The sequence below is a fragment of the Enterobacter asburiae genome, assembly GCF_008080435.1.
Taxonomy (GTDB): Bacteria; Pseudomonadota; Gammaproteobacteria; order Enterobacterales; family Enterobacteriaceae; genus Enterobacter; species Enterobacter asburiae_C.
In genome coordinates, this window is the sequence record NZ_VRKN01000001.1 from 172533 (window position 1) to 229366 (window position 56834).

55 protein-coding genes and 1 pseudogene are annotated in these 56834 nt (G+C 52.5%); 23 read left to right on the forward strand and 33 right to left on the reverse strand.

Annotated features, from left to right (window positions below; genetic code table 11):
- Nucleotides 1–263 precede the first annotated feature (263 nt).
- From nifJ to FU672_RS25040, 3 genes are all read left to right on the forward strand, one after another.
- Nucleotides 264–3788, forward strand: coding sequence for a pyruvate:ferredoxin (flavodoxin) oxidoreductase (gene nifJ, locus FU672_RS00810; RefSeq protein ID WP_148241789.1), 3525 nt, complete (start codon nucleotides 264–266; stop codon nucleotides 3786–3788).
- 389 nt (nucleotides 3789–4177) lie between these two features.
- A complete protein-coding gene (gene ompC, locus FU672_RS00815; RefSeq protein ID WP_148241790.1) occupies nucleotides 4178–5287 on the forward strand; it encodes a porin OmpC in 1110 nt (369 codons plus the stop codon).
- Between the two features lie 148 nt (nucleotides 5288–5435).
- Nucleotides 5436–5561: a hypothetical protein gene (locus tag FU672_RS25040; RefSeq protein WP_262348988.1), complete on the forward strand. Its 126-nt coding sequence runs from the start codon at nucleotides 5436–5438 to the stop codon at nucleotides 5559–5561.
- 155 nt (nucleotides 5562–5716) lie between these two features.
- On the opposite strand, the gene FU672_RS00820 is transcribed toward FU672_RS25040, so the two are convergent.
- From FU672_RS00820 to cspF, 5 genes are all read right to left on the reverse strand, one after another.
- Nucleotides 5717–5914, reverse strand: a complete 198-nt coding sequence (locus FU672_RS00820; protein ID WP_023616678.1) for a hypothetical protein — start codon at nucleotides 5912–5914, stop codon at nucleotides 5717–5719.
- A gap of 40 nt (nucleotides 5915–5954) precedes the next feature.
- Nucleotides 5955–6404 carry a hypothetical protein gene (locus FU672_RS00825; protein ID WP_148241791.1) on the reverse strand — a complete coding sequence of 150 codons (450 nt, stop codon included), beginning with the start codon at nucleotides 6402–6404 and terminating at the stop codon, nucleotides 5955–5957.
- A 100-nt stretch (nucleotides 6405–6504) separates the two neighbouring features.
- A complete protein-coding gene (locus FU672_RS00830; protein ID WP_148242118.1) occupies nucleotides 6505–6852 on the reverse strand; it encodes a DUF1294 domain-containing protein in 348 nt (115 codons plus the stop codon).
- Between the two features lie 95 nt (nucleotides 6853–6947).
- The gene (gene pdeG, locus FU672_RS00835) at nucleotides 6948–8471 is read right to left on the reverse strand and encodes a cyclic di-3',5'-guanosine monophosphate phosphodiesterase PdeG (RefSeq protein WP_148241792.1); all 1524 of its coding nucleotides are present in this window, start codon (nucleotides 8469–8471) and stop codon (nucleotides 6948–6950) included.
- A gap of 829 nt (nucleotides 8472–9300) precedes the next feature.
- Nucleotides 9301–9513, reverse strand: a complete 213-nt coding sequence (gene cspF / locus FU672_RS00840; RefSeq protein ID WP_148241793.1) for a cold shock-like protein CspF — start codon at nucleotides 9511–9513, stop codon at nucleotides 9301–9303.
- Between the two features lie 269 nt (nucleotides 9514–9782).
- On the opposite strand from cspF, the gene FU672_RS00845 reads away from it, so the two are divergent.
- Nucleotides 9783–10001, forward strand: a complete 219-nt coding sequence (locus FU672_RS00845) for a cold shock domain-containing protein (protein WP_148241794.1) — start codon at nucleotides 9783–9785, stop codon at nucleotides 9999–10001.
- A 186-nt stretch (nucleotides 10002–10187) separates the two neighbouring features.
- Here FU672_RS00845 and FU672_RS24965 read toward each other — a convergent pair whose 3' ends face one another.
- On the reverse strand, nucleotides 10188–10358 hold the full coding sequence (locus tag FU672_RS24965; protein WP_316043716.1) for a YnfU family zinc-binding protein: 171 nt from the start codon (nucleotides 10356–10358) through the stop codon (nucleotides 10188–10190).
- Between the two features lie 142 nt (nucleotides 10359–10500).
- Here FU672_RS24965 and FU672_RS25045 point away from each other — a divergent pair, with 142 nt between their 5' ends.
- Both FU672_RS25045 and FU672_RS25420 read left to right on the forward strand, forming a co-directional pair.
- Nucleotides 10501–10728 carry a hypothetical protein gene (locus FU672_RS25045; protein WP_148241795.1) on the forward strand — a complete coding sequence of 76 codons (228 nt, stop codon included), beginning with the start codon at nucleotides 10501–10503 and terminating at the stop codon, nucleotides 10726–10728.
- A 360-nt stretch (nucleotides 10729–11088) separates the two neighbouring features.
- Nucleotides 11089–11196 (forward strand): YnaM/YnfT family protein, encoded by a 108-nt coding sequence (locus FU672_RS25420; protein WP_410053318.1) that lies wholly within the window; start codon nucleotides 11089–11091, stop codon nucleotides 11194–11196.
- Between the two features lie 45 nt (nucleotides 11197–11241).
- Here the strand turns inward: FU672_RS25420 and FU672_RS00855 are convergent, their stop codons facing one another.
- Nucleotides 11242–11562: a cupin domain-containing protein gene (locus FU672_RS00855; RefSeq protein WP_148241796.1), complete on the reverse strand. Its 321-nt coding sequence runs from the start codon at nucleotides 11560–11562 to the stop codon at nucleotides 11242–11244.
- A gap of 140 nt (nucleotides 11563–11702) precedes the next feature.
- Between FU672_RS00855 and FU672_RS25050 the strand changes: the two are divergent.
- Nucleotides 11703–11771, forward strand: a pseudogene (locus tag FU672_RS25050) (hypothetical protein); the annotation flags it as partial.
- 35 nt (nucleotides 11772–11806) lie between these two features.
- The gene (gene ttcA, locus FU672_RS00860; RefSeq protein WP_148241797.1) at nucleotides 11807–12742 is read left to right on the forward strand and encodes a tRNA 2-thiocytidine(32) synthetase TtcA; all 936 of its coding nucleotides are present in this window, start codon (nucleotides 11807–11809) and stop codon (nucleotides 12740–12742) included.
- A gap of 42 nt (nucleotides 12743–12784) precedes the next feature.
- Here the strand turns inward: ttcA and dbpA are convergent, their stop codons facing one another.
- From dbpA to FU672_RS00880, 4 genes are all read right to left on the reverse strand, one after another.
- Entirely contained in the window at nucleotides 12785–14158 is a 1374-nt protein-coding gene (gene dbpA / locus FU672_RS00865; RefSeq protein WP_148241798.1) for an ATP-dependent RNA helicase DbpA, read from the reverse strand.
- A 27-nt stretch (nucleotides 14159–14185) separates the two neighbouring features.
- The gene (ynaL, locus tag FU672_RS25385; RefSeq protein WP_148242119.1) at nucleotides 14186–14368 is read right to left on the reverse strand and encodes a proline-rich small protein YnaL; all 183 of its coding nucleotides are present in this window, start codon (nucleotides 14366–14368) and stop codon (nucleotides 14186–14188) included.
- A 273-nt stretch (nucleotides 14369–14641) separates the two neighbouring features.
- The gene (zntB, locus tag FU672_RS00875; RefSeq protein WP_148241799.1) at nucleotides 14642–15625 is read right to left on the reverse strand and encodes a zinc transporter ZntB; all 984 of its coding nucleotides are present in this window, start codon (nucleotides 15623–15625) and stop codon (nucleotides 14642–14644) included.
- A gap of 244 nt (nucleotides 15626–15869) precedes the next feature.
- Nucleotides 15870–17012 (reverse strand): methyl-accepting chemotaxis protein, encoded by a 1143-nt coding sequence (locus FU672_RS00880; protein ID WP_148241800.1) that lies wholly within the window; start codon nucleotides 17010–17012, stop codon nucleotides 15870–15872.
- Nucleotides 17013–17467: 455 nt separating this feature from the next.
- Between FU672_RS00880 and FU672_RS00885 the strand changes: the two genes are divergently transcribed.
- The 4 genes from FU672_RS00885 (at nucleotide 17468) to FU672_RS00900 (ending at nucleotide 21922) form a co-directional block, all read left to right on the forward strand.
- Nucleotides 17468–19597 (forward strand): putative bifunctional diguanylate cyclase/phosphodiesterase, encoded by a 2130-nt coding sequence (locus FU672_RS00885; protein ID WP_148241801.1) that lies wholly within the window; start codon nucleotides 17468–17470, stop codon nucleotides 19595–19597.
- Nucleotides 19598–19689: 92 nt separating this feature from the next.
- A complete protein-coding gene (locus FU672_RS00890) occupies nucleotides 19690–20922 on the forward strand; it encodes a sensor domain-containing diguanylate cyclase (RefSeq protein ID WP_148241802.1) in 1233 nt (410 codons plus the stop codon).
- Nucleotides 20923–20996: 74 nt separating this feature from the next.
- Complete coding sequence (locus FU672_RS00895) at nucleotides 20997–21137, forward strand: Ecr family regulatory small membrane protein (RefSeq protein ID WP_148241803.1); 141 nt, start codon at nucleotides 20997–20999, stop codon at nucleotides 21135–21137.
- Between the two features lie 221 nt (nucleotides 21138–21358).
- A complete protein-coding gene (locus tag FU672_RS00900; RefSeq protein WP_074147325.1) occupies nucleotides 21359–21922 on the forward strand; it encodes a DJ-1/PfpI family protein in 564 nt (187 codons plus the stop codon).
- A gap of 94 nt (nucleotides 21923–22016) precedes the next feature.
- On the opposite strand, the gene FU672_RS00905 is transcribed toward FU672_RS00900, so the two are convergent.
- On the reverse strand, nucleotides 22017–23633 hold the full coding sequence (locus tag FU672_RS00905) for a peptide ABC transporter substrate-binding protein (RefSeq protein ID WP_148241804.1): 1617 nt from the start codon (nucleotides 23631–23633) through the stop codon (nucleotides 22017–22019).
- A 185-nt stretch (nucleotides 23634–23818) separates the two neighbouring features.
- Between FU672_RS00905 and mpaA the strand changes: the two genes are divergently transcribed.
- The gene (mpaA, locus tag FU672_RS00910) at nucleotides 23819–24532 is read left to right on the forward strand and encodes a murein tripeptide amidase MpaA (protein ID WP_148241805.1); all 714 of its coding nucleotides are present in this window, start codon (nucleotides 23819–23821) and stop codon (nucleotides 24530–24532) included.
- Here mpaA and ycjG read toward each other — a convergent pair.
- On the reverse strand, nucleotides 24523–25488 hold the full coding sequence (gene ycjG, locus FU672_RS00915; protein WP_148241806.1) for an L-Ala-D/L-Glu epimerase: 966 nt from the start codon (nucleotides 25486–25488) through the stop codon (nucleotides 24523–24525). The genes mpaA and ycjG overlap by 10 nt on opposite strands.
- 107 nt (nucleotides 25489–25595) lie before the next feature.
- Here ycjG and tpx point away from each other — a divergent pair, with 107 nt between their 5' ends.
- Both tpx and FU672_RS00925 read left to right on the forward strand, forming a co-directional pair.
- Complete coding sequence (gene tpx / locus FU672_RS00920; RefSeq protein ID WP_023335907.1) at nucleotides 25596–26102, forward strand: thiol peroxidase; 507 nt, start codon at nucleotides 25596–25598, stop codon at nucleotides 26100–26102.
- Nucleotides 26103–26377: 275 nt separating this feature from the next.
- Nucleotides 26378–27586 (forward strand): aldose 1-epimerase family protein, encoded by a 1209-nt coding sequence (locus FU672_RS00925; protein WP_148241807.1) that lies wholly within the window; start codon nucleotides 26378–26380, stop codon nucleotides 27584–27586.
- 36 nt (nucleotides 27587–27622) lie between these two features.
- Here FU672_RS00925 and tyrR read toward each other — a convergent pair whose 3' ends face one another.
- The 3 genes from tyrR to FU672_RS00940 form a co-directional block, all read right to left on the reverse strand.
- On the reverse strand, nucleotides 27623–29164 hold the full coding sequence (gene tyrR / locus FU672_RS00930) for a transcriptional regulator TyrR (protein ID WP_148241808.1): 1542 nt from the start codon (nucleotides 29162–29164) through the stop codon (nucleotides 27623–27625).
- 112 nt (nucleotides 29165–29276) lie between these two features.
- Nucleotides 29277–30329 carry a YcjF family protein gene (locus FU672_RS00935; RefSeq protein ID WP_148241809.1) on the reverse strand — a complete coding sequence of 351 codons (1053 nt, stop codon included), beginning with the start codon at nucleotides 30327–30329 and terminating at the stop codon, nucleotides 29277–29279.
- Nucleotides 30326–31723: a YcjX family GTP-binding protein gene (locus tag FU672_RS00940; RefSeq protein WP_148241810.1), complete on the reverse strand. Its 1398-nt coding sequence runs from the start codon at nucleotides 31721–31723 to the stop codon at nucleotides 30326–30328. Before FU672_RS00940 ends, FU672_RS00935 begins: the two co-directional genes overlap by 4 nt.
- A 155-nt stretch (nucleotides 31724–31878) precedes the next feature.
- On the opposite strand from FU672_RS00940, the gene FU672_RS00945 reads away from it, so the two are divergent.
- Nucleotides 31879–32889 carry a LacI family DNA-binding transcriptional regulator gene (locus tag FU672_RS00945; RefSeq protein WP_148241811.1) on the forward strand — a complete coding sequence of 337 codons (1011 nt, stop codon included), beginning with the start codon at nucleotides 31879–31881 and terminating at the stop codon, nucleotides 32887–32889.
- 33 nt (nucleotides 32890–32922) lie between these two features.
- On the opposite strand, the gene FU672_RS00950 is transcribed toward FU672_RS00945, so the two are convergent.
- The 15 genes from FU672_RS00950 to pspA form a co-directional block, all read right to left on the reverse strand.
- On the reverse strand, nucleotides 32923–33837 hold the full coding sequence (locus tag FU672_RS00950; protein ID WP_148241812.1) for an OmpG family monomeric porin: 915 nt from the start codon (nucleotides 33835–33837) through the stop codon (nucleotides 32923–32925).
- Between the two features lie 63 nt (nucleotides 33838–33900).
- Complete coding sequence (locus FU672_RS00955; protein ID WP_148241813.1) at nucleotides 33901–34983, reverse strand: ABC transporter ATP-binding protein; 1083 nt, start codon at nucleotides 34981–34983, stop codon at nucleotides 33901–33903.
- A 13-nt stretch (nucleotides 34984–34996) separates the two neighbouring features.
- The gene (gene pgmB, locus FU672_RS00960) at nucleotides 34997–35662 is read right to left on the reverse strand and encodes a beta-phosphoglucomutase (protein ID WP_148241814.1); all 666 of its coding nucleotides are present in this window, start codon (nucleotides 35660–35662) and stop codon (nucleotides 34997–34999) included.
- A complete protein-coding gene (locus FU672_RS00965; RefSeq protein ID WP_148241815.1) occupies nucleotides 35652–37931 on the reverse strand; it encodes a glycoside hydrolase family 65 protein in 2280 nt (759 codons plus the stop codon). The genes pgmB and FU672_RS00965 overlap by 11 nt, the downstream gene beginning before the upstream one ends.
- A complete protein-coding gene (ycjS, locus tag FU672_RS00970) occupies nucleotides 37925–38983 on the reverse strand; it encodes a D-glucoside 3-dehydrogenase (protein WP_148241816.1) in 1059 nt (352 codons plus the stop codon). The genes FU672_RS00965 and ycjS overlap by 7 nt, the downstream gene beginning before the upstream one ends.
- A gap of 11 nt (nucleotides 38984–38994) precedes the next feature.
- Complete coding sequence (gene ycjR / locus FU672_RS00975) at nucleotides 38995–39783, reverse strand: 3-dehydro-D-guloside 4-epimerase (RefSeq protein WP_148241817.1); 789 nt, start codon at nucleotides 39781–39783, stop codon at nucleotides 38995–38997.
- Between the two features lie 17 nt (nucleotides 39784–39800).
- Nucleotides 39801–40853 carry a D-guloside 3-dehydrogenase gene (gene ycjQ, locus FU672_RS00980; protein ID WP_148241818.1) on the reverse strand — a complete coding sequence of 351 codons (1053 nt, stop codon included), beginning with the start codon at nucleotides 40851–40853 and terminating at the stop codon, nucleotides 39801–39803.
- 28 nt (nucleotides 40854–40881) lie between these two features.
- Nucleotides 40882–41724, reverse strand: a complete 843-nt coding sequence (locus FU672_RS00985) for a carbohydrate ABC transporter permease (protein ID WP_148241819.1) — start codon at nucleotides 41722–41724, stop codon at nucleotides 40882–40884.
- The gene (locus FU672_RS00990; RefSeq protein WP_148241820.1) at nucleotides 41711–42592 is read right to left on the reverse strand and encodes a carbohydrate ABC transporter permease; all 882 of its coding nucleotides are present in this window, start codon (nucleotides 42590–42592) and stop codon (nucleotides 41711–41713) included. The genes FU672_RS00985 and FU672_RS00990 overlap by 14 nt, the downstream gene beginning before the upstream one ends.
- A gap of 22 nt (nucleotides 42593–42614) precedes the next feature.
- On the reverse strand, nucleotides 42615–43907 hold the full coding sequence (locus FU672_RS00995; RefSeq protein WP_148241821.1) for an ABC transporter substrate-binding protein: 1293 nt from the start codon (nucleotides 43905–43907) through the stop codon (nucleotides 42615–42617).
- Nucleotides 43908–43921: 14 nt separating this feature from the next.
- The gene (locus tag FU672_RS01000) at nucleotides 43922–45619 is read right to left on the reverse strand and encodes a sugar phosphorylase (protein WP_148241822.1); all 1698 of its coding nucleotides are present in this window, start codon (nucleotides 45617–45619) and stop codon (nucleotides 43922–43924) included.
- A gap of 197 nt (nucleotides 45620–45816) precedes the next feature.
- A complete protein-coding gene (pspD, locus tag FU672_RS01005; protein WP_023312043.1) occupies nucleotides 45817–46041 on the reverse strand; it encodes a phage shock protein PspD in 225 nt (74 codons plus the stop codon).
- Between the two features lie 12 nt (nucleotides 46042–46053).
- Complete coding sequence (gene pspC, locus FU672_RS01010; RefSeq protein ID WP_023312044.1) at nucleotides 46054–46413, reverse strand: envelope stress response membrane protein PspC; 360 nt, start codon at nucleotides 46411–46413, stop codon at nucleotides 46054–46056.
- Nucleotides 46413–46637 carry an envelope stress response membrane protein PspB gene (pspB, locus tag FU672_RS01015; protein ID WP_023312045.1) on the reverse strand — a complete coding sequence of 75 codons (225 nt, stop codon included), beginning with the start codon at nucleotides 46635–46637 and terminating at the stop codon, nucleotides 46413–46415. The genes pspC and pspB overlap by 1 nt, the downstream gene beginning before the upstream one ends.
- 49 nt (nucleotides 46638–46686) lie before the next feature.
- Nucleotides 46687–47355 carry a phage shock protein PspA gene (gene pspA, locus FU672_RS01020; RefSeq protein ID WP_023617933.1) on the reverse strand — a complete coding sequence of 223 codons (669 nt, stop codon included), beginning with the start codon at nucleotides 47353–47355 and terminating at the stop codon, nucleotides 46687–46689.
- Between the two features lie 166 nt (nucleotides 47356–47521).
- Here pspA and pspF point away from each other — a divergent pair, with 166 nt between their 5' ends.
- The 7 genes from pspF (at nucleotide 47522) to FU672_RS01055 (ending at nucleotide 54958) form a co-directional block, all read left to right on the forward strand.
- Nucleotides 47522–48499, forward strand: a complete 978-nt coding sequence (gene pspF, locus FU672_RS01025; RefSeq protein WP_148241823.1) for a phage shock protein operon transcriptional activator — start codon at nucleotides 47522–47524, stop codon at nucleotides 48497–48499.
- 88 nt (nucleotides 48500–48587) lie between these two features.
- Nucleotides 48588–50228 carry an ABC transporter substrate-binding protein SapA gene (gene sapA / locus FU672_RS01030; RefSeq protein ID WP_148241824.1) on the forward strand — a complete coding sequence of 547 codons (1641 nt, stop codon included), beginning with the start codon at nucleotides 48588–48590 and terminating at the stop codon, nucleotides 50226–50228.
- The gene (sapB, locus tag FU672_RS01035; protein ID WP_024907137.1) at nucleotides 50225–51190 is read left to right on the forward strand and encodes a putrescine export ABC transporter permease SapB; all 966 of its coding nucleotides are present in this window, start codon (nucleotides 50225–50227) and stop codon (nucleotides 51188–51190) included. The genes sapA and sapB overlap by 4 nt, the downstream gene beginning before the upstream one ends.
- Nucleotides 51177–52067 (forward strand): putrescine export ABC transporter permease SapC, encoded by an 891-nt coding sequence (gene sapC, locus FU672_RS01040; RefSeq protein WP_148241825.1) that lies wholly within the window; start codon nucleotides 51177–51179, stop codon nucleotides 52065–52067. The genes sapB and sapC overlap by 14 nt, the downstream gene beginning before the upstream one ends.
- Entirely contained in the window at nucleotides 52067–53059 is a 993-nt protein-coding gene (sapD, locus tag FU672_RS01045; protein ID WP_023335931.1) for a putrescine export ABC transporter ATP-binding protein SapD, read from the forward strand. The genes sapC and sapD overlap by 1 nt, the downstream gene beginning before the upstream one ends.
- A gap of 1 nt (nucleotide 53060) precedes the next feature.
- Nucleotides 53061–53867, forward strand: a complete 807-nt coding sequence (gene sapF, locus FU672_RS01050; RefSeq protein WP_023312051.1) for a putrescine export ABC transporter ATP-binding protein SapF — start codon at nucleotides 53061–53063, stop codon at nucleotides 53865–53867.
- A gap of 149 nt (nucleotides 53868–54016) precedes the next feature.
- Nucleotides 54017–54958, forward strand: a complete 942-nt coding sequence (locus FU672_RS01055; RefSeq protein WP_148241826.1) for an ATP-grasp fold amidoligase family protein — start codon at nucleotides 54017–54019, stop codon at nucleotides 54956–54958.
- On the opposite strand, the gene FU672_RS01060 is transcribed toward FU672_RS01055, so the two are convergent.
- Nucleotides 54939–56003, reverse strand: coding sequence for an ATP-binding protein (locus FU672_RS01060; protein ID WP_148241827.1), 1065 nt, complete (start codon nucleotides 56001–56003; stop codon nucleotides 54939–54941). The two genes, FU672_RS01055 and FU672_RS01060, sit on opposite strands and share 20 nt — an antisense overlap.
- Nucleotides 56000–56704: a response regulator gene (locus FU672_RS01065; protein WP_148241828.1), complete on the reverse strand. Its 705-nt coding sequence runs from the start codon at nucleotides 56702–56704 to the stop codon at nucleotides 56000–56002. Before FU672_RS01065 ends, FU672_RS01060 begins: the two co-directional genes overlap by 4 nt.
- Nucleotides 56705–56834 lie beyond the last annotated feature (130 nt).

Sequence of the window (56834 nt, forward strand, 5' to 3'; positions counted from 1 at the left end):
CCCCATGAATAATGCGAAACCTATGCATAATAGGCATCACATCCCGTGTCGTCGAGAGCGGAAGTGCGTATTTATGCGCTCCAGAAACAATTTCTCGCAATTTTTTCGCCAAAAGTTTGATCTACTCATTGATGGCGAGAATACCGAGGACACAAAAGCGAAAATCGTAAAATCCCCCATTTGCTAGAATACACAGATAATATTCAGGGTTTGTCGCCGTAATACAGACCCCTATTTTTTGCGCAATGTAAGGGTGTTGTCCTATGCAAACTATTGACGGTAATGGTGCAGTTGCCTCAGTCGCGTTTCGCACCAGCGAAGTTATCGCCATCTACCCGATTACGCCAAGTTCTACCATGGCTGAGCAGGCGGATGCCTGGGCTGGTAACGGCTTAAAAAACGTCTGGGGCGATGTCCCGAGAGTGGTTGAAATGCAGTCCGAGGCCGGTGCGATTGCCACGGTACACGGTGCGCTTCAGACCGGCGCGCTTTCCACGTCGTTTACCTCCTCTCAGGGATTGTTGTTAATGATCCCAACGCTGTACAAACTCGCCGGTCAACTGACGCCCTTCGTTCTGCACGTTGCTGCGCGTACCGTTGCCACCCACGCGCTCTCTATCTTCGGCGATCACTCTGACGTGATGGCCGTGCGCCAGACCGGTTGTGCGATGCTATGTGCCAGCAGCGTGCAGGAAGCACAGGACTTTGCCTTAATTTCGCATATCGCCACGCTCAAAAGCCGCGTGCCATTTATTCACTTTTTTGATGGTTTCCGCACCTCTCACGAAATCAACAAAATCGTCCCGCTGGCTGACGATACTATCCTGAAACTTCTGCCGCAGGCGGAAATCGACGCGCATCGCGCCCGGGCCCTTAACCCGGAACATCCGGTTATTCGTGGAACATCGGCGAACCCGGATACTTATTTCCAGTCCCGCGAAGCCACAAACCCCTGGTACAACGCGGTTTACGACCACGTTGAAAAAGCGATGAGTGACTTTGCCGCCGCGACTGGCCGGGAGTACAAACCGTTTGAGTACTACGGCCATCCGCAGGCGGAACGGGTAATTGTGCTGATGGGGTCAGCCATTGGGACCTGTGAAGAGGTGGTTGACGAGCTGCTGACGCGCGGTGAAAAAGTTGGCGTGCTTAAAGTGCGTCTCTATCGCCCGTTCTCGGCTAAACATCTGCTCTCGGCACTACCTGAAAGCGCGCGCGCTGTGGCGGTGCTCGATCGCACTAAAGAGCCGGGCGCACAGGCGGAACCCCTCTATCTGGATGTGATGACTGCCCTGGCAGAAGCCTTTAATCAGGGCGAACGAGAAACGCTACCGCGCGTGATCGGCGGACGTTATGGTTTGTCCTCCAAGGAGTTTGGGCCGGACTGCGTGCTGGCGGTATTCAACGAGTTAAGCGAAGCGAAACCCAAGCCGCGCTTTACCGTCGGCATTTATGATGATGTGACTAACCTGTCCCTGTCGTTGCCAGAAAATACCCTGCCCTCGACCGCCAAACTTGAGGCGCTGTTCTATGGTCTGGGCAGCGACGGCAGCGTCTCCGCGACCAAAAACAACATCAAAATCATCGGCAACTCAACGCCGTGGTACGCCCAGGGGTACTTCGTTTACGACTCCAAAAAAGCAGGCGGTCTGACCGTTTCCCACCTGCGCGTGAGCGAACAGCCCATCCGCTCAGCGTATCTTATTTCTCAGGCTGATTTTGTTGGCTGCCACCAGCTGCAGTTTATCGATAAATACCAGATGGCTGAGCGCCTGAAACCCGGCGGTATTTTCCTCCTCAATACGCCCTACAGCGCAGACGAAGTCTGGGGGCGCTTGCCGCAAGAAGTTCAGGCGGTGCTGAACCAGAAAAAAGCCCGTTTCTATGTGGTCAACGCCGCAAAAATTGCCCGCGAATGTGGCCTGGCTGCGCGTATTAATACCGTTATGCAAATGGCCTTCTTCCATCTGACCAATATCCTGCCGGGCGACAGCGCGCTGGTGGAACTGCAGGGCGCGATTGCCAAAAGCTACAGCAGCAAGGGCCAGGAACTGGTCGAGCGAAACTGGCAGGCCCTGGCGCTGGCTCGCGAATCGCTGTTTGAGGTACCGCTGCAGCCGGTGAATGCCGCAAGTCCGAATCGTCCTCCGGTGGTGTCCGATGCGGCGCCTGATTTCGTTAAGACCGTGACGGCGGCGATGCTGGCCGGTCTGGGTGATGCTCTGCCCGTCTCTGCGCTACCGCCGGATGGCACCTGGCCGATGGGCACCACGCGCTGGGAAAAACGTAACATTGCCGAAGCGATCCCCATCTGGAAAGAAGAGCTGTGTACCCAGTGCAACCACTGCGTTGCGGCCTGCCCGCACTCTGCCATTCGAGCCAAAGTGGTGTCACCGGAAGAGATGGCAGACGCGCCGGCCAGCCTGCATTCCCTGGATGTGAAATCTCGTGATATGCGCGGACAGAAATACGTTTTGCAGGTCGCGCCGGAAGATTGCACCGGCTGTAACCTGTGCGTCGAGGTCTGTCCGGCGAAAGACAGGCAGGATCCGGAGATCAAAGCCATCAATATGATGTCGCGTCTGGAGCACGTTGAAGAGGAGAAGGTCAATTATGACTTCTTCCTGAATCTGCCGGAAATCGATCGCAGCAAACTGGAACGTATTGATATTCGTACGTCACAGCTGATCACGCCGCTGTTTGAATACTCTGGTGCCTGCTCAGGATGTGGTGAAACACCGTATATTAAGCTGCTTACCCAGCTGTACGGCGACCGGATGTTGATTGCCAACGCAACCGGCTGTTCCTCAATTTATGGCGGTAATCTGCCTTCCACCCCCTACACCACCGATGCGCATGGTCGCGGTCCGGCGTGGGCAAACTCGTTATTCGAGGATAACGCCGAATTCGGCCTGGGCTTCCGCCTGACCGTCGACCAGCACCGCGCACGCGTGATGCGCCTGCTGGAACAGTTTGCCGGGCAGATACCGGCTGAGCTCAATGACGCGCTTCATGCGGACGCGACGCCAGAAGAACGTCGTGAGCAGGTTGCTGAGCTGCGTCGCGCGCTTCAGGGTGTGGCGGGGGCTGAACAGCTGCTGACCGACGCTGACGCCCTGGTCGAAAAATCAATTTGGCTGATTGGCGGTGACGGCTGGGCTTACGACATCGGCTTTGGCGGACTGGATCACGTGTTGAGCCTGACCGAAAACGTCAACATCCTGGTTCTGGACACACAGTGCTATTCCAATACCGGCGGCCAGGCGTCGAAAGCTACGCCGTTAGGCGCTGTGACGAAATTCGGCGAACACGGTAAACGCAAGGCGCGCAAAGATCTCGGTGTGAGCATGATGATGTACGGTCACGTTTACGTCGCGCAAATCTCGCTGGGTGCACAGCTTAACCAGACGGTGAAAGCGATTCAGGAAGCGGAAGCGTATCCTGGCCCGTCGCTGATCATTGCCTACAGCCCTTGCGAAGAACATGGCTACGATCTGGCACTCAGCCACGATCAAATGCGACAGCTGACCGCGACCGGCTTCTGGCCACTGTACCGGTTCGACCCGCGTCGTACTGACGAGGGTAAATTACCGCTGGCGCTGGATTCGCGTCCGCCGTCAGATGCCCTGGCCGAGACGCTAATGCAGGAACAACGCTTCCGTCGCCTTAACGCGCAGCAGCCGGAAGTGGCCGAACAGCTCTGGAAAGATGCCGCTGCTGACCTGCAAAAACGTTATGACTTCCTGGCGCAAATGGCGGGTAAAGCCGAAAAACCGACCAGCGACTAGCTCCTCTGCCCGGCCTGGCCGGGCATTTTTTTGCCATAAAAAAAGCCCGGCGCATTCACACCGGGCGAATCCAGATAATCAATGAATATCTATTTCGTTTCCTTAATAGCATTCACGTTAATTATGGATGAAACATCTTAAAGGCATATAACGCCAGCAATATTACCTTAATTAACGCCTGATTAATAATTTCAATTTAATATACTTACCTTTAAATCATTCATCAAACCAATGATCATTTCCGCTGATTTATTCGGTTTAGATTTTACTTAGTTCGTAACAATTATATTTTATTACTCTTACACAGGAGTGATTTAGCATGAGACAACTTTCTCATTCTGAAAGTTCAACAGGTAATTAAATAAAAACAACCGCAAAGGAATATTACAATGCAAAGAAAAGTACTGGCCCTAGTGATTCCGGCTCTGTTAATGGCTGGCGCTGCGCATGCAGCAGAAATTTATAACAAAGACGGCAACAAATTAGATCTGTACGGAAAAGTAGATGGTCTGCACTACTTCTCCGATGATAAAGGCGCTGACGGGGATCAAACCTACATGCGTCTGGGTTTCAAAGGCGAAACGCAGATCAACAACATGATGACCGGCTATGCGCAGTGGGAATACAATATTCAGGCCAATAACACCGAAGGCTCTGATAACCAGTCCTGGACGCGTCTGGCCTTCGCCGGTGTGAAGGTGGGTGATTACGGTTCCTTCGATTACGGTCGTAACTATGGTGTCTTGTACGACGTAGAAGGCTGGACTGATATGCTGCCTGAGTTCGGTGGCGACTCCTACACCAAAGCCGATAACTTCATGACCGGGCGCGCCAACGGCGTGGCAACCTACCGTAACACCGACTTCTATGGTCTGGTGCAGGGTCTGAACTTTGCGCTGCAGTATCAGGGCAAGAATGAAGACGCCAGCAACAACCAGGAAGGCACCAACAACGGCCGCGACACGCGTCACGAGAACGGTGACGGCTTCGGTATCTCTACCACCTATGACTTCGGCATGGGTATTACTGCGGGTGCAGCCTACACCTCTTCTGACCGTACTAACGAGCAGGTGATGAATACCACCGCAGGTGGTGACAAAGCGGATGCATGGACAGCAGGCCTGAAATACGATGCCAATAATATCTATCTGGCGGCAATGTATTCTGAAACCCGCAATATGACACCGTATGGCGATAACACCGACGCCGTAGCGAATAAAACCCAGAACTTCGAAGTAACCGCGCAGTACCAGTTCGATTTTGGCCTGCGTCCGTCCCTTTCCTACCTGCAGTCTAAAGGTAAGGACCTGGGCAACGGTCAGGGCGATCAGGATCTGGTTAAATACGCTGACGTTGGCGCGACCTACTACTTCAATAAAAACATGTCCACCTACGTTGATTACAAAATCAACCTGCTGGATGAAGATGACAGCTTCTACAAAAACAACGGCATTGGCACGGATGATGTCGTCGCGTTAGGTCTGGTTTACCAGTTCTGATTGTCAGAGCCCGCATCATGATGCGGGCTCGATTTTTTTTTGAAGTCCGTCACAAAAGACAGTTTCAGAAAGGGGTTGGTTGAGGGTAAGTTGAAAGAAAGCCGGTTAAACTCAGGTGATAGCCCTTTCGTCACTAAGGATAACAGCATTGTTTGGTCGTGTATCCCTTGCCGTACTTGCCCTTTTAGGATTGCTGTGGATGGCGTTAATTTTTGATTTTGGTGATATTGTCGGGCATCTCGGCACTGTGTTAAACCACCTGGATGGCGGTTAATCGTGTTCCCTGGAAACAAAAAGCCACCAGCAGTGCCGGTGGCGAGAATACGCATATGTGGCGTTATTTTTTCACGGGTTTAAGCCATCAGTGAACTCAACGGTGAACACCACCGCCCCGCAATGGCACTTCGCATTACGTCTTTCAGCCATTGGCTATACCCCTTTTCTTACCAGCTCGGCGGCTTTCACGAAAACCTCGTCTTCTACACCATCGCCTTTTTGCCTGCCGAGCCTGACAAGTTCATCGACAATACTGTTGCGATGGATCGGTTTCTGCGCTGAAACCAGCCCAATAACGGCGGCCCCAATCGCCAGCCCCACTAATCCGGTTTGTTCATCTTTGTTCATCATGCTCATGCTCCTGGTACAACCAACAAGCGTAGCAGGATTTTTAAAAACGCGGCGTCAAACCATATTTGGGCGTTTTGATATTTGCAGCCCAAATCTTGATATCGTTTTGCAGGAGAATAGTGAAATCGGATTTCAAATGCGTCACCATGCCATTGACGCTGTCCGCATCAACTACTGAAAAATGTTCAATTCTGTTCTGTCCTACCTGAACACAATAATATTTGGCGGGCAGCACTTTACCATTCACATTAAGCGGCGGATTGTTCTCACCACAGCGGCCTTCGGTAATATATGACACCAGCAAATTAGCGGATTTTCTCCCTGGCTGGGAGACACTCACCATGACCGGGAAACCTTCGGAAGTCTGAGTCATATCATAAAGGACCGCATTTTTTATATACCAGGTGTTATATTCCCGCTCCTGAAAAGCAGACCAGGAAGGCGCAGAAAAGACCACCAGCACTGCCAGTATAATAGATTCTATTTTCATGGGATGTTGTCGTCCGTGTTGTTGCACGTATTATTCAGATTGTGCAAAAAACAGCAACCCCTTAAGAATAGTCCTACTACTATTGGCAGTGACGGAGGAATTAATATAAAGGCAAATAAGAAGAAAAATGGTAAACCGCCGTCATCATAGCGATACTGACCACGATGCTGATGAAAAAGTAGGTTTTAAAGGGCTGCTTTTGGGTTTTATGCCGAAAGAGTTGCTGGCCCGCAATGGCGCCAGGCCAGCCTCCTGTCACGCCAAAGACCAGCAACGTCGCTTCCGGAACTCTTCGCATCCCCTTACGCGCCGCCATTTTATCGGCGCCATATATGACCATCGTCAGCACATTGATCACCAGAAACCACATGACCACAGGATTCGAGGTCAGAAGGCTGCCGATCGCAGCGAACATCAGGAGTAAGTAGCAAAAGCGATTGAGGGTCATTGCATGAGTCACTGGGTTGTTGAGCGGTTTTGGAAGACGCATTATACGCTATCTTAGGCATGTTTCAGGCAGAAACGCTGATAGCCGTTTAAACCTCATTCCACCCTCACTTTAACTTTAGGCTTCGACAAGAGCACTTTGATCAGCTCCTTAAAAGGAACGGGTTTGTAGAAGAAGAACCCCTGTAAAAACCGGATGTCATTGCGGATGAGGTAATCAAGTTGCTCTTGTGTTTCAACACCTTCCGCCACAATACTAATTGAAAGTTTTTTTGCCAACTCCAGTACCGAATCAAGGATCAGGGTTGAGTCCTCATTGGCGTTAACCCTGGCAACAAAGCTTTGGTCGATTTTGATGTAATCAATATGCAGATCTTGCAGGTAGGAAAGACCGGAATATCCCGTGCCAAAATCATCCAGCGCAATGGCAAATCCGTTGTTATGCAGTTCATTCAGCGTCCTGACGAGATGTTCATCGATGTGGAGCGGTTCGCGCTCGGTTACCTCAATAACAAGATTAAGATCCTGTTGAATAAAACTGTGTTTGTAGTGGAGACACTCTTCAACAAAGGTGGACGCAACGATATGAGAAGCGCTGAAGTTAATCCCTACATGAAACCCTTCTGGCAGCAATGTAGAAATAGAATTCATTTGTTTTGCAACCTGTTTCATTAAGCTCTGAGTCAGAGGAATAATTAAACCCGATTTTTCAGCGAGAGGAATGAAGGATGCGGGAGAAATAAACCCTGACTGTGGATGTTTCCATCTGGCCAGCACTTCCACACCTCGCAAGGTTCCCTCCTTGCCGCTAACAACCGGTTGGTAATACGGAGTAATTTCATTTCTGTAAATGGCGTTGCGCAGTGACTCTTCTGGTGAAACATCCTTTGACAAATATCGCTGAAGTATATAAGCAGAAAGAGACGATATTATCAGCAGGAATAACACCACACCTCCGGCTCGATTGAACAATCTCTTAAGGCTGAAAAGGACTGGAGAGTTAAACTGTATCTCGAAAGGATAATTAGAGGCTTTTACAGTCAATATCCCTTTCTGCGAAAGGTCTACCGTCGCCACATCGCCTGACAGGCCCAAAACGGTATTGCCTACTCTGAGTGAATATTCAACACCATTTAATGGCATATCCAGTGCATCCCGGATATGACTGTCGCTGATGCTAACGATGATTCGGCTTCCGGCGTGATTTGTCTGGTATAAGAGAATGGGTAGGCCGTTGACGGTACTTCCCGCAGGGACGAGTAGCAATGGTGATGCTGGTAGCACTGAACTGTTGACCAGCAACACGCGGTTTCCCGGTAAAGAAGAGCACCAGACTGCATCCTTTTTCAGAATAACGATCGTTCTCAGGTGAGGCTGTAATGCAGCCTCAGTGCCTAGCCGATATTGTCCTTCCGCATCACACTCATTCTCAGCAAGTTGCATCGCCATCTGAGTCGCATGACGGGCTTCTGTAAGAATGACATTCATGTTCCGCACGACATAGTGCGCCCCTGCAAGGCTGTCAGCGCGTGCAGAATACCAAACCTGTAAATTGATGATAAAAACGCCCAGCAAAAATATTGCCGTGGCTGCAGCTACAGGGATAGATGCATGGCGCATTTAGGGTTCTCGATTAGAGTGAACTTACCGCTTCAATGATGCTGAAGTGATTGAATTGTCATCGTCTTAATCATGGTAGATAACGTAATAATTACCATGTCGGGTGTGGTAAATTTTCGTTCAAACCAGAATCGTTGGTCTGCTCCCATGGCGCAATAAACGATATAATCGAGGGGAAACATGAAAGGCCACCGAATGGCAGCCCTGCTGATACGTTTTTATTAATAGCGCTTTGGGGTGTTGACTGGCGTTCTTTCTGACCAGTCAGGCCTCTCGCCAGCCATGATTGCACGCTGTTGTGATGGCGTCACAGACTGGGTTATTTCTGGCATAGACTTGTACTCGGGTTGTTTAGGTGGACTGAGAACCAGATCAGAACTACAACCTGTAAGCAGGAAAATGGCCAGTAAAGATGAATTAAGCTTGAACACGTTAAACCCTTCCAATGGGATAAAATTTTAAGAAAAAGCGTAGTGCTGGTTGCATCCCGGTGACACATCGCTGATGTATACGCCGCGCATATCTGCAGATAGCCGTTAACCAGACCTCCACCGATCGGGTGGGATTCACCACACACATAGCCTAATCAAAATATATTCACACGATCAGTGTGCGCAACCCTTTTTCATGCTTTCGCCCCTAAATTTGCGCCTGTCTTTCCGATATTGATGACAGCCGGACACGGGTTTTATCACCGAAACGCGCATGGAAATGGACGCACAGGGGGTGTTAAAAATCAAGGGGGGGAATGAATAGAACCAATAGATATCAAATCCCAAACCGTTTAGGACTTGTGCTTTTTCCAGATGAGTTTCATATCAACCATATTTCAAGAAAGAAATATGTTAGCCGCCATCGGGCCACTGAGCCCATTTATGCGATAAAATTCAACGCGAACGCCTGGTTTTAACGATTGATTTTCACTATTATTTAATGCAGAGATATGTAGAACAACATCTTTTCGGCCATCAGAGGGACTGATAAAACCTTTTCCGCTTTTGAAGTCAAAACTTTTGACAATTCCTGTCATTTTACGAGACAAATAATTTCCTTGTAGTAATCGAACGTCAACTATACAGGAAATATTTATTTTAGCTAACCCTCTTTAAGTAGCCACCCAGATGGCTAAAATAACATTTGCTTATCAACTCAGTCCGTGCCTTAATGATTTAGTTGGTTCGATGCAATACCGAATACAATATTTTACCAGGCAGTCCTCATAACCAGGCGCTATCGCTGATATCCCCTCCTTTTGAGTCCATACGTTTCAGTCATTTCTTATCATTCAAAGAGTATTTAAAAGGAGCATTTATGTCTTCAAGAATTCAAGGTTTGGTTAAGTGGTTTAATGAAGATAAAGGTTTTGGTTTTATCTCCCCACTGGATGGCAGTAAAGATGTTTTTGTTCATTTCTCTGCCCTCCAGGGAGATAGTTTTAAGACACTATTTGAAGGTCAGAAAGTCGAATTTGCCATTTTAAGCGGCGATAAAGGCCCTGCAGCTGCAAATGTCATGCTTTTAGATAGATAATATTATCAATGGCCCGTGATTACCAGAAAGGTTTCCTGAGTAGACGGGCCCTGGATAATATGGCTGTTATTCTAATCAATAGCCAGCATATTTTTTAACGAGTGTGCTAACCGATGTGATGAAGTGCAGAACTGCTGCATGAATGGTCTAAAAGTAAAAGCGAACTCTTTTGGCAGCTACTTTGATTTAGAATCGTTGAGTAGATTTAAACAAAGCATTGCAGTAAGGGCAGACAAGTTGAGCGCCCTTTTGCACGCGATTAAAACTATGCTCTGAATCTTTAGAACAATTTGGACATGGACATTTGACTAAATGATTTCGACGGAATTGTGCATTTTTACGTCCAGACATAGGCATCTCCTGATTTTAAGGACTGCCACAATACACGTTAAAGCTTAAAAATGCTTGCTTTAGTTTTCGAAAGGTCCCAAAAACACAAAGCAATGCAACTCTATTGCAAGTATTGTTTTGGAAATTCGCAAAAAAACACGGGTGGTTTATGAAGAATGTAATCGTTTTTTTCAATGGGAAACCGAGTAAAGTTGTCACAGTACAACAAAGAACTACGTCCGTAAGGCAGGAGTATCCGGACGGTGAAGAAATACACCTTCAGATTATGTCTGCTGGTTTCCCGTCTTTAACCGGAGATCACAGCTTTGTCTATGTTGCCTCTGATAGAGAACTCACCTCTAAGAAGATACTTGATGCCGCAAAACTCCACTTGTGATATGCTTCCCTGGCTAAACCAGCAGGTTTCGGTTTTCATGTCATTAATTCTGGGTTGATCTAATAACTGTCATCCCTGCCACTTAACAAAAGGAAAAGTAAAACCTCAGTACAAATCGCAATATTTTTAGCGAGTGTCTTTAGGCTTTATCTTTTGAATTAAAATAATAAAAATGTCTTACTTTTAAAGCCTGCTAAATGCAGGCATTTTTTTTAAAATCCAGCAATTACACATCCCCAACTTTAATTCGCACACCACAAACTAAAACACGAAACTTCTTTTCAATAAAATTTTCCTCTTTTCAGGAACTAGTGCAGATAAAATGAGTCAAATGAAGACTCTTAACAGGAAAAATTATTCATGACATCTTATATTATAGTAACTACTGTTGCCGTCGTTATGGGGTTGATAACGTTGAGTCTAATCAAAGTTTGGATCAGCACGTCGAACAACCCTGACAATCTTTGACCTCATCGCAATCCATTATTTTTAATAATTTTTATCACAAACCGCTTAAAGTGAGGCCACTTCCGTTTCTGGTAAATCTATGATGACCAGTGTGCCAAAACTGCCTGTCTCTACAGTGTGGGGAGTGCCAGCCTTGGCTACATAAAGCTGTCCAGACGTTACAGAGATTTTTTTACCTTTCACGCTCAGCTCCAGACGTCCATCAATGACCAGTAACCCCTCGTCGTACTCATGTACCTCTTCAATTACTGAGCGTTCATCCATTCGTAAAACTTTGAGATTCGCAGTTCCAACGCGGCCTAATACATGAGAGTGCCAGGTCTTCGGTAATGCATGTGCTTCGGTTTTGAGGTCATAAAGCGACATAACGTCATTCCTTTTGATGTTCGTTTAACGCTCTTATGCCATATAAGTTCCCAGCCGTCATATAACAAATATGGAAAACCAGGACGAGTAAGATGCTAATGAGGTCTTGAAATCACAGCGCACGCTGACAGCGCTGCAACGCCAGATACAACCCCGCAGTAAAACGTGCTGGTATTCGCCGCCGGAATCCGTACCATACGCGGCATACAATTTTTGCCCCTGCTGGCTCCGAAGGTAGTACTAAATGCAAGAGAATCAAGAGATTAACAAAAAAGAGCAATACAACCTGAATAAACTGCAAAAGCGACTGCGCCGTAACGTGGGCGAAGCCATTGCAGACTTCAACATGATTGAAGAAGGCGATCGCATCATGGTTTGCCTGTCAGGGGGTAAAGACAGCTACACCATGCTGGAGATCCTGCGTAATCTTCAGCAAAGTGCACCGGTGAATTTTTCCCTGGTGGCGGTCAACCTTGACCAGAAACAGCCGGGTTTCCCGGAGCACATTCTGCCGGAATACCTCGAGAAGCTGGGCGTTGAGTACAAAATCGTCGAAGAAAATACCTACGGCATTGTGAAAGAAAAAATTCCGGAAGGGAAAACCACCTGCTCACTTTGCTCTCGTCTGCGCCGTGGCATTCTGTATCGTACCGCAACGGAGCTGGGCGCGACCAAAATTGCACTGGGACATCACCGCGACGATATCCTGCAAACGCTGTTCCTCAACATGTTCTACGGCGGCAAGATGAAAGGCATGCCGCCTAAACTGATGAGCGATGACGGCAAACACATTGTGATCCGCCCGCTGGCCTACTGCCGTGAAAAAGACATTGAGCGTTTTTCTCAGGCTAAAGGATTCCCGATCATTCCATGTAACCTTTGCGGCTCTCAGCCGAACCTGCAGCGTCAGGTGATTGGCGACATGCTGCGCGACTGGGATAAGCGTTATCCGGGTCGTATCGAAACCATGTTTAGCGCGATGCAGAACGTCGTTCCTTCCCATCTCGCGGATGTAAATCTCTTCGACTTTAAAGGCATCAACCATGAATCAGACGTGGTGAATGGCGGTGACCTGGCGTTTGACCGGGAAGATATTCCCATGCAGCCAGCTGGCTGGCAGCCGGAAGAAGATGATAATCAGTTTGAAGAGTTGCGTCTGAACGTGCTTGAAGTGAAGTAAGAGATGAGCGTCTCAGAAACACCTTCTGAGACGCTTCATTCTTTATTTTAGCAGGCGTACGCGACAGGTTTTACCCTTAATTTTCCCGTTTTGCAGCTGCTTCCATGCCTTATGGGCAACTGCCTGGCGAACCGCTACGTAGACATGCGCCGGATGGACCGCAATCTTACCGATATCCGCGCCGTCCAGACCTATATCCCCGGTCAGCGCACCTAATACGTCACCTGGACGCATCTTGGCTTTTTTACCGCCATCAATGCACAGCGTCGCCATTTCGGCCTCCAGTGGCACGAGGCTGACGCTGGCCGGTGCATTCATCCAGTTCAGCTTAATCTGCAGTATCTCAGAGAGAATATTGGCGCGCTGCGCCTCTTCCGGTGCACAGAGGCTGATAGCCAGACCGCTGTTCCCGGCACGTGCGGTACGGCCAATACGGTGCACATGCACTTCAGGATCCCACGCCAGCTCATAGTTCACCACCAGCTCAAGGGATTTAATATCCAGACCGCGCGCAGCGACGTCGGTTGCGACAAGAACACGGGCGCTGCCGTTAGCGAAACGGACCAGCGTCTGATCGCGATCGCGCTGTTCCAGATCGCCATGCAGCGACAATGCGCTCTGCCCGGCGGCATTGAGGGCATCACAGACCGACTGACAGTCTTTTTTGGTATTACAAAACACCACGCAGGATGCAGGCTGATGCTGGCTCAGCAATTTCTGCAGGAGCGGGATTTTCCCCTGCTGCGAGGTTTCAAAGAACTGCTGCTCGATGGCGGGCAGCGCATCTACGCTGTCGATTTCAATGGTGAGTGGATTTTTTTGCACTCGCCCGCTGATGGCGGCGATAGCTTCCGGCCAGGTCGCAGAGAACAGCAGCGTCTGACGATCGGCCGGTGCGAAACGGATCACATCGTCAATCGCATCGCTGAAGCCCATATCCAGCATCCGATCAGCCTCATCCATCACCAGCGTTTGTAATGCATCCAGCGAGACGGTGCCTTTTTGCAGGTGATCCAGCAGGCGGCCGGGTGTGGCGACAATAATGTGCGGCGCATGCTGGAGTGAATCACGCTGCGCACCGAACGGTTGTCCGCCACAGAGGGTTAAAATCTTGGTGTTGGGCAGGAAACGCGCCAGGCGACGCAGTTCACCCGCAACCTGGTCTGCCAGCTCGCGGGTCGGGCACAGCACCAGAGACTGGGTCTGAAAAAGCGCCGCATCGATATGCTGCAACAGGCCAAGGCCAAATGCCGCTGTTTTCCCGCTGCCCGTTTTCGCCTGTACGCGCACGTCACGGCCCTCAAGGATGGCGGGCAAGGCGGCCGCCTGAACAGGCGTCATCGTGAGGTATCCCAACTCGTTGAGGTTATCGAGTTGGGCGGCGGGCAGAACATTCAGGGTAGAAAAAGCGGTCACAGTAGTCTCTCGTGGTCATCTTTGCGGTCAGATGGCGCGTATCCTCGCAGATCTCGCGGTCCGATGCGACAATTTAATCGGTTCTTCATCTGGCGGCGGGTCGGGCATCGGCTGCGGACGCGGGATGGGATCGGGCATTGGCACCGGATCGGTAAGGATGGGATCGGATTGACGCGATTGTTGCAGTAGCAGAGCGTTCAGGATGCTCATCATTCCCTCCAGAATTTGCTGTCGTCCCTTTTAGGGTAGACGCTGCGAATCAGGATGCAAAAAAAAGCCGACTATAAAGTCGGCGTCGTACGAATCAATTGTGCTATGCAGTAATTCAAAAAAGGAAGTAAGACAATATGGAGCGCAACGCCCATCGCTTGACGTTGCATTCACCTGCGGGAGTAATATTGCACCTTACGGGGTCGATGTTTATTGACTTCGCTCAATTAAAAGAGCGTTTTGATCTCGGTAAAAGTTGAAAAAAGCGTAAATTTACAGCCATTTACTACGATGCAACCACCATGCAACACCACCAATCAAAACAACTAACATGACGCAAAACGCGGTAAAGCCGTAGCGATAAGCGCCACCCGGAATTCCACCCAGGTTCACGCCAAACAATCCGGTAAGAAACGTGCTGGGTAAAAATACCATCGCCATCAGGGACATCGTATAGGTTCTTCTGGCCAGCGACTCCTGCATCACCTGCGCGATTTCGTCCGCCATCACTGCCGTCCTGGCAATACAGGAATCAATTTCATCCAGACCGCGCCCCAGCCTGTCGGCAATATCCTGCATTCTGCGTCGCTGATCGTCATTCATCCAGGTGAGCCTTTCGCTGGCAAGACGCGCATACACGTCGCGCTGCGGCGTCATATAGCGGCGCATCACAATCAACTGCTTACGCAACAAGGCCAGAAAACCGCGCGGTGGGATCTGCTGATCGAGCAGGTTATCTTCCAGGTCGATGATTTTGTCGTGCAGTTCTTCAATAAATTCACTCGCATGATCGGTAAGGGCGTCACAGACATCCACCAGCCAGCTGCCGCAGTCGACCGGTCCGGTGCCCTCTTTCAGATCGTTGACGATGTCATCCAGCGCGAGGACTTTACGCTGTCGGGTGGAGACAATCAGCCCATCGTCCATGTAGACACGCATCGCAACCAGCTGATCCGGGCGTTCATCCGTGCTGCCGTTAATGCAGCGCAGGGTGATCAACGTGCCGTCACCCATTCGGCTCACGCGGGGCCGCAGGCTTTCACCCGCCAGCGCATCGCGCACATTGTTAGGCAAGAGTGGAGTCGAGGCCAGCCAGTCAGCGCTGTCCGTATGGGTGTAGTTCAGATGTAGCCAGCAGGGATGCGCACTATCGATCACATCATTGTCTTCCAGCGGTCGCGCACCGCCGCGACCATCCAGCACCCACGCAAAAACTGCGTCTGGAACGTTAAGTTCAGATCCTTTAATGCTTTCCACCGCGCCTCCACCTTTTTAGCTCTTTCGGTGTCAGTCTAGCTTTCATCAGGGGTTAAGCAACAACTATGTATCCCATCGCGCTGATATCGTTCAGGAAATGTACATACCGTGCGTTTCGCCCGGCGGCGCTACGCTTGCACGGGCCTACAATGAAGGGTGTAATGTATTGATATTGTGGCAAAGTGTAGGCCGGGAAAGCGCAGTGCCACCCGGCAAGAAATGCAGCGACATGATTGCGGTTTTGTCAGAGCGAGTGCTCTGGCCGCTGAAGGAAAGATGGCGAGCCGCCAGGTGATGAGGAAGAGGTACCCGGGGCGAGTCTGAAATTACGCGTTCGGGCCTGCAGCTCAATCACCTGATTGCGCAGTACATCAGAGGAACCGTTGAGTTCTTCTGCCATTGCCACGTTGCTTTGCGTGACCCGCTCCAGCTCTGATAGCGCCAGGGTGATCTGAGAAATCCCTTTCTCCTGCTCTGACGTCGATGCGGAAATGTCGTCCATCAACCGGCTGACATTCCCCGAGCCGGTTACGATTTCATGCATATTTGTCTCTGCCTGTGACACAACGCTGGCCCCCTGCGTGACGTTACTGCTGGTGACGTCAATCAGCGTTTTGATATTCTTCGCGGCCTCTGCGCTGCGGTGCGCAAGGTGTCTTACTTCTTCCGCGACGACAGAAAAACCCTTTCCATGATCGCCCGCCCTTGCCGCCTCAACGGCTGCGTTGAGCGCCAGGATATTCGTCTGGAACGCAATGCCGTCAATCAACGAAATAATCTCCGTCATCTGCTGCGTACATTCGGTAATGGACTGCATATTGCTGGCGACCTGCCCCATCAGCTCGCCCCCTTTGCGCGCCTGTAACGTCGCCACATTTGCCTGCTCGCTCGCCAGGCGGGTGTTATCGGCATTGTTTTTGGTACTCGCGGCCATTTGCTCCATGCTCGCTGCGGTTTGCACTAAAGACGCAGACTGCTGCTCGGTTTTCACCGAAAGCTGAGCACTACGTGCCGAGAGTTGATCCGATAAGGTCATGGCGGTTTGCGATGACGCCCTGATCTCGCGTACCAGCGTCGCAATGTTGCCGGAAAGGCTATTGATCCCTGGGATGAGTCGGCCCGCACAGTTATTGCCAAATTCAGGGATAGAAACGCCAAGGTTGCCTGCTGTCACCTCTTCGATACTTTTCTTCACAGTATTGATCGGCGTCACAAGATACTTTGTCATATAGACCCAGAGCAAAAATAGTGCAACGAAGTTGATGACATTAAGCGAAATAAAGAGAGAGGTTTTGCTGGAAAATAGAACAACGACACCTGCGCTTATCAAAAATAGAGATAACAGGAACCCAATAATAAAGGTCCTGACACTAATATTTTTTAGCATGATAATATCCACGTTTTATATTTTGGTCGGCATTAAGACTTATAGCATCGGCTCAGAAGTTTTTCATCGCAAACGACGCTTGTTTTTGGTTTCGCCGTTAGCATCCTGAGATTTGTCTTAAGTCAGATAAAAAGAACGTATTAGTGAAAATGTTCTGCGCAGCATGCTGTGATACTGGTCTCCAGCCACGTTAAGCGATAGTATCGCCCGCGGTGAGACGATACGATCGCCCTCATATTTAAGGAGCTTTGCTACTGTTATTCGTTCTTGTTTAGCAATGCTTAATACATTAACAGAGAATATATTTTATATTCTTAATAAGTTTTAGAGTATTAATATGACTGGTCATTTTTCACGATAAATAACTAATATGGTTTGAATGCGCATGTTCGTTGCCCGATACAGATGTACCCGGCAGGCGAAATCGGTAACCCTCTCAGGCGTGGGATTGCATAATGCTCAATATATCGTGGGACCCTGTGTTAATCGCTATCTCTTATCTGGTGGCGTTTATCGCCTCCTTTGTGGCGCTGGACAGCGCCGGAAAGATCCCCCTTTCCAGCCGAAAGGCTGCCCTGTTCTGGCGCATTGCCGGTGGGGTTACGCTGGGCATTGGCATTTGGTCGATGCACTTTATCGGCATGCTGTCGATGCAAATGCCCATGATGATGAGCTACGACCTCTGGTTAACCCTTGCCTCGCTGGGCGTCGCGGTGGTTGCATCGACCACGGCCCTTAATATTGCTGTCACGGGCAAAAAACGCTCTCCCTTGCGACTGATCCTTGCCACGGTGATCCTGAGCGCTGGCGTGGTGTCTATGCACTACATTGGTATGGCTGCCCTGATGCTGGATGGCAGCATCATCTGGGATCGCCGCATTGTGGCGTTGTCCATGGTTATTGCCGTTGTTGCCTCCGGCACGGCGCTGTGGCTGGCGTTCCGTCTGCGGGATAAACACAAAGGTGTCTTTATCGATCGCATTCTCGCAGCCTTCGTCATGGGCGCCGCGATTTGTGCGATGCACTATACCGGCATGAGTGCCGCGCAGTTTCAGGAAATGGCGCATACCCTCCCCGGAGGGATTGGCGAGCTGGGGTTATCCATCTGGGTTTCAGTTACCACGCTCTGCCTGCTCGGCGTGATGTTAATCATCTCACTTATCGATTCTCACCGGCGCACCAACCGGCTGACGGATAATCTGCAGCAGCTCAACCGCCAGCTCGAGCTACAGGCGCGCTTTGACGCGCTCACCGGGCTCGCAAACCGCCACCAGATGGATCTCCGCATGCAGGATTGTCTGCGCAGCGCGCTGCTGAGCAAGAAGCCATTTGCGGTTATTTTCCTGAACGTCGATCACTTCAAACGTGTTAACGATACGTGGGGTCACAGCGTCGGCGATGAGTTGTTGATCACGGTCGCGCAGCGCATCACGGCCCGACTCACGCGTGAGATGACCCTGGCAAGGCTGGGAGGGGACGCCTTTATCCTGCTGGTGCCTGAATGTGATGACGACAAACTCAACGCCCTGCTCACCTCGTTGCTCGGGGATGTACGGCGCCCTCTGTCTCTCTGCGGACATACGTTGAGCACGACGATCAGCGCGGGCGTCAGTCTCTATCCTCAGGATGGCGAAACGCTGCACGAGCTGAAACTCAAGGCGGATGCAGCCTTACATCATGTCAAAGAAGATGGCCGCAACGACTGGGCGATTTACCGGGCCGAGATGTCAACAGCGATCCCGGCGAAACCCGGTTTCCTGCAGCAGCTCTCTCAGGCGCTTGAACGCGATCAGTTTGAACTGTGGTATCAGCCAACCTGGCATGCGGAAGGGAAAACCATTCATGGTTTTGAAGCCCTATTGCGCTGGCGTCATCCTGAGCAAGGCGTTGTACTGCCTAATCTGTTTATCCCCTCGCTGGAACAAACAGGCCTAATTATTCCGGTAGGTAACTGGGCCATTGAAGCGGCATGCCGACAGCTTCATTTCTGGACTGAACAAGGGTTCAGCCAGTGGACGTTGTCGCTCAACCTATCCCCCGTCCAGTTCGAACAGCCGGACATCTTCCATATCGTATCGTCGATGCTGGAAAAATATAACTTGTCTCCGTCCAGGCTGATCCTTGAGGTGACGGAGAGCACCGCGCTTAAAAATCTTGACCGCAGCATTGAGCTGCTCAATGCGTTTAATCACGCGGGGATCACCGTCTCGATTGATGATTTTGGAACGGGCTATTCCAACCTTCTGATGCTGAGCGTTCTTCCGGCAAAAGAACTCAAGATCGACAGAAGCTTCGTGACGTCGATGCTGGAAAATGAAAAAAGCTACAAGCTGGTTGAAACCATTATCAGTATTGCCCGGACCATGGAGATGAATGTGGTAGCAGAAGGGATCGAAACGGAAGAACAACAGGCGGTCCTCACCCGTCTCGGCTGCGATTATCTGCAGGGTTACCTTTTTTCCCGCCCCTTACCTGCCGAACAGGTGCCGTGGCTGCTTCTGCAAATAAACTCCGACAAGCAAATTATACCCATTAATAAAATTCAAACGGACCCTGCATTTATTTCACAAAAAAATCATGCCTGACGGGATTTTGTAGAGTATGTTTCAAAGGAGTACACGCGAGTCAATTCTGTCATGATTGTCAGCCACTGTGTGCCTATGAACAGGAAATGCCTATGTCGCAACCTTGTTTTGATGCGTTGAATGTAATTAAAACACCCGTGTGGCTCATTTCACCCGTGTCGGAACAGATCATTTTTGCGAATGTGGCCGCAACGCTGGTCATGGGGGATAAAACGCTCGATGACCTGCGCAAAGGGATTTATTCAGCCAGTGCGCAAACCCTCCTGTCGATGTATGTACCTGAACTGAAAACGGAGCAGGAGATCGTCGAAATCTGGACAATGAGACGGGATGGACAGGATACGCCGTTAAGCTGTCGTCTCTCGCTTGCCCACTACGCCCCTTGGGGAGATGTGATTGTTTTCGAGGGGATCGCCCCACAAATACTCTCAGGATTGAAGGCCAGCCGTTCCGCCACCTACCGGCGAAAAAAGCAGGGTTTTTACGCGCGTTTTTTTCTGACCAACAGCGCCCCGATGCTGTTAATCGATCCTGCCCGTGATGGCCAAATCGTCGATGCGAATCTGGCCGCGCTCAATTTTTATGGTTATTCACATGATGACATGTGCAGTAAACATACATGGGAAATCAATACGCTGGGGCGAGATGTGATGCCTGTTATGACTGCGATTGCCGCGCTGCCTGGTGGTCATAAGCCGCTCAATTTTGTTCACCGCCTTGCCGATGGATCCACCCGCCACGTTCAGACGTATGCCGGGCCCATTGAGATCTATGGTGACAAGCTGATGTTATGCATCATCCACGACATCACCGAGCAAAAAAGGCTGGAACAAAAGCTGGAACATGCGGCGTTACGTGACTCCATGACGGGGCTACTCAACCGGCGGCAGTTCTATGCGATTACCGATCAAAGCAACCTCAATTATCTTCCTGCGCAACAGCAATTTAGCCTGCTGCTGGTGGATACCGATCATTTCAAAAACATTAACGATCTGTTCGGTCATCTGAAAGGTGATGAAGTACTTATCGCCCTCTCGCGAACGCTGGAAGCCTGTAGTCGGGAGAACGACATGGTGTTCCGCTGGGGAGGCGAAGAGTTCGTCATCCTGCTGCCGCATACCTCTCTCGATACCGCGTTGCAGATTGCCGAGTCGATCCGTGCAGCTGTTGCCCGCATTATTATTCCGGGCTTACCGCGCTTTACCGTCAGCATTGGCGTGGCGCGACACGATCAGGGAGAGAGTATTGATGAGCTGTTTAAGCGTGTGGACGATGCGCTGTATCGCGCTAAAAATGACGGACGCAATAAAGTCCTTGCTGCATGAAACTGGAGTATCCGGGAAAGCCCCGCTACAATGCCCACCTCGAATCAATTAGCTTCAGGTGGGTTTAAGCTGCAATGGGAAAAACAGAAATAATACTCACCTTAATTATTTTGCTCCTTATTATATTTGGCTTCTGGTTTATTTTTAGCGGTGAGATCTGGTATCTCGTCGAGTTTCTTGAAAATAGCCTCTACCCGACCTTCGACGTACTGTAACGCACGTTTAATATCTTGTTTCACCTACCGAATTTGTCAGGTATCTGCATTCCTGACAGCCGCGTAAGATACACCTCGTTATCCTCCAACAACGTTGATAACGAATCACTTATTCATTTGCTTATGTTTGTTGCCCGTGCTCTGACGGGCTTTTTTATTTCCGGCAATTTAGCCACGCCAGGCTATATCTTAATCATCTTTATTGATAAAGGAGAGGAATGATGAGCAAGAAGATCCTGATGCTGGTTGGCGATTACGCCGAAGATTACGAAACCATGGTGCCTTTTCAGGCTTTGCAGATGATTGGTCATCAGGTGGATGCGGTCTGCCCCGATAAACCGAAGGGCGACTACATCATGACGGCAATTCATGACTTTGACGGCGCCCAGACCTATAGCGAAAAACCGGGTCACCGGTTTACCCTCAACGCCGATTTTTCCACCGTAAAGGAACAGGATTACGACGCGCTGCTCATCCCCGGCGGGAGAGCGCCCGAGTACCTGCGGCTAAATGAGGACGTGTTAAAGCTGGTGCAGGCATTTGACGCGGCGCGTAAACCGATTGCTGCGGTATGCCATGGCCCGCAGCTGCTTGCTGCCGCAGGTATTCTGAAAGGACGAACCTGTAGCGCCTACCCGGCCTGTGCACCTGAGGTACGCCTCGCGGGTGGACACTACGCCACTATCGGCATCGATCAGGCCCATGTCGACGGCAACCTCGTGACGGCTCCCGCCTGGCCCGCGCATCCGCAGTGGCTGGCGAAGTTTAATGCATTGTTAGAATAATAGAGGCCCGGCATCAGGCCACTCATAGCGGATGAAGCAAGCGGTACCGCGTATTGCAGAACTGGCGCGAGAATGCGCCAGTTCTCATTAAACGTCAGTGCTTCTCAATATACATTGTCCGGCTATACGCCACGTCTTCCGGGTTATTGATGGGGTAACCTTTCACCCAGGGTTTAATCAGGCGACCATTGGTGTACTGATAAATTGGCGCGATGGGCGCTTTCTCCATGAGGATTTTCTCCGCCATGTTGTAATCCGTATTACGCGCTTTCGCCGTGGTTTCCAGCGTCGCCTGGTGGATAATTTTATCGTAGGCCGGTTCATTGAAACGCGAGATATTGCCGCTGTGGGTTGAGGTCAGCAGGGACAGGAACGTCGAGGGTTCGTTGTAATCGCCTACCCATGATGCGCGGATCACATCAAAATTGCCGGTATTACGGCTGTCAATATAGGTTTTCCACTCCTGGTTTTGCAGTTTGACATCCACACCGAGATTTTTCTTCCACATTGACGCCACCGCAATGGCGATTTTCTGGTGGTTTTCCGAGGTGTTGTACAGCAGGGTCAACTTCAGCGGACGCTGAGGACCGTAACCTGCGGCCTGGAGCAAGGTTTTCGCCTGAGCATTCAGCTCCTGCTGGGACATCTGCTCGAACGGTGAAGGTTCAGGGGTGAAACCCGCCGTCACGTCAGGGGTGAAATGCCAGGCCGGCTTCTCACCGGTACCTAATACCTTTTCGGCCATAATGCGACGATCGATAGTCATGCTCAGCGCAAGACGAACCCGGGCATCGGCCGTCGGGCCCTTTTGCGTGTTAAACGCATAGTAATAGGTCCCGAGCTGAGGCGGCGTATAAACCTGCCCCGGAATGTCCTTCAGGAGCTTCTGATACATGTTTTTCGGGAACGATTCGGTGATATCAATATCCCCCGCCAGATAGCGTTTAGTGGCGGACGATTCCTGATTAATCGGAATGAAAGTCACTTTTTGCAGGACAGTTTTCGCATTGTCCCAGTAATGAGTATTCGGAACGACAACCAGTTTTTCATTCACCACGCGGTCATTCAGGACGTATGCGCCATTGCCCACCAGAGCGCCCGGACGCGTCCACTCTTTACCGCTTTCAACGTTCGCTTTTTGCACCGGATAGAAGGCAAAGTTTGCCGTCAGGTTGCTAAACCACGGTAGCGGTTTGTCCAGCTGGACGCGTAAGGTTCTGGCATCCACCGCCGTCACGCCCAGGGTATCTGGCGCCGCTTTGCCATCGATAATGGCCTGCGCGTTGTTGATACCCGCCAGCGCCGCAAACCAGGCAAACGGAGACGTGGTTTTCGGGTCGACGAGACGCTGCCAGCTGTAGACAAAATCCTGCGAGGTGACGGGCGTACCGTCAGACCATTTCGCGTTGTCACGCAGGGTGAACGTCCAGATACGGTTATCGTTGCTCTGCCAGCGCATCGCCACGCCCGGGGTCAGTTCCCCCTTCTCGTTCTGATTCACCAGCCCTTCGAAAAGATCGCGAATCACCTGAATCTCCGGTAATCCCACCGCTTTTGCCGGATCGAGCGAAGCCGGTTCGTCTTTAATATGCCTGACCAGCTCCTGTTTTTGCGCCAGTACCGTGCCCTGTGGCACATCAGCAGCGTACGAGAGTGTAGAGAGTCCGCACAGGTACAGTGCAGCACAGAGACGCGAAACAGGATGCTTCATAAGATCCCCTTTAATGAATTCAGGTAACAAGCAGATGCGTAATTATTTGTTTCGAAACAGAGAAATGCAAATACCTTCGTCAGGAATAGTGATTTGAGGCAATTCTCAGCCTTCACGGAAACTATTTGATTAACAGCGAGTTTTGCACAACACTGCCAGTAGAGACTTCTTTATCAGGATTTCGTATGACAATCACCCGACCACGAGCGGAACGCGGCGCCTTTCCGCCGGGCGCTGAGCAATATGGCCGCTCATTTTTAGGCGCATCGCTGATCTGGTTCCCGGCGCCCGATGCCGATCGCAACAGCGGTTTGATCATTGCCGGCACGCACGGAGATGAGAACTCGTCCATCGTCACGCTTTCTTGCGCGCTGCGGACGCTGACGCCTTCATTGCGACGACATCACGTGATCCTTGCCGTGAATCCGGATGGCTGTCAGCTTGGATTACGGGCGAATGCGAGGGGGGTCGACCTGAACCGTAATTTCCCGGCGGCAAACTGGCGCGCCGGAGAAACGGTTTATCGCTGGAACAGCTCCGCCGAGGAGCGGGACGTGGTGCTGCTGACGGGAGACAAGCCCGGCTCGGAGCCGGAAACGCAGGCGCTGTGTCAGCTTATCCATAAGATCCACCCCGCATGGGTTGTCTCCTTCCACGATCCGCTGGCCTGTATTGAAGATCCGCATCACTCCGATCTGGGTGCGTGGCTGGCGCAGGCTTTCGCCCTGCCGCTCGTCACCAGCGTGGGTTATGAAACACCCGGCTCCTTCGGTAGCTGGTGTGCCGATTTGAGCCTGCCCTGCATCACCGCTGAATTCCCGCCGATTTCCTCCGACGAAGCCAGCGAAATTTACTTAAAAGCGATGGTGGAGCTTCTGCGCTGGCAGCCTCAAAGATGAAGCACGCCGCTGGTAAAATTAAGCGCCGGTGAAACGTCAACCGCCAGCCACGTCGGGCCATCCAGATCGGCAAAACGAACCTGATTGACCAGCGGCAGCGCCGCACCGATCGCCCGGGATGTGCAGAGCATGCACCCCAGCATCAGGGAAAAGCCCTGCGCCTGCGCTTCCGCCGCCAGGGCCAGCGCTTCTGTCAACCCGCCGGTCTTGTCGAGCTTGATATTGACCATCTCATAGCTGCCCTTAAGCGCGCTCAAATTCTCGCGGGTATGGCAGCTTTCGTCCGCGCAGACGGGCAACGGATGGATAAAATTCTTCAGCGCTGCATCATCCTTCGCTGGCAGAGGCTGCTCCAGCATCGCCACGCCCAGGTCAGCCAGCAGCTGGCATCGCGCGGCAAGCCCCTCGGGATGCCACGACTCGTTGGCGTCAACAATTAACGTGGCCAAGGGAACCGCCGAGCGAATGGCGACCATCCGCTCGCTGATCAGGTGATCGTCGAGCTTCACTTTTAGCACCGTGGCCCCGGCGTCATAGAGCGCTTTTGCGCTGGCGGCCATCTGCTCCGGCTCACCAATCACGACCGTTTGCGCCGTCACGACGGACTCCGGCAGCGCCACACCCAGCAAGGACGTCAGCGATTGTTGCTGCTTAGCGGCCTCAAGGCTCCAGAGCGCACAGTCGATGGCGTTGCGTGCTGCCCCGCCGGGTAAACGCTGCTGTAACGCCTCGCGCGTGAGCCCTTTTTGCAGGTCAGGCACCAGGGTCATGATATGCGCCATCACCGACGCAACACTTTCTCCGTAGCGCGGGTAAGGCGTACATTCCCCGACACCTTTAAACCCCTCTTCTTCAATTTCAACCACGACCACGCTGGCTTCACTTCGGCTGCCGCGAGAGATCACAAACGGGGTATGCAATGGCCAGGCTTCTTCATAGACCTTAACGCTTCTCATCACTGACTCCTTGCGGCCCGGAAAGGCGAAAAATTTGGTTTGCCGTGTTATCCGCTGATGGCATACACTAGCCCCGACGTTAACTATATGTAAACAGGAAGATATCTATGTCACAACTCGTTCATTTCCAGGGCAACCCGGTTGCTGTTGCAGGTTCCATTCCGCAGGCTGGCAGCAAAGCGCAGGCTTTTACTCTGGTGGCTAAAGATCTGTCTGACGTCACACTGGCTCAGTTTGCGGGTAAACGCAAAGTACTGAACATTTTCCCAAGCATTGATACCGGCGTTTGTGCCGCATCCGTGCGTAAATTCAACCAGCTGGCGACTGAAATGGACAACACCGTTGTGCTGTGTATTTCAGCTGACCTGCCGTTTGCCCAGTCCCGTTTCTGCGGTGCCGAAGGCCTGAGCAACGTCATCACCCTCTCCACCCTGCGCAGCGCAGATTTCCTCGAGAAATACGGCGTCAGCATCGCGGAAGGCCCACTGAAAGGTCTGGCAGCACGTGCTGTACTGGTTCTTGATGAAAACGACACCGTCGTCTTCAGCGAACTGGTTAACGAAATCACCACCGAGCCGGATTACACTGCCGCGCTGGACGTGCTGAAAGCATAATAAGTACTTAGCATTCTATACAGCTAATTCTCAACCTCGCCACGGCGGGGTTTTTTATTACTTCAAAGCTGAATCGTTAAAGCTTAAATGCTCGCAAATCACATTAATCATGCAATAACCAAGACAATATGTAACATGAGCGTGATCAATAACGCATAATAATCGTTAAAATTCCCTAATTTCATCCCGAGTGAAGCCCATCACATTTCCTTTTTTGCCTAAACATTAGATTTGCTTACGAAAGAAAATAATCGTTTCAGCAAAAAGGATAATATATGAAGATTAAATTCGCTTTTACGCTCCTTGCGGTACTGATTTCTGGCCATGCAGCGGCTAAAACATGGGTGCTGACAAGCGCTGAAAGCAGCATAGAGAAAGGAAACTGGAAGATTTCCAGTGATGAGCTGAAAGTTAACGATCGGACGTTCAGCATTGAGCAAAAAGTCTTACATGGCGGTAAACAGGAAGGCAGCAAAGTCATCATTATTACCAGCAAAGATGGCCTGACCATTACCCTGAGCCCGACCCGTGGGATGAACCTTCTACACGTAGAAGGGTTTGGCACCCGACTGGGATGGAACTCCCCCGTCAAAGAGGTCGTGAACCCGGCTTATATCAATCTTGAGAGCCGCAACGGTCTCGGCTGGCTGGATGGTTTCAACGAGATGATGGTGCGCTGTGGCTATGAGTGGACAGGACACCCGGTCACCGCCGACGGGCAAATTTATACCCTGCACGGCAAGGCCGGTAATACCCCTGTATCGCAGGTCGAGGTTGAAATCGCGGATGCCGCCCCGCACGAGATCCGCGTTCGGGGTTTGATCAAAGAGAGCACGTTTAAAAAAGCGGATCTGCAAACCATGACCGAACTGCGCTACGTTCCCGGAACCAACCAGTTCAGCCTGCATGATGTTCTGACCAACCATGCAGATTACCCTCATGATTACCAAATCATCTATCACAGCAACTTCGGCACGCCGATCCTCGAAGAAGGCGCCCGTTTCCTTGCACCGGCGGTGAGCGTGAGCCCGTTCAATGACTACGCCAAAGCGGGCGTTAACGACTGGCAAACCTATGCCGGGCCGACAAAAGGCTTTGATGAGATGGTCTTTAACATTAAACCGCTCGCGGACAATAACCACGAGACGCTCGCGGCGGTGGTCAATAAAGCCGGAGATAAAGGCGCGTCAATCCAGTTTGATACCCGCCAGCTGCCCGTGCTGACCTTATGGAAGAACACCGACACGCTCAAGCAGGGTTATGTCACGGGCATTGAGCCTGGCACCAGCTACGCCTACCCCGTTACGATTGAGCGCGAGCAGAAGCGGGTTAAGCAGCTACAACCTGGTGCCAGCGCGCAGTTTGATCTGACCTATACCCTGCTTCACAGCCCGCAGCAGGTGAAAGACGTCGAAAGCAGGATTGCGTCGATTCAGGGAGAGACAAAAACAGAAATCGTTAACACGCCTCTGGCGAAGGAATAAGCGTAAAGTAAAAAGCCTCTTTGCAGAGGCTTTTTGTTATTCGTCACCTTTCTTATGATTCAAACCATACTCACGCAGCTTATTCGCGATCGCGGTGTGCGATACGCCAAGACGTTTTGCCAGTTTGCGGGTGCTGGGATAGCTGCGGTACAGCTGCGTCAGCACTGAACGCTCAAAACGGCTGGTGATATCATCCAGCGAACCTTCCATCGCCTCTTCGCCGACCGATACCGTCCCCGCGTCGTAATCAGGTAACAGAATATCCTGCGGACGCAGTTCATAGCCTTCAAGCTGGGTTAGCGCACGATAAACGGCGTTTTTGAGCTGACGAATGTTACCCGGCCAGCCGTAGCGCATGAGCACCGTGCCGAGATCGGCAGACAGCTTCGGACGCGGAACCCCCTGCTCGTCGGCAAAGCGGGCGACGAACAGCTCCGTTAGCGGCATGATGTCCTGCGGACAATCGCGCAACGGGGGAATATTCAGCGTCAGAACGTTGAGGCGGTAATAGAGATCCTCGCGGAAGATCCCCTTTTGCACCAGTTCCACCAGGTTTTTCTGGGTGGCGCAAATGACGCGCACGTCCACATGCACTTCGTGATCCTCACCGACGCGGCGGAACGTTCCGTCGTTCAGGAAACGCAGCAGCTTAGCCTGCATACGCGGCGACATTTCGCCGATCTCGTCCAGCAGCACGGAGCCACCGTTAGCCTGCTCGAAGAACCCTTTCTTGCCCTCCGGCGCGTGACCAAACAGCTCGCTTTCAACGGCATCTTCCGGAATAGAGGCGCAGTTAAGTGCCAGATAAGGCTTAGCCGCACGCGGACTCGCCAGATGCACCGCGTGAGCCAGCAGGTCTTTCCCGGTGCCGGTATCTCCGGTAATCAGCAGCGGCGCGGTCAGGCTTGCGAGCTTGCGCGCCTGATCAACCACATGGCGCATTTTCGGGCTGACGGCAATAATCTGGCTGAATGCGCCGACATCCTGACTGGAGAGGTTTTGCAGCTGGCGACCCATGCGTAACGTCGAGCGCAGCATGATCACCGCCCCGGTCAACACGCGAGTATTCCCTTCCCCTTTCAGATAGACCGGCGTGATTTCCATCAGGAAATTCTGCCCGTTAATCACCACATGCTCGCTAAGCGTGTTCTGTGGATTGCTGTCCAGCCAGCGCTGGAAGTTAAAACCGGGGATCAGCTGCGCGGCGTTATGATTGCTGAGCCTCTCCTGGCTCTGTGCGAAAAGCTGGCAGCTGGCGTGGTTAACGCGCTCAACTTTGCTTTTCAAATCCAGGGAGAGGAATGGCTCTGGCATGGCTTCCAGCAGCGCACTCAGCGCCAGATGCTCACGCTCAGAGGGCATCCAGGGAATGGTGCGTACATCCGTAACGCCAGCGATACGGCGGATTTCCGCCATCAGGCTACTGAAGGTATTAAATTCAATTTCGGCAAAATTGAGGTAAATTCGCCCGACAGGATCGATCTCAATGCCACGTAAATCAATGCTACGTAAAACAAGAAGATCGAGTAATTCGCGGGTCAGACCGAGACGGTCTTCACAGAAGACTTCAAGACGCATGGGAAATTCACCGTTTTAAGCCAATAACAGTAAAATGATATGTCAGATCACGGTGATCCGGAAGATGGCTGTCAACAAATATTGACAGCCAGCACGATTAGTGAACAAAACCTCACGGAGCCGGTTTTTTATTGAGCGTCTCTTTGAGCTGGCCAATCAGTTCTCGCCTGAAATCGCCCAGTCGGGGCTTATCGCCATCAATCCACGGCAGCGGACGGCAGACCTCCATCGCTTTAATTCCCAAACGCGCGGTTAATAATCCCGCGCCGATACCCTGAGCGGCACGAGCAGAAAGACGCGCCGCCAGATCCTGCGACATCCAGTCCATGCCCACTTCGCGCACCAGTTCACTCGCCCCGGCAAACGCGATATTGAGCAGGACCAGTTTGAACAGTCTGAGTCGACTGTAGTAACCCAGCTCAATGCCGTAAAGGTTCGCGATACGGTTGATCAGGCGCAAGTTACGCCAGGCGATAAAGGCCATATCGACCAGCGCCAGCGGGCTGACGGCAATCATCAGGGTGGATTCCGCCGCAGAACGGCTGATCTCGCGTCGCGCCTGGGCATCCAGCACCGGCTGAACCATATGGGAATAGAGCGTCACCACTTCCCGGTCATTCTGAGTTTCATGGATGGCGGCATACCAGCGCTGAAGCGCCGGATGCGACTGATCGATTCCGGCCTGGCTGGCCAGCTTTTCACAGAACGCGCGACCTTTCCCGGTGCCGTGACTGTGGAGCAGATCCCGCGCTTCATCACGCTCATGCGCGCGCTGGCGCAAACGCCAGAGTCGACGCCACTCGGTGGCAACCGACCCGATGCCCGCCCCCACAATCAGCGCGCCCGCGGCACATCCGCCCAGCGCGACCCAGTCCTGAGTTTGCCAGGCGTTCATCGTCCACTGCACGCCTTGCCCAACCACGCTTACGCCAAACAGCGCCAGACCGGCGGTGACCATCTTACGCCACAGACTGCGTTTTGGACGCAGAGCGGCTTCCACAACCGCCTCCGCCGGACCTTCCTCGACGCCCGGCTCTTCTGTCAGAGCCGGGGCAAAGTTATCGGCCTGCGTGCCGCTGAACGTCTGCGCCGTTTTGAACGCCTCCTGAGGGTCCTGCTCAAGCGTTCCGGTAAAGTCTATGCGCGGTTTTAACGGTTCCGTCATCGCAATTTATCTCCAATCAAAAACTCCAGCGCCGCATCCACACGGATGTGTGGTAATGGCCGATCGACGCTCATTGCCTGCGGGCGGAAGGCTTCAAACTGGAAGCCCTGGTTCTGCCAGAAGGCCTGACCCGGTAGCCGGGCAGGCACTTCGCCCGGATACACGGTAAGCGGTTCCCCGTCGCTGAGACGGTTCCCGCGTAATGCCGGTATTTTCTCGCCGTTAAGGTCAATCAGCCCGCTTTGCGTCGCCTGTACGGACGCGAGCCCAAGGCAATCCATGCTGATCCCTTCGAAGGCGGCGTTTTGCCAGGCGTCCTGCACCAGTTGCTGCAGCAGCGATACCATATTGGCATGCTGGTCGACCGTGACGTGATCGGCTTTTGTGGCCGCAAAGAGCAGTTTATCGATCACCGGTGAGAACAGACGGCGAAACAGCGTCCGCTGCCCGTAGTGAAAACTTTGCATCAGCTGCGTCAGCGCTAGGCGCATATCGTTGAAAGCCTGTGGCCCGCTGTTGAGCGGCTGCAGACAATCCACCAGCACAATCTGACGGTCAAATCGCAAAAAGTGGTTTTTATAGAATCCCTTGACCACTTTTTCACAGTAGTAATTGTAACGCTCACGCAGCATCCCGGCGTTAGTGTGCCTGTCGGCCTGCGCCAGCTTCGACTCGCCCACCCCATCCACATCCGGCCAGGGGAAGAACTGAAGCGCAGGGGCACCCGCTAAATCACCCGGCAGGACAAAGCGACCCGGCTGAATGAAGTGCAACCCTTCCTGCTTGCACTGATGCAGATACGCCGTCCAGGCTTCGGCAATAGCTGCCAGACGGTTTTCATCTGCCGGCGCAAGCGGGTCCAGGCCTTCGCACAGCTGTCGCCATTTGGCCGACCACCCTGCGCGCTGCCCCTGCAACAACCCCGTCATCTGGCGAGACCAACTGAGGTAATCCTGCGCCAGCATTGGCAAGTCGAGCAGCCATTCGCCGGGGTAATCGACGATTTCAAGGTACAGCGTGGAGGTATCCTTGAAGTGGCGAATCAGGGATTCATTCGAGCGAAAACGCAGCGCAAGGCGAATTTCACTGACCCCTCGCGTCGGCGTCGGCCACGTGGGCGGATCGCCATAGAGCTGCGCCAGCCCTTCGTCATAGGTAAAACGTGGGATACCAAAATCACGCTGAGGGACGCGCTTCACGCCCAGCAGGCGTTCTTCCCGCACCGCGCTAAGCAACGGCAGACGCGCCCCGGCGTGCAGGTTCAGGAGCTGGTTTACCATCGCGGTGATAAACGCCGTCTTACCGCTGCGGCTCAGCCCTGTCACGGCGAGACGCAGATGACGGTCAACGCCACGGTTCACCAGTGAATTGATTTCGTTTTTAAGTCGCTTCATCGCCGTCCTTCGTTGCCTGGGAGCCTTGAATGCATGGTTTCAGAATACAATAAATGGGGGCAGATCGTTGATTATCAATTCTTATTTATTGCTATTGCCGTTTTCTCTCCAGTAAGATGAGCGGCATTGCTGTCAGTCCGGAGTGAGTAAGGTGTATGTCACCCACCATCTATGATATCGCACGGGTTGCGGGCGTATCGAAATCAACCGTTTCCCGCGTTCTGAATAAACAAACGAATATTTCTCCCGAAGCGCGTGACAAAGTGCTGAAGGCGATTGACGAATTAAATTATCAGCCCAACAAACTGGCCCGCGCCCTGACCTCTTCAGGCTTCGATGCCATTATGGTTATTTCGACCCGTTCAACCAAAACCACCGCCGGTAATCCTTTTTTCTCCGACGTCCTTCATGCCATTACGGCAAAAGCGGAGGAAGAAGGATTTGATGTTATTTTACAGACTTCAAAAAGCAGCGAAGACGATCTGCTGAAATGTGTGAGTAAAATAAAACAGAAGATGATCAAAGGGATCATTATGCTGAGTTCACCCGCAAATGAATCCTTTTTCACCACGCTGGATGCATATGGCGTACCGGTAGTCGTTATCGGCAAAGTTGAAGGTGAGTATCAGAATATTTATTCCGTCGACACGGATAATTTCCATGACAGCGCCACGCTGACCGATAACTTCATTAAAAATGGGCGACGTAACATTGCCTGTTTGCATGCCCCGCTGGATTATCATGTCTCTCTCGATCGACTTTCAGGTTATAAAGCCAGCCTGGAAAAGAACAATATTGCGATGAATCCGGACTGGATCATCGATGGTGGATATACCCATGAGAGCGCGCTGACAGCGGCGATTAAATTGTTGTCCTCCGCTACGCCACCTGACGCAGTATTTGCGACCGACAGCATGAAATTACTCGGTCTTTATCGCGCAGCGGATGAGTTAAACCTGATGATCCCGGAGCAGGTTGTGATTGCGGGATACAGCGATCCGATGCTGTCCCTCATTCTGACGCCTGCACCTGGGGGGTTTGATATCCCCACCCGCAAGCTGGGTGAAGAGAGTTGCGATCTTCTGTTTAAGCGTATCGCCGGTCATCCCGCGCCCCAAAAGGTCCTTGTTGATACTCACTTTTCACCTGCTGCCTCCCTTCGCTAACTCCAGGGGCGGGTAGCCCCTGGCGTATTGTCGTCAGAATGCGTAATTCACACCCACGCCAGCATAGTGGAAGCGATCGTTTTCCCCTTCATCGTGGTTCTCCCATTCATAGGCATATTCCAGCGTCATGGATAAACCATTGTTGAAGTCATAGGCATAGAGAAGGCCGAGTCGGTTGAAATCGTGCCCTTCGCGCTCAGGATCGTCCTGCCAGTCCCAGTTCGTCCAGCGATCGAGCCCCAGTCGGGTATAAGGTGTTAACGTGGTCTGGCCTAATGAAATGGGCAGATAGGCACGGATTTCCTGCGTTGAGAATTCACCATTATTTCGAGACGTGTCCATATTGAAACCGCGCTCTAAATAGTAATTTACTTTGGCCGCGAAGGTTTCGTTAATGGTCCACGTAAAGCCGGTTTCGGTTTCGACGCGGCTGTCAGCATAACCGGTTTTTTCCAGATCATTAGCAAACTGATACATGGCAAACCAGCCACCAAATCGCCAGTCATCGGTTAATTTAATATCCCAGTCAGGCTGAATTTTGTAGCGCTGCATATTTGCAGTACCGTCTTTCGCCCCCTTTTCATCTTTAAAGTGGTAGCTATAATTACGGAAACCACCGGTCAAGCCGAATGTGAAATCATCCGTGCCAATAAAGCGATAGCGCAATTCAAATTCAGGACGATCAAAATAGGTTCCGCGCGTCATACTGCTATAATCAACCGGCCCTTCCTGATACATCGCCAGCGAAATAGTCCACGCATCCCAGGTGGCATTAAACCAGACGGAGGGCTCATATAATCCATCTTTATCCTCGGCCTGCCCTTCAACGTTTTCAATTTCATACATTGCGCCAATATTAAATTCCCACTGTTTTGCTGTTTCTGAAGCCTGCGCACAGCTAACCCCTGCGCACAGCACGAGCGCAGCACTTCTAAGTAGAGTACTCATTAAAATATTCCTTTATAATTAACCAAAAAAACCGGAAATTTTCATTTCCGGCGAACACCTTTCTTATCTAATCGCTGTTTCAGTTTCAGCGTCGAAGAAATGGCACTTATTCATATCGAACTGAATACCGATATTATCTCCTGCCGCATAATCATTTGCCGCTCCCGCCCGAACAACCAGCTCATGCCCACCGACGGTGGCATAAAGCATGAATTCCGCCCCCGTCAGCTCAGCTACGCTAACCTTCGCCGCAATATCTTCCCGCTGGCTTTGAAGCGTCAAAATATCTTCCGGTCGGATACCAAACACCACCGCTTTGCGCTGATAGCCAGCCGCATTCAGTGCGGCCAGCTTGTCCTCGGGGATTTCCAGACGCAGTGTTTCCGTCACAAAATACCGGTCGTCTAACGCGCCGCGAATGAAGTTCATCGCTGGTGAACCAATAAACCCGGCGACAAACATATTGGCGGGCTCGTTATATACCTGCTTCGGTACCCCCACTTGCTGAATGAAGCCATCCTTCAAAATCACGATACGGGTGGCCATCGTCATCGCTTCCGTCTGATCGTGGGTCACGTAAATCATGGTGGTGTTGAGCTTCTGGTGCAGCTTGCTAATTTCGGCGCGCATCTGTACGCGTAGCTTAGCGTCGAGGTTAGAGAGTGGCTCATCCATCAGGAAGACACCGGCTTCGCGCACTATCGCCCTGCCCAAAGCGACACGCTGGCGCTGACCGCCGGACAACGCGCCAGGCTTACGCTTAAGATACTCACGCAACCCCAGAATTTGTGCCGCCCAGTTAACGCGTTCTTCGATAACCGCAGGCGCAATTTTTTGCATCTTCAGGCCAAACGCCATGTTGTCGTAGACCGTCATATGCGGATAAAGCGCATAGTTCTGGAACACCATCGCGATGTCGCGAGACTTGGCGGGCACGTCGTTCATGCACACCCCGTCAATAATCAGTTCACCCGCGCTGATCTCCTCCAGACCGGCAATCATACGCAGCGTCGTGGATTTACCGCAGCCCGAAGGCCCGACGAAGACGATGAACTCCTTGTCTTCGATTTCGAGATTGAAATCCTTAACCACGTGGACCTGGTTATCATAGATTTTCTGAATGTGTTTCAGAGACAGTTGAGCCATTGTTAATTCCTTATCAATACGTCCGGGATGCCCAAAACTCGGTCAGGCATTTCCAGGTCAGTTCCCGCGTTGAATGAAGTTGTAATCCCGCATGGTTCAGGCCAGATCCAATCCCAACCGATAGCATTCCCGCCGCGTTGATCGCCTCAACGCCTGCAGGTGCATCTTCGATACCAATGGCCTCTTCAGGATGCACATTCAGGCCTGCACAGGCGGCGAGGAAGATCTCCGGGTCTGGCTTCGAACAGACAATGAGGGAAGCATCGGCGCAAAAATCAAAAGCGTGCTGAATGCCCAGGGCATGCAATATGCCAGGGGCATTCAGGGAAACGGAGGCGAGCCCAATTTTGACGTTCTCCGCACGGATATCCGCCAGCACGTCGCGAATACCTGGAAGCAGTGAATCCTGCGTCAGTGACGTCAGAGACTGGACATAGAGCGCATTTTTTTTCGTCGCCAGCGCGAGGCACTGCTCATTGCTAAATGTCCCCTCTTTCCCGCCATGCTTCAGGATGCGCTGGAGGGAATCCATGCGGCTAATGCCCTTCAGCTTTTCGTTAAACACCTCATCGAAGGTGATGCCGATTTCCTCCGCCACTGCACGCCAGGCCAGAAAATGGAGGTGTGCGGTATCGGTGATCACACCGTCCAGATCAAATACAACAGCCTTAAGCGTCATGGTGCCCCTCCGTGGTAGCGGTCCCATTCGCGGATGCAAGAAAGTCCTTATAAGCGCATACCTTCCGCCCCGATACGTGTAGCGTTTTACCCCACAGCGTCAGCGTGGCAGGTGCTGAAGTTTCAATGGTTAAAACCTCGTTTTCATACATGAAGTGCAGCGTTGCGTTCCGCCAGCGCAGGGGGAAAGCAAGTCTTCGCCAGTGGACGGGCAACCTGGGCGCAAGGTGCAGCTCCCCTTCAATAATCTGCATGCCGGCAAATCCCTGAATGACGCCGGACCAGATCGCGCCGGTCGCAGCGGCGTGAATACCGTCATCGCAGCTGTGCTGGTCGTCCCCAAGGTCAATGGCGACGCCATCACGCCAGAAGGCGTAGGCACCAGCGGTGTCACCACAGCGGGCTGTCACAATGCCGTGAATGGCCTTGCTCAGCGAAGAGTCATGGATCGTGCGGGGCTCGTAGAACGCCAGATTGTCGGCACATTGCTGCGGGGTAAACCGCTCCGGCAACAGATAGGTAAGCATCACCACATCAGCCTGCTTAAGGATCTGCATGTCATTCACTTCCGCGCGGGAATAATCGAGCAGAATGGTCTGCTTACCCGCTTTCGCTTTATAGCGGCTCAGGTCAATAGCAGGTTTCGCCATGAAGGTATCATCCTGCGGGATCACGCCGTCTGAATTGGCCTCTGGCAGCCATAAGCGCGTCAGGAACCGTGTGGCATTCTGCGTAAAACCTTCATCCTCGCGCCCAAACATCGCCATAAACTGGCGAGCGCAGGCAACGTTATGCCAGGCGAGATAGTTGGTATAAGCGTTGTTGTTCACATGCTCGGTATATTCGTCCGGTCCGATTACGTCATGGATTTCGAGACGATCATTGATTTCCGTTGTGCGGCCCATCCAGAACGCAGCGGTTTCCATCAGCAGCGTCAGGCCTTCATTCCGCATAAAGGCATCATCGTGTGTCGCCTGCCAGTAAGCGACGACGGCCCAGGCAATGTCCGCCACGATGTGGTGTTCCGCCAGCGCGGAGGCCACCTTCTGGCGCGTGCCGGTTCGGATGTTGATAGCCGCGAACTCCGGCGTCTCTTCCAGGCCGCTGGCGGCACTTTCCCACGGGAACAACGCGCCGGGCCAGCCGTTGCGACGGGCTTTTTCCTGCGCCCCGGCCAGGTTGAGCCAACGATAACGCAGCAGGCTACGGGCGGTTTGGGGACGCGTAAAGAGATGGAAAGGCAGCAGGAAAATTTCGGTATCCCAGAAGACGTGGCCTTTATACCCCTCGCCCGTCAGCCCTTTGGCGGCGATACTGCTTCGTTCGTCATGAGCTGGTGTCATGGTCGTCAAATGCCAGACGGCGTAATCCAGCGCCATCTGATCCTGATATTCCGTAGAGTCCACTTCCACCCGGGCGTCACGCCAGACCTCTTTCCAGGCATACGATGAACTCTCAAGCAACGCATCGTAGCCTCTTGCCGCGCAGACCTTAAGATCGGCCAGCGCGTTATGAGCGAAAGACGCCTGCGACAGTGCTTTATCACTGCGATGTGTCACCCAGACGATTTTCTCAAGCGTGACAGTGTCACCCTTGGCAATCGTCAGCGAATGATGAACGCTAAGACGACGATTTTTGGCGGTGAAACAGCTGTCGCTCTTCGCAGAGAGCTGGCAAAACGCCGAAACAACGACTTCTGACGCACGGTCCTGCGTTTCATACACGCCCTGCATGTATTGCTGATCGAACACTCTGACCGACATTTCATCCAGATGCTGTCTACCGCTGTTCGTTTGCGTTGCATCAATGCCGGTTTTCAGCACGGCCTGCGTGGCGGCATCAAGCGGTGTGATCGCAAGCTGCATGGCCACTAAGGGCAACTGGTCCAGCGATACAAAACGACGACTCTCCAGCCGATAGCGTTTCCCGTCGGGCGAGCGCCAGACGACGCTGCGACGAAGTTCGCCATTGGCAAACGCCAGCTCGCGCTGCCACTCGAGGATTTCGCCTGACAGGAGCGTGAAATTGACGCCATCCAGCTCAACATCAATACCGATGATATCCGGCAGATTGATCAGCTCAGTGGTCTCGTTACGACCCGCCTGATGATAGAGACCCGCAAGATACATGCCTCTGGTTTGCTGGGTGTAATCTTCTTCGTGCGCAGCGCGGATCCCCATGTAGCCATTACCGCAGGCCATGATGGAGGCGTATTTATTCAGGCTGTGTGGACAAAAACCCGGGTCGGTTAATACAGACACGTTTAGCATAACGTCACGCTTTCCCCTGTTTCTGCTGATTCATACAGCGCGGCGACAAGCTGCTGGATAACCAGCCCCTGTTCTGCATCAGCTATCATGACGGGCTCGCCCTGCACATGCCGAACAAAGGCATCCATACTGCGCATATGACGCTGGTCGTCAGCTTCTTCACGCTGCGTGAGGGTCTGTAAAACGCCGGACGCATCGTGGTAAATATGTGCCGGGAAAAGCGTGGCGCCAGCCTTTTCACCGCAGAATGCGACGTTCATAATCGATTGCTCACGGATATTGAGCGCAAACGAGGTGTCCAGACGCAGAATGCCGCCGTTGCAAAATTCAATGGTGCCAAACAGGGCATCCTCAACGGTAAACTGCGTGGGATCCCACTCGCCAAACTGGCCGCTATTTTTACGGTTCCCCAGCCTCTGGAAGCTGTGTGCCGTTACCTTTTTTACTGCCGGGAACCCCAGCACGTACATCGCGGCATCGAGCATATGGATGCCGATATCAATCAGTGGCCCACCGCCCTGTAGCGTTTTGTTGGTAAAGACGCCCCAGCCTGGAACCCCGCAGCGCCGTAGCGCCTGGGCCGTGGTGTAATAAATTTCCCCCAGCGCCCCCTTCATCACAGCCTCACGCAGCAGTTGTGTATCGAGAGCAAAACGATGGTGAAAATCATACGCCAGTACTTTTCCCGCCTTGCGCGCGGCCATGCGCATCCGATCGGCCTCCTGCGGCGTCATAGCAGGCGGTTTTTCACACATCACATGGCAGCCCGCTTCCAGCGCTGCCATGACGTGCTCGAAATGGAACCGGTTAGGCGAACAGACGCTCACCACATCCGGCTTAACCGCCTCGAGCATGTCTTGCGCATCCTGCCATACGGAGGGAATACCATGACGTTCCGCAAACGCCCGAGCCTGTTCAGGATGGCTGTCCATGACAGCCACCATCTGAACATCACTGCGCGTGGCGTAATACGAGGCATGCACTTTATCCGCAACCTGCCCGGCGCCGATGATGGCGACGCGCAGAGGCGAAGGTGTAGAAGCACTCATCACGCTCGTCATCCTTAGCATTCACGCAGATAAGTGAGTGAGTCCTGGTATGCCTGAGCCGGATCCTCGGCGCGAGCACGGCACTCATACACCACGTAACCCTGGTAATTATCCGCACGCAGCTGATCGAACAGGCTGGCAAAATCGAGGCTGCCGCTGCCCGGCTGATAGCGGTGGTTATCCGCGATGTGCACATGGCCCAGCAGATCGCGGTGCTGATGCAGCGCATCCGTCAGCGAGTCTTCTTCGATGTTCATATGATAGAAATCACCGATGATCTGCACATGCTTCAGGTCGTTATCTTCGATATAGCGGCGCGCGTCAGCCAGGGTATTGATCATATGATCCTGATAGCGGTTCAGCGGCTCCAGGTAGACGGTCGTCCCGGTGCGCGCCGCGATTTCATCCAGCCAGCGCAGGGAGGCGCTGACGGCTTTGCGGTCGCCTTCCAGGCTGCGTGGAGAAGTCATTGGCGGCAGACGGAAGGTAAACATGCCCCAGGCAGCAGGCACGATAATGCCCTTGCCGCCCACTTCAGCCAGCGCTTCCAGAATGCGTTCAATCTGCTTTAATCCGTTCAGACGACGTTCTTCGATGAAGTCGCCAATCCAGCCATCGTATCCACCGCAGGCCGTCGTCACCGGCAGACCAGTTGCTTTGATGGCCGCTTTTACGTCGTCGAGGTTTTCTACCAGCAGTCGGCCATCAATTTCGTAGCCATCAAAACCCATTGCTTTGATGTACTCGAATTTCTCCAGGATAGTGCTCGGGAAAAAGGCCTGGTTTTGTGTTGCGATTTTCATAATTTGCTCTCCTTGGCTTAAAAAGTGACGCCCATTTTGATACTGAGTTCCGGGTGCTGATCGACATACGTCATATAGCTTTCCGGGCTGGTGGTGAAGGTCACGACCGGGTCGATCAGATCGTCACAATCCAGATAGCCGTTCATCAGCAGTTCCCAGCAGGTCTCTTCAATACGCTTGCGGTTCCAGCGCGGGTAATCCGGGTTGGGTTCACTGCAGGCGCGGGAGAAGACAATCTTCGCGTTATTGAAATGCGCTTCGCGGCCAAGGTTAAAGCCTTCCGCGAACGGTTTTGCGAAGGCTACGTAGGAGATGGTGCCACCGTAGGCGAGTCCGCGCAGCGCGGACTGCAGCGCATCTGCGAAGCCGCTGGTTTCGATGATCACGTCCGCGCCCTGCTTCCCGGTCAGCTTTTTGATTTCCAGACCGACATCAGTGCCGATTGGATTCAGACAGTGGTCTGCCCCATGACGACGGGCGATCTCACAGCGGTGTTCGATAGGGTCGACGCCGATGACGATTGACGCACCGGCTTTTTTGGCCAACTGGATAGCAATCTGCCCAATCGCACCCAGTCCCACCACGACCACAAAATCGCCGACCCGCACGTTGGCATCACGCACGCCGCTCATGGCGAACTGCGCTGGATCGTAGCAAACGGCGTTTTTCCAGGAGGCACCCTGCGGCATTTTGCGCAGCTTGTAGTTATTAACCGCGTTAACGATCACCGTTTCCTGCAGCGGTGCGTAGCAGCAGACGCTGTCGCCAATCTGGTATTCAGTGACGTCATCACCGCATTCGATAATGTCGCCAACCACCATATTGCCAAGCTGGAACTTACCGAATTCGATACCGCGCGCGGCACCCTCTTCACGCGGGGTAAACATCTGCCACTCTGCGTTGAACTCTTCATCAATAAACGGGCTTGCCGCGCGGAAATCCACCACTTCGGTACCGTGTTTCGGCGCACCAAAGCGGGCGCGAATTTTCACTTCATGGACGGCAACCGGACGATCTTCATATTCCACCAGCGCCGCCACACGAGGCGCTGTCGCAACTAATTTTTTCATGACTGACTCCTTGTTAAAATTGGCCGCCTCAGCCCTTCACGCCACCGGCGGTCAAACCACTTTTAATAAAACGTTCAGACAGGGCGTACATGATGACCACCGGAAGCGCCGTCACCAGCGATGCCGCCATCATGCGACCCCAGATATAATCTGGCGTGCTAAAGAGCGTGTTCAGCCCGACCGGCAAGGTGAAATTGCTGGCGCTGGACAGGAAAATGGACGCAAACAGGTAGTCGTTCCACGCCACCATGAAGCAGTAGACAAACACCGATACGAGGCCGGAAATCGCCAGCGGCACGGTGATGCGAAAGATGATTTGCAGGCGGTTAAGGCCGTCCATCATCGCGGCTTCTTCGATTTCGTCCGGGATGGTGTCGAAATAGCTGCGCAGCATGAACACCGCTGTCGGTAACGTTTGGGTCACCATGGTGATAATCAGCGCCATCTCAGTGTCGTAGATCCCAAGAGCAGTGATGATTTTGAACAGCGGCACCACCAGCAATATCCCGGAGAACATATAGACGGTATAAAAACTCGCATTGATCGTCGTGCGGCCCTTAAAACGCAGTTTGGACAAGGCGTAAGCCCCCAGCGTGCCGAGAAACACGGCAATCACCGAGGAGGTCAGCGACACCACCATGCTGTTTTTGAAGTAGTCCACAAACGGGAAAATCAGCGGGTTAAAGATGTCGACGTAATGCTGCAGCGTCCACGCCTGCGGCAATATGGTCGGGTTAAGCGATATCGCCTCTTTCGCACTCTTAAACGACGTCATTAGCATCACGAAGAACGGGAACAGCGTGATGACCAGAAACACCGCCAGCCCCAGATAAAAACCAATACGGCTCAGTACGCGTTTATTTGTTGCCATTGAGGTTTACCCTTTTTCTGGTCAGCAGAATCACCGCGAAGATGATTACGAACAGCACGACGGAGATCGCCGCAGCTTTACCCAAATCATTGAAAGCGAATGCCGTTTTGTAGAGGTAGACGCCCAAAATATCGACCTTGGTCGTCAACAGGTAGACATCCGCAAACATGTAGAACATCCAGATAGTGCGGAGCGTCACCACCGTTGCCAGCACCGGCATAATCGCGGGCAGCGTAACGATTCGAAAACGCTGCCAGGCATTCGCGCCGTCCATTTCAGCCGCTTCATACAGCGACTTATCAATGGTCTGCAATATCGCCAGGAACGAAATGAACGCGTACGGGAAGTAACGCCAGATGGCGAACAGCACCACCAGTACAAAGCTGCTGCCAGGATTGTCGAACCACAGGGGTGCCTGCTCATACAGATGCAGCAGGTCAACGCCCAGATAGTTCACAATGCCGTAGCCGTTGTTGAACATGTATTTCCATGCAAACACCAGCGAAATTGACGGGGTGACGTAGGACAAAATCACCAGTGAACGTGCCGTTTTCCGCATACGAAATTCACGGTTAAAGAAGATCGCAACAGCCAGCCCCAACCCCGTACTGCCGATCACCACCAGCGCGGTGTACCAGAACGTCATCCACAGCGAGTGCCAGAATGCTGCATCACTGAGGATGCGAATGTAATTATCCAGCCCGACAAACACAGCGCTAATGCGCGGGTTAAGCGGCAGTCGTAAGAAACTGATTTCAATATTGGAAATCATTGGCCAGGCCACCAGGCCCCCCAGCAAAATCAGGCTGGGGGCCAACAGCAGCATGGCGAAAGGCATATCTGAACGACCAGAAAACAACGTCTTCATAATTTCCTTCCGCAGAGCGCTCCTATCGTTGTGAAATCAGATCAGCCAGTCGCTTCTGGCTGTCGCTAAGCGTGTTGCTGAGATCTTGTTTCCCCACCGTGACGTTATGCACCATGGAACTGATGATGCCGGACCCGGTTACATCGCCCATGCGTGTGAAGTTTTTGTCGCCCACGGCGCCAAACACCTGCACGTTCGGGAACTGCGCAATCAGTTCGTAAGGCAGTTGCCCAAACGCTTTAATCACATCGTTGTTTTTCCAGGCATCGGTGCCCACCACCAGCTTATTCACCGGCAGTGCCGCGCCAGGTGACATCATGACCCAGTCGGTTGCGTTTTGAGCCTGCTCCATCCAGGTCACAAACTTTTCAGCCGCCTGCGTTTCATCTTCGGTTTGACCGGTGGTGATCGTCAGCGACGTGACCATGCCGTAAACCGCAGAAGATGTTTCTGTTGGGACGACGAAGCCCAGGTTTGCAGGGTTTCCGTCCTGGAATACCGCTGGCAGGATGTAGGTGGAGTAGACCGCCATCGGCGCAGAACCGTTCATGAAGGCATCTTTGATCTCCATGACGTCGTTTGAACCCGGCATGGTGGTCGCGGCCAGGGCTTTATAAAACGCCAGGGCTTTCGCCATTTCAGGGGTATCGATGTCGACGTTCCCTTTGGCATCAAAAACGTTCGCGCCGCCGGAAAGGGCAAACTGGGAGAATGCCTGCTCTGTCATCACGCTTTCCGCGGTGGGCAGCGCAATGCCGTAATGTTTTTTGGCCGGGTCGTTAAGGTTCTGGCTGGCTTTCAGCAGCTGTTCCCAGTTACGTGGCTCCTGGATACCCGCCGCAGCAAGCACATCTTTGTGATACCAGACGCCGGATAGCCAGGCACTGACTGGCACACCCGTCCAGGCAGAACCGTCTTCCGTACGAACAACACGCAAGATGCCGTCATAGAAGGTGTTTTCACCTACCGCTTTAATGGCTTCACCAATAGCTTTGCGATCCAGCAACTGTTCCTTGTCCATGACTTTCGCGTAGTCATGGCTGACTTCAATCACCTCAGGCAGCGCGCCCGTTCTGGCGAGCGTAATGACCTTGGTGTTGTAGGCATCTTCTTCTACCGGCACCTGTTTCACCGTGATGCCAGGGTTCTCTTTCTCGAATTTTTCGATCAGCTTCGTGATAACCGCCTGACGCTCCTGCTCGACTGATGAGTGCATAAACTCAATGGTGACAGCAGACTTTTTGTCATCCTTGCAACCTGATAACAAGGCGCACGAAACCAGTGCTGATATCAGCACAATTCTGGGCATTTTCATTTTTAAGGTCCTTTTTAGTTTTCTTTAATCCACAACACCTGCCATGGATGTAGGGTCAACGTTTTATCTGTAATATCTTCTCCGGCAATCAACTCCGTTCCGGATTGAATATCAGTTTGCACCGTTTGAATGCCATCACTGAAATTAAATAGCGCCGTTATTTTCTCACCAGACCCCGCCACGCGAACGATTTTTAAAACATGTTCGCATGGCGCACTAAAATAAGCCTCGCTGTCAGGATGGAATGCTTTTTCCGCCCGACGCAGCGCGATTAACTGGCTTAATGCGCAATAGATCTGAGAACGCAGACTGTTTTTATCTTCAAGTACGCTATCAATTTGTCCCGCAGTGTATTTTTCACGATTTATCGCGCGGTTGTATCCCAGGCGTTCAACACCTGCATAATCATTACGCGAGCCGAGAATACTCTGGATATAAACCGCAGGCACGCCGGGGAAGCTCAGGAGGACGGCATGCGCCAGAATAAATCGGGAAATCCGATGGCTATCAAGGCTGTCACGCGTACTTAATGCATCCAGATAGGTCACATTAATTTCATAAGGACTGCGTGTACCATCCGGGTTATTTTTCCAGTTAACCAATGCCCCTTCAGCCTGAAGTTTCTCCACCAGTGAGAGGATTTCCGACTCAGGTAAAATGCCGCGTAACGGATTCAGACCAATCCCGTCATGCGAGGCCAGGAAGTTAAACCAGGTGGTTTTCGTGGAAGGCAGCGTCAGCGACGCTGCCCACTGGCTCAGCGTCCGGACGTCCTGACAATGCACCGCATGCAGCACCAGCGGGGGCAAAGAGAACTGATAAACCATCTGCGCTTCATTTTCACCGTCGCCGAAGTAAGCAACGTTATCTTTATGCGGAACGTTCGTCTCGGTGATAATCACCGTCCCCGGGGCGACAGCCTCGGTAATGGCGCGGAAAAGCTGGATGAGCTGGTGGGTTTGCTCAAGGTGGATGCAGTTTGTTCCGGGTATTTTCCACATGAAGCCCACAGCATCCAGACGAATGTATCGCGCCCCTTCAATCAGGTAATGCAGCAGCACGTCCACCATCGCAATCAACACCTGCGGAGAGGCGAAGTTGAGATCAACCTGGTCCTCACTGAAGGTGGTCCACAGGTGCCGCACGCTGCCATCATTCAGCGTGAAAGGCGTAAGAAGCGGTAAGGCACGCGGACGCGTCACCGCGGATAAGTCTGTTTCAGGATCGACAGAAATAAAGAAATCGTCATACCCAGGCGTTTGCTTAAGGTAATTAGCGAACCATTTGCTTTTGGCTGACATGTGGTTGCATACGAAATCAAACATTAAACTGGTTGACTGTTTTAATTCAGCAACATCTCGCCATGTACCCGTTTCAGGTGCAACCTCATGATAATCAATAACAGAAAACCCGTCGTCCGAAGACCACGGATAAAAAGGTAAAAGATGGACATGAGAAAAAGAATGAGAGAGCCATTTGTTATAAAAACGTGTAAAAACCGGCAGCGCCTTCTCCCCTTTCGCTGAAAACTGATCGGCATAGGTAATCAGAACAACATCTTTTTCATCCCAGGCCGTTTTACGTTTTTCTGTAATAACAGAAGCGGCCTTTCCAATATTTTCCAGTAGCACATTAAGATGGGCTTCAGAAAAGGTTTCCCCGTAAACAAGATTAATGAGTTCTTTAATTTTTGCCTTCATTTCATTTTCCATGGTAGCGGTCCCACGAAATGGCAATCTACTCCCATGAAAAATATCTGTCAACGGACCGGGAAGGAGAAAAAGGTGATTGCAAAGCAGCTCAGCACAATATTGTGAGCTGCCGCAAAGAAAGAACGGGGAAAAGAGAAAATGCGATTAACCGTCGCCAGTCCCTCTCCCGGAAGGGAAAGGGCTAACGCCAGCGGGAATTATTGGGATAAGTAGCGGCGGGAAAGCCGTTTTGCCACCTTTTGCAACAGCGGTTCGAGCGCCACGGCCAGCACCATTCTGACCGGCTTGCGGGCAACGGATTTAATCGCCCAACCCGCCACACCTGCCGGGCCGAACCGTAACGCAGTCAGCAGGACCAGTTTACCTGCGATTTTCAGGCCGGGTTTTACCTTCTGACCGGCCTGTTGCCAGTGTTGTTTCATCTCATCTCTCTCTTAAAGCTGACGAAAACGACTTCTCAGCGTAAAGGTATCCGACGTGACATAGCGTTCCATTTCCCGTAGCCGCTTCTCACCGGCGGCGAGTTGCTCATCAACGGCATTGAGAAGATCGCTGCTGGTGGGGGCACCCTCCGCAGCCAGTTCCCCTTCCGGCATCGGGTCAAGGACAAACGACAGGACGATGTATGCCACCAGGGTAATAAACGCCAGACCGAAGAAGATCGATAGCACCGCGACCACGCGCACCAGTTTTACCGGGACATCAAGATAATGGGCCAGTCCGGCACAAACGCCGCGCACCATGCCCTGCTGTGGAATACGCCACAATTTTTTGTTCAGATTCAGTCCAGACATTAACGGTCCCTCCAGTTTGGATGTTCAGCATCCAGGATGGCTTCCAGCGCCTGAATGCGCTCGCGCATTTTGTTCGCCTCATCAGAGAGCTGTACCAGACGCTGTTGTTCACTCTGGGAAAGTTCGCCCCGTGAAGAACGGTTGCTGTAGTGCAGCCACAGCCAAATCGGCAAAACGAACAGCACGAAAATTGTCAGGGGAATGGCCAGAAAAAGCGCGCTCATGTGTACTCCTTGTCTTACGATGCGGCACGCTCAGGTGCCGCAGGAATTATTATTGGTTGTCTTGTTTCATTTTGGCTTTCAGTGCCGCCAGCTGTTCGCTGATTTCATCATCGGCCTTCAGGTCTGCGAACTGTTGATCCAGCGATTTCTGCTTACCGATGCCGTGGCTTTCGGCTTCCGCTTCCATCTGGTCGATACGACGTTCAAACGATTCAAAACGCGCCATCGCTTCATCCAGCTTACCGCTGTCCAGTTGACGACGCACGTCGCGGGAAGAGCTTGCTGCCTGGTGACGCAGGGTCAGCGCCTGCTGACGCGCGCGGGTCTCGCTCAGCTTGTTTTCCAGCTCACCAATCTCTTTCTTCATACGGGTGAGCGTGTCATCCACCAGGGTCACTTCATGCTCAAGCGTAGCGACCATATCAGCCAGCTTCTGTTTTTCGATCAGCGCCGCACGGGCCAGATCCTCTTTGTCTTTGCGCAGCGCAAGTTCCGCTTTTTCCTGCCATTCGTTCAGCTGAGCGGTAGCTTGTTCAATACGACGCGTAAGCTGTTTTTTCTCCGCCAGCGCGCGGGCGGAGGTAGAACGCACTTCAACCAGCGTGTCTTCCATCTCCTGAATCATCAGACGTACCAGCTTCTGCGGATCTTCCGCTTTCTCAAGCAGTGAGTTGATGTTGGCGTTCACGATGTCGGCAAAACGAGAAAAAATACCCATAATCTAATCCTCATAGTTCTGTTATCGGGCTATGCCCTGCTGTACAGATAATACAAACATCATGCCAACTTTTTATCTTGTTGATTTCACTGAGACTGATTGATTTTCATCCAGTGAAGAACTATTCTTGCCTGGTGAATATCGCTAAGGAGTGGTTAATTTCATCATGCCTGGATACAAAGACAATTTACTCGGTGAAGCAAACAGTTTTCTCGAAGTGCTGGAACAGGTCTCTCGCCTGGCGCCGCTCAATAAACCGGTGCTCATCATCGGTGAACGCGGAACGGGGAAGGAGCTGATAGCTAACCGTCTGCATTACTTATCCGGGCGCTGGGATGGCCCCTTCATTTCCCTTAACTGTGCGGCGCTGAATGAAAACCTGCTCGATACCGAGCTCTTCGGCCATGAAGCGGGCGCGTTTACCGGTGCCCAGAAACGCCATCCCGGACGCTTTGAGCGCGCCGACGGCGGTACGCTATTTCTTGATGAACTGGCCACCGCGCCCATGCTGGTACAGGAAAAACTGCTGCGCGTGATTGAGTACGGCGAGCTGGAACGCGTCGGCGGTAGCCAGCCGCTGCAGGTTAACGTGCGCCTGGTGTGTGCCACTAACGCCAACCTGCCGGAGATGGTGGCGGAGGAGAAATTCCGTGCCGACCTGCTTGACCGCCTGGCCTTTGATGTCGTTCAGCTTCCTCCCCTGCGCGAGCGAAAAAGCGACATCATGCTGCTGGCAGAACAGTTTGCGATTCAGATGTGCCGCGAGCTCGGGCTGCCGCTGTTCCCCGGCTTCAGCGATTATGCCCAGGAAACGCTGCTTGCTTACCACTGGCCGGGAAATATCCGCGAACTGAAAAACGTCGTGGAGCGTTCCGTCTATCGCCACGGCAGCAGCGAGACCGAGCTTGACAACATCATTATCGATCCTTTTCGACGCAGCGCAGCGCCGCTGTCCGCACCAACGTCTTCAGGCGATGTCCCTACTCTCCCCCTTGATTTACGCCAGTTCCAGAACGACCAGGAGAAACAGTTGCTGGAGCAAAGCCTGAAGACGGCGAAATATAACCAGAAACGGGCGGCTGAACTGCTGGGTCTGACCTACCATCAGTTAAGGGCATTGCTTAAAAAGCATCAAATGCGCTGACAATATCAGCACTTACCTGCAGACATTTTTACGAAGCAGGCGTAAGTGCGATACACTTTGCAGATCGAATCTAAAAACCTTAAAAATTATGCGTCTGGTTTTATCGTCCTTTTTTGCACTCGGTCTGTTTAGCAGCCTGGCCTTTGCTGCGCCCGGGCAAATTCCGCAGCCTGACATTCGTGACAGCGGCTTCGTCTATTGCGTAAGCGGCCAGGTGGATACCTTCAACCCGCAAAAAGCGGGCAGCGGCCTGATTGTGGATACTCTTGCCGCGCAGCTTTACGATCGTCTGCTTGACGTCGACCCTTACACCTACCGTCTGGTGCCTGAGCTTGCGGAAAGCTGGGAAGTGCTGGATAACGGCGCAACCTACCGTTTTCATCTGCGCGATGACGTCGCGTTTCAGCGCACACCGTGGTTTACCCCCACGCGCAAGCTAAACGCGGATGACGTGGTCTTCACCTTCCAGCGCATCTTTAACCGCAGCCACCCGTGGCATAACGTTAACGGCAGCAACTTCCCCTATTTCGACAGCCTGCAGTTTGCCGACACCGTCAAAAGCGTGCGTAAGCTGGATAACCGAACGGTAGAATTTACCCTGACGCGTCCGGATGCCTCCTTCCTCTGGCACCTGGCGACCCACTATGCGTCAGTCATGTCCGCTGAATATGCGGCGAACCTGACGAAAAAAGATCGTCAGGAGTTACTCGATCGTCAGCCGGTCGGCACCGGTCCGTTCCAGCTGGCCGAATACCGCGCCGGGCAATATATTCGTCTGCAGCGCCATGAGCATTTCTGGCGCGGCACCCCGCTGATGCCGCAGGTGGTGGTCGATCTCGGTTCAGGCGGAACAGGACGTCTGTCGAAACTGCTCACCGGGGAATGTGACGTGCTCGCCTGGCCCGCTGCCAGCCAGCTCACCATTTTGCGCGACGATCCGCGCCTGCGTCTGACCTTACGCCCCGGTATGAATATCGCTTATCTGGCCTTTAACACGGATAAGCCGCCGTTGAATAACCCTGCCGTTCGTCACGCTCTGGCGCTGGCGATTAACAACCAGCGTTTGATGCAGTCGATCTACTACGGTACGGCGGAAACCGCCGCCTCAATTTTACCGCGCGCCTCGTGGGCCTATGACGGTGAGGCTAAAATTACGGAATACAATCCGGCAAAAGCGCGTGAACAGCTGAAAGCGCTGGGGGCGGAAAACCTGACGCTGCAGCTTTGGGTGCCAACCAGTTCCCAGGCGTGGAACCCCAGCCCGCTCAAGACTGCCGAACTGCTGCAGGCGGATATGGCGCAGATCGGCGTCAAAGTGATCATCGTACCGGTTGAGGGCCGTTTCCAGGAGGCGCGCCTGATGGACATGAACCATGATTTAACCCTGACCGGCTGGGCGACCGACAGTAACGATCCGGACAGCTTCTTCCGGCCGCTACTGAGCTGTGCGGCGATAAACTCGCAGACCAACTACGCCCACTGGTGTAACCGGGAGTTTGACGCCGTGCTGCAAAAAGCGCTGGCTTCCCAACAGCTGGCCTCACGTATCGACGCCTATGATGAAGCGCAGAAGATCCTTGCCCAGGAACTGCCGGTGCTGCCGCTGGCCTCTTCCCTGCGTCTTCAGGCCTATCGTTATGATATTAAAGGTCTGGTGCTGAGCCCGTTCGGCAACGCCTCGTTCGCCGGCGTGTCGCGTGAAAAAGAACAAGAGGTGAAAAAACCATGATTATTTTTACCTTACGTCGGCTCCTTTTGCTGCTGGTGACGCTCTTTTTCCTGAACTTTGTCGGCTTCAGCCTGAGCTATTTCACGCCCCACGCCCCGCTCCAGGGGTCGTCGCTGTGGGATGCCTGGCTCTTCTGGTTTAACGGGCTACTGCACTGGGATTTCGGCGTGTCCAGCATTAACGGTCAGCTGATTTCCCAGCAGCTGAAAGAGGTGTTCCCGGCCACGATGGAGCTGTGCATTCTGGCCTTCGGCTTTGCTCTGATGGTTGGCATTCCCGTGGGCATGCTGGCCGGGATCTATCGCAACAAATGGCAGGATAAGTTTATCAGCGCCCTCGCCCTGTTCGGCTTCTCCATCCCGGTATTCTGGCTGGCGCTTCTGTTGACGCTTTTCTTCTCGCTGACGATGGGCTGGCTGCCGGTTTCGGGTCGTTTTGACCTGCTCTATACGGTTAAAACGGTGACGGGTTTTGCCATCATTGACGCGTGGCTGTCCGATTCGGTGTGGCGCCACGAGATGATCGTCAGCGCCCTGCGCCATATGGTATTGCCGGTGCTGACGCTGGCGGTTGCGCCAACAACCGAAGTGATCCGCCTGATGCGCCTGAGCACCATTGAGGTGTTTGACCAGAACTATGTCAAAGCCGCCGCCACGCGCGGGTTGTCACGCCTGACCATACTGCGCCGCAACGTCCTGCACAACGCGCTGCCGCCGGTGATTCCGCGTCTGGGATTGCAGTTTTCCACCATGCTGACGCTGGCAATGATCACCGAGATGGTCTTTAGCTGGCCTGGCCTCGGGCGATGGCTGATTAACGCCATCCGCCAGCAGGACTACGCCGCTATTTCTGCGGGTGTCATGGTGATTGGTTCGCTGGTGATTATTGTTAACGTGTTGTCCGATATTCTGGGTGCTATGGCCAACCCATTGAAGCATAAGGAATGGTATGCCTTACGATAGCGTATACAGTGAAAAGCGCACGCCCGGTGTGCTGCGCACCGTGTGGCGTAAATTCTATGGTGATACTACGGCAATGATCGGCCTTTATGGCTGCGCCGGCCTGGTGTTGCTGTGCGTCTTCGGCTCATGGTTTGCGCCGTATGGCATCGACCAGCAGTTCCTTGGCTATCAGCTGCTGCCGCCGTCCTGGTCGCGCTACGGCGAAGTCTCTTTCTTCCTGGGAACTGACGACCTCGGACGTGACGTGTTGAGCCGTCTGCTGAGCGGTGCAGCCCCGACAGTGGGCGGTGCATTTGTGGTGACGCTCGCGGCAACGATCTGTGGGGTGGCGCTCGGTATTTTTGCGGGATCCACGCATGGCCTGCGCTCCGCGGTGCTTAACCACATTCTGGATACGCTGCTGTCGATTCCGTCTCTGCTGCTGGCGATCATTGTTGTTGCCTTTGCCGGTCCGCATCTGTCGCATGCCATGTTCGCCGTCTGGCTGGCTATCCTGCCCCGCATCGTGCGCTCGGTATACAGCATGGTGCATGATGAGCTGGAAAAAGAGTATGTCGTCGCAGCGCGTCTGGACGGCGCGACGACCTCCAACATTCTGTGGTTTGCCGTGCTGCCTAACATCGCCGCCGGGCTGGTCACTGAGATCACCCGTGCCCTGTCGATGGCGATCCTGGACATCGCTGCACTCGGCTTCCTCGACCTTGGTGCGCAGCTGCCGTCGCCTGAATGGGGTGCAATGCTCGGCGACGCGCTGGAGTTAATCTACGTAGCACCGTGGACGGTCATGCTGCCGGGTGCGGCCATTATGGTGAGCGTGCTGCTGATCAACCTGCTGGGCGACGGTATTCGCCGTGCAATTAACGCGGGGGAGCAATAATGCCGCTTCTTGATATTCGCAACCTCACCATCGAATTCAAAACCGGTGAAGGCTGGGTTAAAGCCGTCGATCGCATCAGCATCACCCTCGCGGAGGGTGAAATTCGCGGGCTGGTGGGTGAATCCGGCTCAGGAAAAAGCCTGATTGCCAAAGCTATCTGCGGCGTGGCGAAAGACAACTGGCGCGTGACCGCAGACCGTATGCGTTTTGATGATATCGATCTGCTGCGCCTCTCCCCCCGCGAGCGGCGTAAGCTGGTCGGGCATAACGTCTCGATGATTTTCCAGGAGCCGCAGTCCTGTCTCGACCCGTCCGAACGCGTGGGCAAACAGCTCATGCAGAACATTCCCGGCTGGACCTATAAAGGCCGCTGGTGGCAACGCGTTGGCTGGCGTAAGCGTCGTGCCATCGAGCTTTTACACCGCGTCGGGATCAAAGATCACAAAGATGCGATGCGCAGCTTCCCTTATGAGCTGACCGACGGCGAATGTCAGAAAGTGATGATTGCCATCGCGCTGGCAAATCAGCCGCGTTTGCTGATTGCGGATGAGCCCACCAACGCGATGGAACCCACCACGCAGGCGCAAATTTTCCGCCTGCTGTCGCGTCTCAACCAGAATAACAACACCACCATTTTGCTGATCAGCCATGACCTGCAAATGCTCAGCAAATGGGCGGATAAAATTGACGTGATGTACTGCGGGCAAACGGTCGAAACCGCGCCGAGTGAAGATCTGATCAACGCGCCGCATCATCCGTATACGCAGGCGCTTATCCGCGCCATTCCGGATTTTGGCAGCGCTATGCCGCATAAGAGCCGCCTGAATACCCTGCCAGGGGCGATTCCGCTGCTGGAATCCTTGCCGATAGGCTGTCGTCTGGGGCCGCGGTGCCCTTATGCGCAGCGTAAATGTATCGAGACGCCACGCCTGACCGGGGCCAAAAATCATCTTTACGCCTGTCATTTCCCGCTGAACATGGAGAGAGAGTGAAATGGTCGAAACCTTACTGGAAGTTCGCAACCTGAGTAAGACCTTTCGCTACCGCACGGGGCTGTTTCATCGTCAGACTGTCGACGCGGTGAAACCGCTGAGCTTTACGCTGCGTGAAAAACAGACCCTGGCGATCATCGGTGAGAACGGTTCCGGGAAATCCACCCTGGCGAAAATGCTCGCCGGTATGGTTGAACCGACTGCAGGCGAAGTGCTGATTGACGATCATCCTCTGACGTTCGGCGATTACTCTTTCCGCAGCCAGCGCATCCGCATGATCTTCCAGGATCCGTCTACCTCGCTTAATCCACGCCAGCGCATTTCGCAGATCCTCGATTTTCCGCTGCGTCTGAACACCGACCTGGAGCCAGAGGCGCGTCGTAAGCGCGTATTTGAAACCCTGCGTATGGTTGGGCTGTTACCGGATCACGAAAGCTACTACCCGCATATGCTGGCCCCCGGCCAGAAACAGCGTCTGGGTCTGGCGCGTGCACTGATTTTGCGGCCAAAAGTGATCATTGCAGATGAAGCGCTGGCCTCGCTGGATATGTCGATGCGCTCGCAGCTGATTAACCTGATGCTGGAATTGCAGGAAAAACAGGGGATCTCGTATATCTACGTCACCCAACATCTGGGAATGATGAAGCACATCAGCGATCAGGTGATGGTCATGCATCAGGGAGAAGTTGTCGAGCGCGGCAGCACGGCGGATGTAATGGCCTCCCCGCTTCATGAGCTGACAAAACGACTGATAGCCGGTCATTTCGGTGAAGCATTAACCGCCGATGCATGGCGCAAAGACCGTTAAACAAACGTTGCACTGTTCAATAAGGATTAAATAGCTTTTACACGCTGTTTAATCCTTTAACTTTTTCATCTCCACTCCTGCTCCATATTCTAAGCAAAATAAATCAACAGTTCTTCTCCAGAATATTCGGACATTACGGAGGAGAAGAAATGAACACCACCACTTATGTTCTAAAATACACCGAGTATCTCATCAGAAAATGCCGTTCATTTGTAATGACAGACCTGCACTTTCATACTGTGAGGCTCAGGAAAACATCCGGGAAAACCCCTGACATTAAATCACCCACTACGTTGAGTGAAAAAATATGTCATCGTCTGGTTTATGACCATAATAACTTCTACACGATGCTTGCCGATAAACTCGCCGTTCGGGCATACGTTTCCTCCAGAACAACGCGCGTAAAAACAGTGCCATTAATTGGCGTTTATACCAGGACGTCACAGATTGATTTTTCAGTACTCCCTGACAAATTCGTCCTTAAGTGCAACCATGACAGTGGTAGCACAATAATATGTACAAACAAAGCGCAATTTAATGACAGGGAAGCGTGTAAAAAACTGAGTCTCGCGTTAAAGAAAAATTTGTACTACACCACGCGTGAATGGCAGTACAAAAATATTACACCGAGTATACTTTGCGAGCCGTTTGTCGATCTCTTCGATGATGCTGACAGGAACACAACGCCCGAAATGCTGAGGATCCATTGCTTTCATGGCGCTGCCCACTATGTTGAAGCGGATTTTACGGATGATAACGGCAAAGGTTTTATCAACGTTTATGATAGGTACTGGAACTTACAACCCTTCCAGATGGAATATCCGAATACTTCAGCAGATCCAGGCGAACCGGTCTTGTTCCGCCAGGCATTGTTGGCCTCCCAGGAGCTGGCGGAAGGAATTGACTACTGTCGCGTTGACCTTATGCTAAAAAAAGATGAAATCTATTTCAGTGAAATAACCTTAAGCCCGAGACGCGGTAAACTGACGATTACCCCGCAGGAATGGGATGCCAGGTTAGGAAAAATATGGCATTTATCGCCGGCAGGCGCATTTGACCTGCCGCTGAAACTCACGAGTCGGGCCAGGTGAGTTTAAATATCGAGTGGTTTTGCGTCGATAAGGTATAGGTAACATCGCCACCATGAGCCAGCATGATGGCTTTTACCACCGACAAGCCCAAACCACAGCCTTCCGGGTTCAAATATCTGGCGCCATTATCGCGCTGAAAGGGCTGAAATAAGAAATCATGAAACTCCCTGGGGATGCCCGGTCCCCCGTCCTGAATAAGGATATAATTGCCTTTATCAGAAACGCCATTTTTCACGATGAGTTTGCGCGAGGTTGAATAGTGTAAGGCATTGTCAAATAAAACGGTCAGACACTGATTGATGCGTAGCGGATCGAATACGCATTGCTGGTCCCTCAGGTCTGTATTGACGGTAAATGCCTTACGGTTGAACTCGGGCATGAATGTATCGAGTGCATCCTGTATCGTCCCTTTTAGATCCGTTCTGGACTGGTATAACGTGTATCCTGCCCCGCCATCCGAACTAATAACCCGGAGATCTTCAATCAGACGGGTTAACCCTTCCGTCTGTTTGAGAAGATTATTAAACAGCACCGGGCCCGGGGTAAAAACACCGTCAACTAACCCCTGAAGCCGTCCGCGTAAGATCGTGACCGGGGTTCTCAGCTCATGCGCAATAGCGGCATTCCAGGATTTCCTCTGAATATCCAGCGTTTGTAATTTTTCTGCCATTTCATTGAAATCCGTGACCAGATGATTGATCTCACCAAGCCGGGAACTGGCGCAGAATGCCCGGGCGTCCAGATCGCCCTGAGAAATCTTTTTCAGGCTGGACGCTACCGCATTTAGCGGGGTAAGGATTCGCGATGAAAGTTTGACCGTAAAAAAGAGTGCAATAATCAGACTGATAGCTGTCGCGGTCCCAATCCATACCCAGTCCCACATTGTCATCTGCTCATCATCGCCCGCAGCAGCACCGCCCGGGAGGTGATCCAGAATAAAGGAGTAAAAAAACCAGGAGCCCAGTATGGCGATAGCAATTATCGTAAACGTCAGCAACAGCATAGACGTTAAGATCTGACGACTCAGGACAGACTCTTTATTCATTTCTTTTCCCCAAGCCGGTAACCCATGCCTCTGATGCTCTCGGGAACACCGTAAAGGCCGGCAAGCTCCAGTTTTTTACGCAACTTGCTCATATGGCTGTCGACCGTTCTGTCGAGCGTATCACCTTCCGGCAGACACGCGTTGAGTAACTCTTCGCGGGAACAGACCTTTCGCGGATATCTCACCAGCCAGGTAAGTAATTTAAATTCGGTCGTGGTTAATACCGGGGAGATAACCTCTTCGCCCACGGTGACTTCCACATAGAAGTCATCCGGATAGACCGTAATAAATGGCGTTCTGAGCGGCAGGGAACCCGCCTGCTGAAGCGCGGTTTTTGTCCTGCGCAGCACCGCCTCAACCCGTGCGACAACTTCAGAAGGGTTGAAGGGTTTGATCACGTAATCATCCGCGCCCAGTCTCAGCCCCATGAGTTTATCGACATCCTGATCGAGAGCGGAAACCATAATAACGGGGACAGAACTTTCCTGACGAAGCGTAGTAAGTACACTCCAGCCGTCACATACGGGCAGGTGAATGTCCAGCAATATGAGATCCGGTTTATGGAGGCGATTAAGCGTTATTGCCTGCTCCCCCTGCCTGGCTCTGAGCGTTTTCATTCCCGAACGCTCTAAGTAGCTCATCAGTATATCGGCGATTTCGTCTTCATCTTCAACAATAAGGATCAGCGTATTTTTGTGCATTTTATCTCCGTGGGTGAAATCCCTTTGAGCACGCTATCAGATATCTTTAGCACAATAAGACACAGCCTCCGCGAAAAAGTGCCGTGGTCACGAAAATTTCCCGGGTAATTTAAATGCCCGGTTATTACTC

What these genes read in the sequence shown, in the direction of transcription:
- nifJ (WP_148241789.1), top strand. Translation starts at nt 264, where the DNA reads ATGCAAACTATTGACGGTAATGGTGCAGTTGCCTCAGTCGCGTTTCGC.
- ompC (WP_148241790.1), top strand. Translation starts at nt 4,178, where the DNA reads ATGCAAAGAAAAGTACTGGCCCTAGTGATTCCGGCTCTGTTAATGGCT.
- FU672_RS00820 (WP_023616678.1), bottom strand. Translation starts at nt 5,914, where the DNA reads ATGATGAACAAAGATGAACAAACCGGATTAGTGGGGCTGGCGATTGGG.
- FU672_RS00825 (WP_148241791.1), bottom strand. Translation starts at nt 6,404, where the DNA reads ATGAAAATAGAATCTATTATACTGGCAGTGCTGGTGGTCTTTTCTGCG.
- FU672_RS00830 (WP_148242118.1), bottom strand. Translation starts at nt 6,852, where the DNA reads ATGACCCTCAATCGCTTTTGCTACTTACTCCTGATGTTCGCTGCGATC.
- pdeG (WP_148241792.1), bottom strand. Translation starts at nt 8,471, where the DNA reads ATGCGCCATGCATCTATCCCTGTAGCTGCAGCCACGGCAATATTTTTG.
- FU672_RS00845 (WP_148241794.1), top strand. Translation starts at nt 9,783, where the DNA reads ATGTCTTCAAGAATTCAAGGTTTGGTTAAGTGGTTTAATGAAGATAAA.
- FU672_RS24965 (WP_316043716.1), bottom strand. Translation starts at nt 10,358, where the DNA reads ATGCCTATGTCTGGACGTAAAAATGCACAATTCCGTCGAAATCATTTA.
- FU672_RS25045 (WP_148241795.1), top strand. Translation starts at nt 10,501, where the DNA reads ATGAAGAATGTAATCGTTTTTTTCAATGGGAAACCGAGTAAAGTTGTC.
- FU672_RS25420 (WP_410053318.1), top strand. Translation starts at nt 11,089, where the DNA reads ATGACATCTTATATTATAGTAACTACTGTTGCCGTCGTTATGGGGTTG.
- FU672_RS00855 (WP_148241796.1), bottom strand. Translation starts at nt 11,562, where the DNA reads ATGTCGCTTTATGACCTCAAAACCGAAGCACATGCATTACCGAAGACC.
- ttcA (WP_148241797.1), top strand. Translation starts at nt 11,807, where the DNA reads ATGCAAGAGAATCAAGAGATTAACAAAAAAGAGCAATACAACCTGAAT.
- ynaL (WP_148242119.1), bottom strand. Translation starts at nt 14,368, where the DNA reads ATGAGCATCCTGAACGCTCTGCTACTGCAACAATCGCGTCAATCCGAT.
- FU672_RS00880 (WP_148241800.1), bottom strand. Translation starts at nt 17,012, where the DNA reads ATGCTAAAAAATATTAGTGTCAGGACCTTTATTATTGGGTTCCTGTTA.
- FU672_RS00885 (WP_148241801.1), top strand. Translation starts at nt 17,468, where the DNA reads ATGCTCAATATATCGTGGGACCCTGTGTTAATCGCTATCTCTTATCTG.
- FU672_RS00890 (WP_148241802.1), top strand. Translation starts at nt 19,690, where the DNA reads ATGTCGCAACCTTGTTTTGATGCGTTGAATGTAATTAAAACACCCGTG.
- FU672_RS00895 (WP_148241803.1), top strand. Translation starts at nt 20,997, where the DNA reads ATGGGAAAAACAGAAATAATACTCACCTTAATTATTTTGCTCCTTATT.
- FU672_RS00900 (WP_074147325.1), top strand. Translation starts at nt 21,359, where the DNA reads ATGAGCAAGAAGATCCTGATGCTGGTTGGCGATTACGCCGAAGATTAC.
- FU672_RS00905 (WP_148241804.1), bottom strand. Translation starts at nt 23,633, where the DNA reads ATGAAGCATCCTGTTTCGCGTCTCTGTGCTGCACTGTACCTGTGCGGA.
- mpaA (WP_148241805.1), top strand. Translation starts at nt 23,819, where the DNA reads ATGACAATCACCCGACCACGAGCGGAACGCGGCGCCTTTCCGCCGGGC.
- ycjG (WP_148241806.1), bottom strand. Translation starts at nt 25,488, where the DNA reads ATGAGAAGCGTTAAGGTCTATGAAGAAGCCTGGCCATTGCATACCCCG.
- tpx (WP_023335907.1), top strand. Translation starts at nt 25,596, where the DNA reads ATGTCACAACTCGTTCATTTCCAGGGCAACCCGGTTGCTGTTGCAGGT.
- FU672_RS00925 (WP_148241807.1), top strand. Translation starts at nt 26,378, where the DNA reads ATGAAGATTAAATTCGCTTTTACGCTCCTTGCGGTACTGATTTCTGGC.
- tyrR (WP_148241808.1), bottom strand. Translation starts at nt 29,164, where the DNA reads ATGCGTCTTGAAGTCTTCTGTGAAGACCGTCTCGGTCTGACCCGCGAA.
- FU672_RS00935 (WP_148241809.1), bottom strand. Translation starts at nt 30,329, where the DNA reads ATGACGGAACCGTTAAAACCGCGCATAGACTTTACCGGAACGCTTGAG.
- FU672_RS00940 (WP_148241810.1), bottom strand. Translation starts at nt 31,723, where the DNA reads ATGAAGCGACTTAAAAACGAAATCAATTCACTGGTGAACCGTGGCGTT.
- FU672_RS00945 (WP_148241811.1), top strand. Translation starts at nt 31,879, where the DNA reads ATGTCACCCACCATCTATGATATCGCACGGGTTGCGGGCGTATCGAAA.
- FU672_RS00950 (WP_148241812.1), bottom strand. Translation starts at nt 33,837, where the DNA reads ATGAGTACTCTACTTAGAAGTGCTGCGCTCGTGCTGTGCGCAGGGGTT.
- FU672_RS00955 (WP_148241813.1), bottom strand. Translation starts at nt 34,983, where the DNA reads ATGGCTCAACTGTCTCTGAAACACATTCAGAAAATCTATGATAACCAG.
- pgmB (WP_148241814.1), bottom strand. Translation starts at nt 35,662, where the DNA reads ATGACGCTTAAGGCTGTTGTATTTGATCTGGACGGTGTGATCACCGAT.
- FU672_RS00965 (WP_148241815.1), bottom strand. Translation starts at nt 37,931, where the DNA reads ATGCTAAACGTGTCTGTATTAACCGACCCGGGTTTTTGTCCACACAGC.
- ycjR (WP_148241817.1), bottom strand. Translation starts at nt 39,783, where the DNA reads ATGAAAATCGCAACACAAAACCAGGCCTTTTTCCCGAGCACTATCCTG.
- ycjQ (WP_148241818.1), bottom strand. Translation starts at nt 40,853, where the DNA reads ATGAAAAAATTAGTTGCGACAGCGCCTCGTGTGGCGGCGCTGGTGGAA.
- FU672_RS00985 (WP_148241819.1), bottom strand. Translation starts at nt 41,724, where the DNA reads ATGGCAACAAATAAACGCGTACTGAGCCGTATTGGTTTTTATCTGGGG.
- FU672_RS00990 (WP_148241820.1), bottom strand. Translation starts at nt 42,592, where the DNA reads ATGAAGACGTTGTTTTCTGGTCGTTCAGATATGCCTTTCGCCATGCTG.
- FU672_RS00995 (WP_148241821.1), bottom strand. Translation starts at nt 43,907, where the DNA reads ATGAAAATGCCCAGAATTGTGCTGATATCAGCACTGGTTTCGTGCGCC.
- FU672_RS01000 (WP_148241822.1), bottom strand. Translation starts at nt 45,619, where the DNA reads ATGGAAAATGAAATGAAGGCAAAAATTAAAGAACTCATTAATCTTGTT.
- pspD (WP_023312043.1), bottom strand. Translation starts at nt 46,041, where the DNA reads ATGAAACAACACTGGCAACAGGCCGGTCAGAAGGTAAAACCCGGCCTG.
- pspC (WP_023312044.1), bottom strand. Translation starts at nt 46,413, where the DNA reads ATGTCTGGACTGAATCTGAACAAAAAATTGTGGCGTATTCCACAGCAG.
- pspB (WP_023312045.1), bottom strand. Translation starts at nt 46,637, where the DNA reads ATGAGCGCGCTTTTTCTGGCCATTCCCCTGACAATTTTCGTGCTGTTC.
- pspA (WP_023617933.1), bottom strand. Translation starts at nt 47,355, where the DNA reads ATGGGTATTTTTTCTCGTTTTGCCGACATCGTGAACGCCAACATCAAC.
- pspF (WP_148241823.1), top strand. Translation starts at nt 47,522, where the DNA reads ATGCCTGGATACAAAGACAATTTACTCGGTGAAGCAAACAGTTTTCTC.
- sapA (WP_148241824.1), top strand. Translation starts at nt 48,588, where the DNA reads ATGCGTCTGGTTTTATCGTCCTTTTTTGCACTCGGTCTGTTTAGCAGC.
- sapB (WP_024907137.1), top strand. Translation starts at nt 50,225, where the DNA reads ATGATTATTTTTACCTTACGTCGGCTCCTTTTGCTGCTGGTGACGCTC.
- sapC (WP_148241825.1), top strand. Translation starts at nt 51,177, where the DNA reads ATGCCTTACGATAGCGTATACAGTGAAAAGCGCACGCCCGGTGTGCTG.
- sapD (WP_023335931.1), top strand. Translation starts at nt 52,067, where the DNA reads ATGCCGCTTCTTGATATTCGCAACCTCACCATCGAATTCAAAACCGGT.
- sapF (WP_023312051.1), top strand. Translation starts at nt 53,061, where the DNA reads ATGGTCGAAACCTTACTGGAAGTTCGCAACCTGAGTAAGACCTTTCGC.
- FU672_RS01055 (WP_148241826.1), top strand. Translation starts at nt 54,017, where the DNA reads ATGAACACCACCACTTATGTTCTAAAATACACCGAGTATCTCATCAGA.
- FU672_RS01060 (WP_148241827.1), bottom strand. Translation starts at nt 56,003, where the DNA reads ATGAATAAAGAGTCTGTCCTGAGTCGTCAGATCTTAACGTCTATGCTG.
- FU672_RS01065 (WP_148241828.1), bottom strand. Translation starts at nt 56,704, where the DNA reads ATGCACAAAAATACGCTGATCCTTATTGTTGAAGATGAAGACGAAATC.